Source organism: Arthrobacter sp. ok909 (genome assembly GCF_900104405.1).
In the GTDB taxonomy this organism is placed as follows: Bacteria; Actinomycetota; Actinomycetes; order Actinomycetales; family Micrococcaceae; genus Arthrobacter; species Arthrobacter humicola.
On the sequence record NZ_FNJS01000004.1, the window covers coordinates 65304 to 122345 of the forward strand.

50 protein-coding genes and 1 pseudogene (1 of these 51 cut by a window edge) are annotated in these 57042 nt (G+C 68.8%); 35 read left to right on the top strand and 16 right to left on the bottom strand.

What is annotated here, in order from left to right:
• Window positions 1-681 precede the first annotated feature (681 nt).
• Window positions 682-945, bottom strand: a complete 264-nt coding sequence (locus BLR03_RS04875) for a DUF6458 family protein (protein WP_091250195.1) — start codon at window positions 943-945, stop codon at window positions 682-684.
• 300 nt (window positions 946-1245) lie between these two features.
• On the opposite strand from BLR03_RS04875, the gene BLR03_RS04880 reads away from it, so the two are divergent.
• The 12 genes from BLR03_RS04880 (at window position 1246) to BLR03_RS04935 (ending at window position 18191) form a co-directional block, all read left to right on the top strand.
• The gene (locus BLR03_RS04880; protein ID WP_091250204.1) at window positions 1246-1863 is read left to right on the top strand and encodes an alpha/beta hydrolase; all 618 of its coding nucleotides are present in this window, start codon (window positions 1246-1248) and stop codon (window positions 1861-1863) included.
• Window positions 1864-2013: 150 nt separating this feature from the next.
• Complete coding sequence (locus BLR03_RS04885; protein ID WP_091250207.1) at window positions 2014-3060, top strand: LacI family DNA-binding transcriptional regulator; 1047 nt, start codon at window positions 2014-2016, stop codon at window positions 3058-3060.
• A gap of 227 nt (window positions 3061-3287) precedes the next feature.
• Window positions 3288-4031, top strand: coding sequence for an HAD family hydrolase (locus BLR03_RS04890; RefSeq protein ID WP_091250209.1), 744 nt, complete (start codon window positions 3288-3290; stop codon window positions 4029-4031).
• A gap of 83 nt (window positions 4032-4114) precedes the next feature.
• Window positions 4115-6445: a glycoside hydrolase family 65 protein gene (locus BLR03_RS04895; protein ID WP_091250212.1), complete on the top strand. Its 2331-nt coding sequence runs from the start codon at window positions 4115-4117 to the stop codon at window positions 6443-6445.
• Between the two features lie 237 nt (window positions 6446-6682).
• A complete protein-coding gene (locus BLR03_RS04900; protein ID WP_091250215.1) occupies window positions 6683-8056 on the top strand; it encodes an NAD-dependent succinate-semialdehyde dehydrogenase in 1374 nt (457 codons plus the stop codon).
• 102 nt (window positions 8057-8158) lie between these two features.
• Window positions 8159-9043, top strand: a complete 885-nt coding sequence (locus BLR03_RS04905) for a hypothetical protein (protein ID WP_091250218.1) — start codon at window positions 8159-8161, stop codon at window positions 9041-9043.
• Window positions 9034-9783 carry a LamB/YcsF family protein gene (locus BLR03_RS04910; protein ID WP_091250221.1) on the top strand — a complete coding sequence of 250 codons (750 nt, stop codon included), beginning with the start codon at window positions 9034-9036 and terminating at the stop codon, window positions 9781-9783. Before BLR03_RS04905 ends, BLR03_RS04910 begins: the two co-directional genes overlap by 10 nt.
• 201 nt (window positions 9784-9984) lie before the next feature.
• A complete protein-coding gene (locus BLR03_RS04915) occupies window positions 9985-13695 on the top strand; it encodes a nitrate reductase subunit alpha (RefSeq protein ID WP_091250224.1) in 3711 nt (1236 codons plus the stop codon).
• Window positions 13695-15440 carry a nitrate reductase subunit beta gene (gene narH, locus BLR03_RS04920; RefSeq protein WP_091250227.1) on the top strand — a complete coding sequence of 582 codons (1746 nt, stop codon included), beginning with the start codon at window positions 13695-13697 and terminating at the stop codon, window positions 15438-15440. Before BLR03_RS04915 ends, narH begins: the two co-directional genes overlap by 1 nt.
• Window positions 15437-16057, top strand: a complete 621-nt coding sequence (gene narJ, locus BLR03_RS04925) for a nitrate reductase molybdenum cofactor assembly chaperone (RefSeq protein WP_091250230.1) — start codon at window positions 15437-15439, stop codon at window positions 16055-16057. The genes narH and narJ overlap by 4 nt, the downstream gene beginning before the upstream one ends.
• Window position 16058: 1 nt before the next feature.
• On the top strand, window positions 16059-16886 hold the full coding sequence (narI, locus tag BLR03_RS04930) for a respiratory nitrate reductase subunit gamma (protein WP_091250233.1): 828 nt from the start codon (window positions 16059-16061) through the stop codon (window positions 16884-16886).
• Window positions 16887-16967: 81 nt separating this feature from the next.
• Window positions 16968-18191: an MFS transporter gene (locus BLR03_RS04935; RefSeq protein WP_091250236.1), complete on the top strand. Its 1224-nt coding sequence runs from the start codon at window positions 16968-16970 to the stop codon at window positions 18189-18191.
• A 62-nt stretch (window positions 18192-18253) separates the two neighbouring features.
• Here the strand turns inward: BLR03_RS04935 and BLR03_RS04940 are convergent, their stop codons facing one another.
• A complete protein-coding gene (locus BLR03_RS04940) occupies window positions 18254-19591 on the bottom strand; it encodes a DUF445 domain-containing protein (RefSeq protein WP_091250239.1) in 1338 nt (445 codons plus the stop codon).
• 50 nt (window positions 19592-19641) lie between these two features.
• Between BLR03_RS04940 and BLR03_RS04945 the strand changes: the two genes are divergently transcribed.
• From BLR03_RS04945 to BLR03_RS04970, 6 genes are all read left to right on the top strand, one after another.
• Window positions 19642-20541: a glycerophosphodiester phosphodiesterase gene (locus BLR03_RS04945; protein ID WP_091250242.1), complete on the top strand. Its 900-nt coding sequence runs from the start codon at window positions 19642-19644 to the stop codon at window positions 20539-20541.
• Between the two features lie 66 nt (window positions 20542-20607).
• Window positions 20608-21054 (top strand): DoxX family protein, encoded by a 447-nt coding sequence (locus tag BLR03_RS04950; protein ID WP_091250599.1) that lies wholly within the window; start codon window positions 20608-20610, stop codon window positions 21052-21054.
• The gene (locus BLR03_RS04955; RefSeq protein WP_254788164.1) at window positions 21015-21848 is read left to right on the top strand and encodes an AzlC family ABC transporter permease; all 834 of its coding nucleotides are present in this window, start codon (window positions 21015-21017) and stop codon (window positions 21846-21848) included. Before BLR03_RS04950 ends, BLR03_RS04955 begins: the two co-directional genes overlap by 40 nt.
• On the top strand, window positions 21845-22156 hold the full coding sequence (locus BLR03_RS04960; RefSeq protein WP_091250245.1) for an AzlD domain-containing protein: 312 nt from the start codon (window positions 21845-21847) through the stop codon (window positions 22154-22156). Before BLR03_RS04955 ends, BLR03_RS04960 begins: the two co-directional genes overlap by 4 nt.
• Window positions 22157-22319: 163 nt before the next feature.
• A complete protein-coding gene (locus tag BLR03_RS04965; RefSeq protein WP_091250248.1) occupies window positions 22320-22511 on the top strand; it encodes a hypothetical protein in 192 nt (63 codons plus the stop codon).
• Entirely contained in the window at window positions 22511-23239 is a 729-nt protein-coding gene (locus BLR03_RS04970; protein WP_091250251.1) for a GAF and ANTAR domain-containing protein, read from the top strand. Before BLR03_RS04965 ends, BLR03_RS04970 begins: the two co-directional genes overlap by 1 nt.
• A 40-nt stretch (window positions 23240-23279) precedes the next feature.
• Here the strand turns inward: BLR03_RS04970 and BLR03_RS04975 are convergent, their stop codons facing one another.
• Genes BLR03_RS04975 through BLR03_RS04985 form a run of 3 tightly spaced genes read right to left on the bottom strand, consistent with a single transcriptional unit; the run spans window position 23280 to window position 25336 of the window.
• Window positions 23280-24209, bottom strand: coding sequence for an NADP-dependent oxidoreductase (locus BLR03_RS04975; protein ID WP_091250254.1), 930 nt, complete (start codon window positions 24207-24209; stop codon window positions 23280-23282).
• Window positions 24210-24250: 41 nt separating this feature from the next.
• Window positions 24251-24667 carry a YkvA family protein gene (locus BLR03_RS04980; RefSeq protein WP_091250257.1) on the bottom strand — a complete coding sequence of 139 codons (417 nt, stop codon included), beginning with the start codon at window positions 24665-24667 and terminating at the stop codon, window positions 24251-24253.
• A 36-nt stretch (window positions 24668-24703) separates the two neighbouring features.
• On the bottom strand, window positions 24704-25336 hold the full coding sequence (locus BLR03_RS04985; RefSeq protein WP_091250260.1) for a TetR/AcrR family transcriptional regulator: 633 nt from the start codon (window positions 25334-25336) through the stop codon (window positions 24704-24706).
• 174 nt (window positions 25337-25510) lie between these two features.
• On the opposite strand from BLR03_RS04985, the gene BLR03_RS04990 reads away from it, so the two are divergent.
• The 8 genes from BLR03_RS04990 to ppsA all read left to right on the top strand — a co-directional run bounded on the left by BLR03_RS04990 (window position 25511) and on the right by ppsA (window position 35991).
• Window positions 25511-25852, top strand: a complete 342-nt coding sequence (locus BLR03_RS04990) for a thiamine-binding protein (protein WP_091250263.1) — start codon at window positions 25511-25513, stop codon at window positions 25850-25852.
• Between the two features lie 32 nt (window positions 25853-25884).
• Window positions 25885-26562 carry an O-methyltransferase gene (locus BLR03_RS04995; RefSeq protein WP_091250266.1) on the top strand — a complete coding sequence of 226 codons (678 nt, stop codon included), beginning with the start codon at window positions 25885-25887 and terminating at the stop codon, window positions 26560-26562.
• Window positions 26563-26813: 251 nt separating this feature from the next.
• Entirely contained in the window at window positions 26814-27941 is a 1128-nt protein-coding gene (locus BLR03_RS05000; protein ID WP_091250270.1) for an acyl-CoA dehydrogenase family protein, read from the top strand.
• Window positions 27935-29425 carry a bifunctional PIG-L family deacetylase/class I SAM-dependent methyltransferase gene (locus tag BLR03_RS05005; protein ID WP_091250274.1) on the top strand — a complete coding sequence of 497 codons (1491 nt, stop codon included), beginning with the start codon at window positions 27935-27937 and terminating at the stop codon, window positions 29423-29425. The genes BLR03_RS05000 and BLR03_RS05005 overlap by 7 nt, the downstream gene beginning before the upstream one ends.
• Window positions 29426-29430: 5 nt before the next feature.
• Window positions 29431-30225, top strand: coding sequence for a glycosyltransferase family 2 protein (locus BLR03_RS05010; RefSeq protein ID WP_091250602.1), 795 nt, complete (start codon window positions 29431-29433; stop codon window positions 30223-30225).
• A gap of 74 nt (window positions 30226-30299) precedes the next feature.
• Window positions 30300-30518: a three-helix bundle dimerization domain-containing protein gene (locus tag BLR03_RS05015; protein WP_091250604.1), complete on the top strand. Its 219-nt coding sequence runs from the start codon at window positions 30300-30302 to the stop codon at window positions 30516-30518.
• A 252-nt stretch (window positions 30519-30770) separates the two neighbouring features.
• Window positions 30771-33500: a cation-translocating P-type ATPase gene (locus BLR03_RS05020; protein ID WP_091250276.1), complete on the top strand. Its 2730-nt coding sequence runs from the start codon at window positions 30771-30773 to the stop codon at window positions 33498-33500.
• A gap of 58 nt (window positions 33501-33558) precedes the next feature.
• Window positions 33559-35991: a phosphoenolpyruvate synthase gene (gene ppsA / locus BLR03_RS05025; RefSeq protein WP_091250278.1), complete on the top strand. Its 2433-nt coding sequence runs from the start codon at window positions 33559-33561 to the stop codon at window positions 35989-35991.
• Here the strand turns inward: ppsA and BLR03_RS05030 are convergent.
• Window positions 35980-37914 (bottom strand): heavy metal translocating P-type ATPase, encoded by a 1935-nt coding sequence (locus tag BLR03_RS05030; protein WP_091250280.1) that lies wholly within the window; start codon window positions 37912-37914, stop codon window positions 35980-35982. The two genes, ppsA and BLR03_RS05030, sit on opposite strands and share 12 nt — an antisense overlap.
• 59 nt (window positions 37915-37973) lie before the next feature.
• On the opposite strand from BLR03_RS05030, the pseudogene BLR03_RS05035 reads away from it, so the two are divergent.
• The 3 genes and pseudogenes from BLR03_RS05035 to BLR03_RS05045 form a co-directional block, all read left to right on the top strand.
• Window positions 37974-38525: pseudogene (locus BLR03_RS05035) on the top strand (NAD-dependent dehydratase); the annotation flags it as partial.
• A 76-nt stretch (window positions 38526-38601) separates the two neighbouring features.
• Window positions 38602-39561, top strand: a complete 960-nt coding sequence (locus BLR03_RS05040) for a polysaccharide deacetylase family protein (protein WP_368086936.1) — start codon at window positions 38602-38604, stop codon at window positions 39559-39561.
• Window positions 39562-39620: 59 nt separating this feature from the next.
• Entirely contained in the window at window positions 39621-42836 is a 3216-nt protein-coding gene (locus tag BLR03_RS05045; RefSeq protein WP_091250287.1) for an HAD family hydrolase, read from the top strand.
• 13 nt (window positions 42837-42849) lie between these two features.
• Here the strand turns inward: BLR03_RS05045 and BLR03_RS05050 are convergent, their stop codons facing one another.
• The 6 genes from BLR03_RS05050 to BLR03_RS05075 form a co-directional block, all read right to left on the bottom strand.
• Window positions 42850-43857: a zinc-dependent alcohol dehydrogenase family protein gene (locus BLR03_RS05050; RefSeq protein ID WP_091250288.1), complete on the bottom strand. Its 1008-nt coding sequence runs from the start codon at window positions 43855-43857 to the stop codon at window positions 42850-42852.
• Window positions 43858-43944: 87 nt separating this feature from the next.
• On the bottom strand, window positions 43945-44955 hold the full coding sequence (locus BLR03_RS05055) for a universal stress protein (RefSeq protein WP_091250290.1): 1011 nt from the start codon (window positions 44953-44955) through the stop codon (window positions 43945-43947).
• Between the two features lie 80 nt (window positions 44956-45035).
• The gene (locus tag BLR03_RS05060) at window positions 45036-46145 is read right to left on the bottom strand and encodes a YihY/virulence factor BrkB family protein (protein WP_091250292.1); all 1110 of its coding nucleotides are present in this window, start codon (window positions 46143-46145) and stop codon (window positions 45036-45038) included.
• A gap of 82 nt (window positions 46146-46227) precedes the next feature.
• Window positions 46228-46836 (bottom strand): DUF3618 domain-containing protein, encoded by a 609-nt coding sequence (locus tag BLR03_RS05065; protein ID WP_091250295.1) that lies wholly within the window; start codon window positions 46834-46836, stop codon window positions 46228-46230.
• A gap of 18 nt (window positions 46837-46854) precedes the next feature.
• Complete coding sequence (locus tag BLR03_RS05070) at window positions 46855-47256, bottom strand: phage holin family protein (protein ID WP_091250297.1); 402 nt, start codon at window positions 47254-47256, stop codon at window positions 46855-46857.
• Window positions 47257-47261: 5 nt separating this feature from the next.
• Window positions 47262-48194: a hypothetical protein gene (locus BLR03_RS05075; RefSeq protein ID WP_091250300.1), complete on the bottom strand. Its 933-nt coding sequence runs from the start codon at window positions 48192-48194 to the stop codon at window positions 47262-47264.
• 197 nt (window positions 48195-48391) lie between these two features.
• Between BLR03_RS05075 and BLR03_RS05080 the strand changes: the two genes are divergently transcribed.
• Window positions 48392-49351 carry a spermidine synthase gene (locus tag BLR03_RS05080; protein ID WP_254788166.1) on the top strand — a complete coding sequence of 320 codons (960 nt, stop codon included), beginning with the start codon at window positions 48392-48394 and terminating at the stop codon, window positions 49349-49351.
• Between the two features lie 28 nt (window positions 49352-49379).
• Here BLR03_RS05080 and BLR03_RS05085 read toward each other — a convergent pair whose 3' ends face one another.
• Window positions 49380-50297 carry a LysR family transcriptional regulator gene (locus BLR03_RS05085; protein ID WP_091250306.1) on the bottom strand — a complete coding sequence of 306 codons (918 nt, stop codon included), beginning with the start codon at window positions 50295-50297 and terminating at the stop codon, window positions 49380-49382.
• A 131-nt stretch (window positions 50298-50428) separates the two neighbouring features.
• On the opposite strand from BLR03_RS05085, the gene BLR03_RS05090 reads away from it, so the two are divergent.
• Entirely contained in the window at window positions 50429-51811 is a 1383-nt protein-coding gene (locus tag BLR03_RS05090; protein WP_091250308.1) for an MFS transporter, read from the top strand.
• 111 nt (window positions 51812-51922) lie between these two features.
• Window positions 51923-52672, top strand: coding sequence for a 3-hydroxybutyrate dehydrogenase (locus BLR03_RS05095; protein WP_091250311.1), 750 nt, complete (start codon window positions 51923-51925; stop codon window positions 52670-52672).
• Window positions 52673-52731: 59 nt separating this feature from the next.
• Here the strand turns inward: BLR03_RS05095 and BLR03_RS05100 are convergent, their stop codons facing one another.
• Both BLR03_RS05100 and BLR03_RS05105 read right to left on the bottom strand, forming a co-directional pair.
• A complete protein-coding gene (locus tag BLR03_RS05100; RefSeq protein ID WP_091250313.1) occupies window positions 52732-53367 on the bottom strand; it encodes a LysE family translocator in 636 nt (211 codons plus the stop codon).
• 58 nt (window positions 53368-53425) lie between these two features.
• Window positions 53426-54922: an amino acid permease gene (locus BLR03_RS05105; RefSeq protein WP_091250315.1), complete on the bottom strand. Its 1497-nt coding sequence runs from the start codon at window positions 54920-54922 to the stop codon at window positions 53426-53428.
• A gap of 443 nt (window positions 54923-55365) precedes the next feature.
• Here BLR03_RS05105 and BLR03_RS05110 point away from each other — a divergent pair, with 443 nt between their 5' ends.
• The 3 genes from BLR03_RS05110 to BLR03_RS05120 are packed head-to-tail and all read left to right on the top strand — an operon-like array spanning window position 55366 to window position 56869.
• Complete coding sequence (locus BLR03_RS05110; RefSeq protein WP_217639743.1) at window positions 55366-55674, top strand: hypothetical protein; 309 nt, start codon at window positions 55366-55368, stop codon at window positions 55672-55674.
• Window positions 55668-55901, top strand: coding sequence for a helix-turn-helix transcriptional regulator (locus tag BLR03_RS05115; protein ID WP_091250317.1), 234 nt, complete (start codon window positions 55668-55670; stop codon window positions 55899-55901). Before BLR03_RS05110 ends, BLR03_RS05115 begins: the two co-directional genes overlap by 7 nt.
• Window positions 55898-56869 (top strand): NAD(P)-dependent alcohol dehydrogenase, encoded by a 972-nt coding sequence (locus BLR03_RS05120; RefSeq protein ID WP_091250321.1) that lies wholly within the window; start codon window positions 55898-55900, stop codon window positions 56867-56869. Before BLR03_RS05115 ends, BLR03_RS05120 begins: the two co-directional genes overlap by 4 nt.
• 24 nt (window positions 56870-56893) lie before the next feature.
• Here BLR03_RS05120 and BLR03_RS05125 read toward each other — a convergent pair whose 3' ends face one another.
• A protein-coding gene (locus BLR03_RS05125) for a protein-tyrosine phosphatase family protein (RefSeq protein ID WP_091250324.1) crosses the window boundary here: on the bottom strand, window positions 56894-57042 show its 3' portion. It continues 292 nt past the right edge of the window; the window shows 149 of its 441 coding nt (coding positions 293-441); its start codon lies beyond the right edge, outside the window; it ends in the stop codon at window positions 56894-56896.

Below are 57042 nucleotides of genomic sequence, written 5' to 3' on the forward strand. Positions count from 1 at the left end.
TTGGGTATATGTCCGTTGCTCGCGCCGGGGGTTGGGCATGTGCTGCGCTCGGGCCGGGCTCCGGGGGGCATGTCCAGTGGTGGTGTCGAGGATTGGGCGTGTGCGCTCTGGACTGACGTTCGGGGTTGGCCTGGGAGCGGGAGATCCGGGGGACATGTCCAGTGCTCGCGCCGGGGAGTGGGCAATTTGGGTATATGTCCGTTGCTCGCGCCGGGGAGTGGGCAATTTGGGTATATGTCCGTTGCTCGCGCCGGGGGTTGGGCATGTGCTGCGCTCGGGCCGGGCTCCGGGGGGCATGTCCAGTGGTGGTGTCGAGGATTGGGCGTGTGCGCTCTGGACTGACGTTCGGGGTTGGCCTGGGAGCGGGAGATCCGGGGGACATGTCCAGTGCTCGCGCCGGGGAGTGGGCAATTTGGGTATATGTCCGTTGCTCGCGCCGGGGAGTGGGCAATTTGGGTATATGTCCGTTGCTCGCGCCGGGGGTTGGGCATGTGCTGCGCTCGGGTTGGCCTGCGGGCGGGAGATCCGCGGGACATGTCCAGTGGTGGCGCCGAGGATTGGGCATGTGCGGTCTGGGTGGCTGCTTGGGGGGAAACATGGCGGAAGCCGGGCCCGACTTTGAAGTCCGGCCCGGCTTCCCGGTCGTTGGATTCCGTGCCTTGCAGGCTGCGCGGGTAGGGCTCAGATGCCGGCGTCGCGGCTCTCATTGCGGGTGATGGTCTCGCCGGTGTTGGGGTCCACTACCGTGCGGCTTTCGCTGACGCGGCGGGTGCGGCCGCGTCCGGGGGAGGCGAGGACGAGTGATGCGATGAGTCCGATAACTCCCACCACCATCAGGATGTAGCCGATCATGGCCTGGTTCACATTGGGGATCAGTCCCGGGGTGACGGCCCAGGCGAGGATGGCGCCGAGGGCGATGAGGAAGATTGCGGAACCGATTCTCATGAAGTGCTCCTTGGTGCCCTGTGGGGCGGATGGGGAATGATAAGCATGCTGTCCAGCGTCACGCTACAACCCCGCCCGGGCTGTTTCAATGAAGCGCAGTCCGCGTCGCCGGGAATTTTCCGCACCGTTTCCGGACCGCCGCGCCGCTTTCGGGAGGCCGCCCCGCGGATCCGGGGTGCGAGAATCCGGTTCCGTAGTAGAATCCCCGGCAGGGCCAGGTCTCCGAGCAAGTGTCGGCCCCGATCCTCAGGAGCGGACCCCGCGCCCGGAGCGCGCGGCAGGTCTGGATAGGCTGAGCCCATGGAGACGGTCGTCTGGTCAAAGCCCGAACACGAACGCGCCGGCACGCCGTTGCTGGTGATGCTGCACGGCTACGGCACGGACGAATCCCGCATGGCCAAGCTGTTCGGTTCCCTGCCGCCGGAGTTTAGCTGCGCCGCCCTGCGCGGGCCCAAGGGTATCGGCGACCACTACGGCTGGTTCCTCCTGGACTACTTCCTCACGCATGACTTTGCCGACGTCATCGCCTCCACGAACTCGGTGTTCGCGTGGATCGAGTCGGTCAAGGCCCGGCACAGCAGTGTCAGCCTGCTCGGATTTTCGCAGGGCATGGCCATGGCCAGCACGCTTCTGCGGCTCCGGCCGGAACAGTTCCGCGCGGTCGTGGGCCTCTCGGGCTTTGTCCTGGACAACGAACTCCTGGCCATGAGCGAATCCTTCACCTCCCGGCCACCGTTCTTTTGGGGCCGGGACAGGGGCGACGTCGTCATCAACGACGCCGCCACGGAGCACACCGAGGAGTGGCTCCACCGGAACACCCAGCTCACGGCCCGGACCTACCCCGGCATGGGCCATTCGATTTCGAAGGCGGAGCTCGTGGATGTCAGCGCGTTCCTGCGCCACTACGTCCTGCGCTGACCGGACCGCTGACCTGCGCTGACCGGGCCGCTGACCATCCGCCGGGCAGCCTGGATCGTCCACTTGCATGCCAAATTTGTAAGCGTTTACAATCGACCTCGGCCATGAAGACCGGGCCCACTACTTCAGGGGGAAGAAAGGGCTGAGCCCGTGCCGCAGGCCAAGACCTCGCGCGTGACCATCCAGGACGTCGCCGCGCTCTCCGGGCTCTCCATCTGCACCGTCTCCCGTGCGCTCCGGCAGCTTCCCAACGTCTCCGAACACGCCAGGGCGCGGGTCAATGCCGCGGCGGCCCAGCTCGGCTACAAAGCCTCGTCCGCAGCATCCCGGCTCGCCGGCGGCAGCACCGGCTCGGTGGCCATCATCGCCCCGACCGCCACGGCCTGGTTCTTTGCCCGGGCTGTGGAAGCTGCCGAGGAAGTTCTTGCCGACGGCGGCTATGACACCGTCCTGATCAGCCTCCGGAACCGGCCCACCGTGCAGCAGAAACTCTTCGGCGACCTCGCCGGCCTGGCGCAGCGCGTGGACGGCGTCCTGCTGCTCAACATTGCCCTCGGTGAGGCCGAAATGGCCGCGCTCGCTGCATCGGGCCTCGCCGTGGCCAGCGTCGGGATGCACGACGTCCCGTGGGACAACGTGGGCGTCGACAACGAGGAGGCCGCCCGCGCGGCCACGAACCACCTGCTGGGACTGGGCCACACGGACCTTGCCATCCTCGCCGGCAGCGAAACCGGCGCGCCCTCCCTCGTGACCGCCAGCGAACGGCGCAGGGGCTTCGAACTGGCCCTTTCCGACCACGGCCTCACAGCCGATCCTCACCTTGTGGTCGACGCCGGATCCAGCATCGGGGGCGGCCGGCTGGCCATGGTGGAGCTCATGGAGAACCGCCGTATGCCGTCCGCGATCTTCGCCGGCTGCGACGAAACCGCATTCGGCGCGCTCATGGCCTTGCGGGAGTTCGGTTTGTCAGCGCCGGAAAACGTGTCCATCATAGGAATAGACGATCATCAGATGAGTTGGTTCCTGGGCCTGACCACAATGGCCCAGCCCGTGGCCGACCAGGGCGCTTTCGCGGCCAGCCTGCTGATTGACAGACTTCATCGCTCGGGCCTCCCCAATCCGCCACCGGCAGGGCCGCCGTCGAGCCATCTGCTGGAAACGAAACTGGTAGAACGCACGAGCACAATCCCCCGCTGAACCGGCTGAACCGGCTGAACCGGCTGAACCGGCTGAACCGGCTGAACCCAAGTCAACCGGATGGCTCCCGGCGCCGAGCCCTCAGCAGAGCACCACGGGCAGCGGCCGCCCTGGTCGCACCGAATGACCTCAACATCCGGTCTCAGCCAACGCCCGTGAACCGGGCACCTCAAAGAGTTTTGAACAACACCGTCTTGCATGCCCGCCGTCTGAAAGGACTTTGACCCATGACTTCAGTTCCCGATACCTCCGGCCTCGCCGGTGCGCTTTCCGGCGCTTCCGCCATTCTTTTTGACCTCGACGGCGTCCTGACGCCCACCGCGGTGGTGCACGAGCATGCCTGGCAACAGCTTTTCGACGGTTTCCTGGCCTCGGTTCCCGACGCCGCCCCGTACCGGGAGAGCGACTACTTCGACCACATCGACGGCAAGCCGCGGTTCGACGGCGTCCGGGACTTCCTGGCCTCCCGCGGGATTGTGCTGCCCGAGGGGCCGGCGGACGACGATCCCGACCACGACACCGTTCACGGACTCGGCAACCGCAAGAACAAGGTCTTCAACGACATCGTCGAAGCCGGCGGAGTCCAGCCGTACGAGGGCTCCGTCCGCTTCGTCGACGCCGCACTGGCCCGCGGGCTCAAGCTCGCCGTCGTCTCCTCCTCCCGCAACGCCCCGGCCGTGCTCAAGGCAGCCGGATTGTCCGATTACTTCCCGGTGGTGGTCGACGGCGTCGTCGCGGTCACCGAGGGCCTGCCCGGCAAGCCCAGCCCGGCCACCTACGAATACGCCGCGCGCCTCCTGGGACTGCCGAGCGATCAGTGCGTCGTGGTGGAGGACGCCGTCTCCGGCGTCCAGGCCGGCAGCGCGGGAAACTTCCGCTCAGTGATCGGCGTCGACCGCGGCGCCGGCCGGCAGACCCTGCTCGACGCCGGCGCCACGGTAGTGGTCAACGACCTCGCCGAACTGCTCTAGCCCGGCGCCCGTTCCCGGCCGCCCCGCACCGCCTGCCCGCAGCAACCTCCCGCACCGTTCACCCCCGAAGGAACCCCTCAACCATGGCTCTCATCACCTCGGACCGCGCCCGGTTCCCCAACGATCCCTGGCAGCTGATCGAGACCGTCCACCTTCCCGGCAATGCCGGCACCCTGGAGACCCTGTTCAGCCTGGGCAACGGGCATCTGGGGATCCGCGGCGCGCACTGGGCCGCCGCCGACGCCGAGCTTCCCGGCAGCTTCATCAACGGCTTCCACGAGACCTGGGACATCAAGCATGCGGAGAACGCCTACGGGTTCGCCCGGACCGGGCAGCGGATCCTGTACGTCCCGGATGCCAACAACTTCACCGTGATCATCGACGGCGAGCCGCTGAGCCTGGAGGAGTCCACGGTGCTGGACTACCGCCGCAGCGTGGACTTCGCCACCGGCCTCTATGAATGCCGGATCACGTGGCAGTGCCGCTCCGGCGCCACCGTGACCACCACCGAGCGCCGCGCCGTCGGCTACGCATCGCGCGGCGCGCTGGGCATCAGCCTCGAGGTGGCGGCCGACCGTGACATCTCCGCGGATGTGACGTCCTCGGTGATCAACCGCCAGGACCAGCCGGTGGAGGACCACTCCGCTCACGACCCGCGCCGTGCCGGCCGCCACGCCGGGCGGGTGCTGCTGCCGTTGCGGCTCGACGGCGGCGACGGTTCCCTGCGCCTGTCCTGGGAGGCCGCGGAATCCAAGCAGCGGCTCGGGATGGCCGTGGATCACTGGACCTCGGCCGGGGTGCAGCCGTTCGACACCCTGGTGGACCAGGACGACAGCAGCGTCCGCTACGTGCTCGCCGTCAGCGCGGATGAGCCGTTCGTGCTGGAGAAGAGCGTCAGCTACGCCGTGGGCCAGGCCGCCGAGGACCTCGCGGATAACGCCGAAGCCGGCCTCAAGCCGGTCAGCGAGATTTTCGCCCAGAGCGAGGCCCACTACCGCGCCTACTGGACGACGAGCGACATCGTGGTGGTGGGTCAGACCGAGCTTCAGCAGGCCGTCCGCTGGAACCTGTTCCAGCTCGCCCAGGCCACAGCCTGCGCCGATGTGGCCGGCATCCCGGCCAAGGGAGTGTCCGGTTCCGGCTATGAGGGCCACTACTTCTGGGACCAGGAGGTGTACCTGCTGCCTTACCTGACCTACACCAACCCAGGCAACGCCCGCCAGGTCCTGGAATTCCGCCACGACCTCCTGCCCGAGGCCAAGATCCGGGCCAAGGAGCTCAGCGTCGACGGCGCCCTGTTCCCCTGGCGGACCATCAACGGCCTCGAAGCCAGCGCCTACTACGCGGCCGGGACCGCCCAGTTCCACATCGCCGCCGCAATCGCCTTCGCGACCAACCGGTACATCTGGGCCAGCGGGGACCGGACATTCCAGGAAACCCTCGGCGCCGAACTGCTGATCGAAACCGCCCGGATGTGGGTGTCCCTGGGCTTCTTCGGCAAGGACGGGCTCTTCCACATCCACGGCGTCACCGGCCCGGACGAATACACCGCGGTGGTCAACGACAACCTCTACACCAACGTCATGGCCCGCTTTAACCTCCGTGCCGCCGCCGCCCTGGACCACCCCGAGATCGGCGACGCCGAACGCGAGCTCTGGGAACAGGCCGCGAACCGGATGCAGCTGCCCTACGACGAGGACCTTCAGGTCCACTCCCAGGACAACGACTTCATGACCCTGGAGCCGTGGGACTGGACCACGCCCCGGTCCAAGTACCCGCTCCTGCTGCACTTCCACCCGCTGGTGATCTACCGGCACCAGGTCCTGAAACAGGCCGACACCGTGCTGGCCATGTTCCTGCAGTGGCAGGACTTCACGGCAGAGGAAAAGCGCCGCGCCTTCGATTTCTACGACCCCATCACCACCGGCGACTCCACCCTGTCCGCCTGCGTCCAGGGCATCATGGCCGCCGAGGTCGGCTACGGCAACGCCGCGCTGGACCACTTCACCCACGCCCTCTTCATCGACCTCGACGACACCCACGGCAACACGATCGACGGGGTGCACATCGCCTCCACCGGCGGCGTATGGAGCTCGCTGGTCAGCGGCTTCGCCGGCCTGCGGGACCAGGGCGCCGTGCCGTACTTCGACCCGCGTCTGCCCGCCGAATGGGACGGACTCGAGTTCCACCTGAAAATCCAGGGCCGCCTCCTGCACGTCGGGCTCGAACAGGGCTCCATCACCCTGACCGTCCGCGACGGCGCACCGCTGGAGGTCGACGTGCGCGGGGAACTGCTCACCGTGGGCGCCGACCCGGTCCGGGTTCCGCTCGCCCCGGTCGCGGCCCCCGAACCCACCATCTTCCCCAGCGGCCTCCCGACGGCGTCGATCCCGGTGGTGCGGGCCGCGGTCTGAGCCGCCGCCGCCGCCCGGGCGGTGCGCCCGGGTGGCGTTGCGCCGCCGTGCCGTGAGCGTCGGCTCTCGCGGAATAGTCAGCGCGGCATCGGGGTTGCCGCCTAACGGGACCGGTTCTGCTCATGAGGCAGGCTGGCCCCGTGCACTGGGCGGAGACCGACGCCGGCGCCGTACCGGCGCCCCGACGGCCTGCGCCTGATTCGGCTCGACTAGCCACGAAACGGAGATGGTGGATCAATGACTGCCTACAAGACAGTGAACCCCGCAACCGGAGAAACGCTGAAGGAATTCCCGGCTGCAACCGCAGCCGAGGTGGAGCAGGCGCTCGCCGCCTCGCACGAGGCCTTCCGCGCCTGGCGCTCCGGCCCCGCCGAAGACAGGGCGAAGATTCTGGCGCGCGTCGCCGAGCTGTACCTGGAACGCCAGGACGAACTCGCCCGGCTGATCAGCACCGAAATGGGCAAGCCGCTGGCCCAGTCCCGCGGTGAAGTGAAGCTTGTTGCCGATATCTTTTCCTACTACGCCACCGAGGGCCCCGGATTCCTCAAGGACGAGCCGCTGAACGTCAGGGGCGGCGGCGAGGCCGTGGTCCGCTCCGCTCCGGTGGGACCGCTGCTGGGCATCATGCCGTGGAATTACCCCTACTACCAGGTGGCACGGTTCGCCGCTCCGAACCTGGTTCTTGGCAACACGATCCTGCTCAAGCACGCCGGAAGCTGCCCGCAGTCCGCCCTGGCAATCGAACAGATCTTCAAAGACGCCGGTCTCCCGGACGGCGCCTACATCAACCTGTTCCTGACCAACGAGCAGGTCGCGGAAATCATCGCGGATGACCGTCTCCAGGGTGTATCGCTCACCGGGAGCGAGCGGGCCGGTTCCGCTGTCGCCGAGGTGGCCGGGCGGAGCCTGAAAAAGTATGTCCTGGAACTTGGCGGCAGTGACCCGTTCATCGTGCTTGATTCCGAGGACCTGGACGCCACCGTCAAGGCGGCTGTCGGCGGCCGCATGGGTAACGCCGGGCAGGCCTGCACGGCGTCCAAGCGGTTCATTGTGGTGGAAGACCTGTACGACGCCTTTGTGGAGAAGTTCACGGCGCGCATGGCCAGGATCAAGCCGGGAGACCCGCTGCAGGCCGACACGACGTTCGGCCCCCTGTCCTCCCAAAGCGCTGCCGACGGCCTCGTTGAGCAGATCCAGGATCCCGTGGACAAGGGCGCCAGCCTCCGGACGGGCGGACACCACGTGGACGGTCCGGGAGCGTTCGTTGAACCGACCGTTCTGACCGACGTGACGCCGGACATGCGCGCGTTCTCCGAGGAACTCTTCGGTCCCGCCGCGGTCATCTACAAGGTGGCGAATGCGGCCGAGGCGATCGAACTGGCCAACGGCTCCCCGTACGGCCTGGGCGGCTCGGTGTTCAGCGCCGACGTGGCCAGGGCCCAGGAGGTCGCGGACCAGCTGGATACCGGCATGGTGTTCATCAACTCGGTGGCCCAGACCCAGGCGGACCTGCCGTTCGGGGGCGTCAAGCGCTCCGGCGTCGGCCGTGAACTGGGCCGGTTCGGCATGGACGAGTTCGTCAACAAGAAGCTCATCCGCACTCCGCGCTAGCCACCCGGACCGTCCGCCGCCGGCGGGGCCGGGGCTGAGTCTGCCCGGCGCGTGCCCTAGTGTTAAGTGAACTTACTTTTACGGTTCCGACGAGAGGCGATCATGGCCAAGCGCAGCAACCCGGCAATGAAGATTGCCCAGGAAACAGCCCACAGCGCGATGTTCGACGCCGCCGGTCAGCCCCGGCCGGGCCTTCACAACGTGCTCCTTCGCGCTGTTGAAGTCCAGCGCCCGCTGGTGCTGGCCAATATCCGCAGGCTCCATCGCAGGCACCCGCAGGCCTCGTCGGCGCAGCTCGCCGCGATCCTGGAACGTGATTACCTGCTGGCCGTCACCGGTGGCGGGGCGCTGGTCGGCGGAGCGGCTGTGATCCCGGGCGTCGGGACCGCGGCAGCACTGGGACTCTCAGCCGCGGCGGCCGTCGGCTTCCTGGAGGCTACCGCACTGTACTCCACGGCGCTGGCCGAACTGCACGGCGTGCGGATGGTGGATCCGGACCGGGCGAGCACGCTCGTCATGGCTATCATGCTGGGCGAGGAAGGCACGGAGCTGTTGAGCTCGCTGAGCGGACAGGCAGCCGGCCGGGGCAACGGCCCGTCCCAGGCCTGGACCGCCGCCTTCACCCGGCGCGTTCCCCTCGCCGGCTTCGGCACCGTACGCGAGCGGATCCAGACGATGTTCCTGCGCTCCCTGCTGAAGAAGCAGGGCACGGCCTGGTTGGGCCGTGCCCTGCCCTTCGGCGTCGGCGCCGTCGTGGGCGGCGTCGGCAACCGGCTGATGGCCCGCGCGGTCGTCGCCAACGCCAAGGAAGCGTTCGGTCCCATACCGGACACGATTCCGGGAGAACTGCGGGCCCTGGCGCAAACGTCCGGGCCGGCCGCGCTGTACGAGGCGCCGGACGATGACCGGGACACGCCGCCGGACAGCGGCGCCCGGAACGTCTCAGCGAAGGCTTCAACGAAGGATGGCGGCACGTTTTGGATCTGAACGCTGACCTGGGGGAGTCCTTCGGGACCTGGACCATGGGTGACGACGCCGCCATGTTCCCGCTTGTCACGAGCGCCAGCGTGGCCTGCGGCCTGCACGCCGGCGACCCCGTGACCATGCTGGACACCTGCCGGGCCGCGTACGAGCTCGACGTCCGGGTGGGGGCCCACATCGGCTACCCGGACCTGCCCGGGTTCGGCCTCCGCGCCCTGGACATGACCTTCGATGATCTCTTCGGTGCCGTGCTGTACCAGCTCGGCGCCCTCGACGGAGTGGCGCACGCGGTCGGCGCCTCGGTGGACTACGTCAAGATGCACGGGGCGCTGTATGACCGCACCGTGCGCGACGCCGAGCAGTCGTCCGCCGTGATCGCCGCAATCCAGGCCTATGATCCCGGACTGCCCGTTCTCGGCTTCCCGGGCTCCGCCCTGCTGGGCATCGCCAAGGAAGCCGGCCACCCCGTGTTCTCCGAAGCCTTCGCCGACCGCGCCTACCTCCCGGACGGCGCCCTCGTGCCGCGCTCACAGGACGGTGCCGTGCTGGACGACGCCGGCCGGATCGCCGAGCGGGCGGTGCGCCTGGCAACGACGGGCGAAGTCGAGGCCGTCGACGGCACCGTGCTCCGGTTGGCGCCGGACTCGCTGTGCCTGCACGGCGACACGCCGGGATCCCTGGCCGCAGCCACCGCGGTGCGTGCGGCGCTGGAGGCGGCCGGCGTCGAACTGGAGAGTTTCGCCTGAACAGCAAGCCCTGAACAGTGAGCCCTGAACAGCGAGCCCTGAACAGCAAGCCCTGGACAGCGAGCCTGAGCGGGAAGCTTCCCACCACGTGCCGTGACCCGCGGCGCAGGGCGGGCAGCTCCCGCCCGACACCGCTCTGGCGGTGCCGCCCAGTGTCCTAAGGCCCTATCCGGGCCAGATGCCGCACCCTAGCTTGAGGGCATGACTGCCGGAGGCTCCGCGGGGTTGGACGGACCCGCCTCGGATGCAATGTTGAAGCTGGGCCGATTCTTCACGAAATGGGACCAGACGGACGACGGCAGGGCGGTGTTCCGGGAGGGCGGCCGCAAGGGCGACATTTTCTACCGGGACCGCTGGAGCCATGACAAGGTGGTCCGGTCCACCCACGGGGTGAACTGCACCGGCTCCTGCTCGTGGAAGGTGTACGTCAAGGACGGCATCATCACGTGGGAATCGCAGCAGACCGACTACCCCTCCGTGGACCCGGACAGCCCGGAATATGAGCCGCGGGGCTGCCCGCGCGGGGCGGCCTTCTCCTGGTACACCTACTCGCCCACGCGCGTGAGGTTCCCCTATGCCCGGGGTGTCCTCGTGGAGATGTACCGCGAGGCCAAGGCCCGGCTGGGGGACCCGGTGCTGGCCTTTGCCGACGTCGTGGGTGACCCCGAACGGCGCCGCCGCTACCAGCAGGCGCGCGGCAAGGGCGGCCTGGTCCGCGTCTCCTGGCAGGAAGCGATCGAAATCGCCGCCGCCGCGCACGTGAACACCATCAAGGCCTACGGCCCGGACCGCTGTGCCGGCTTCTCGCCCATCCCGGCGATGTCCATGGTCTCGCATGCCGTCGGGACCCGCTTCATCCAGCTGATCGGCGGGGTGATGACGTCCTTCTACGACTGGTACGCCGACCTCCCCGTGGCCAGCCCCCAGGTGTTCGGGGACCAGACCGACGTCCCGGAATCCGGGGACTGGTGGGACGCCCGCTACCTCATGATGTGGGGCTCCAACGTCCCCGTGACCCGAACCCCCGACGCGCACTGGATGGCCGAGGTCCGGTACCGCGGCACCAAGGTGGTGACGGTCAGCCCGGACTATGCGGACAACACCAAGTTCGCCGACGAATGGCTCCCCGCCCAGGCCGGAACGGACGCGGCGCTGGCCATGGCAATGGGGCACGTCATGCTCAAGGAATTCTTCGTCGAACGCGACGTGCCGTTCTTCTCCGACTACGTCCGCCAGTACACCGACCTGCCGTTCCTGGTCCGGCTTGAAAGGCGCGACGACGGCTCCCTCACCCCGTCCAAGTTCCTCACCGCCCGGGACCTCCCGGCCGAAGCCGGGGCTGAGGACGCGGCATTCCGCACCGTGCTGTTCGACAAGAAGACCGGACGCCCGGCGGTCCCCAACGGCTCCATGGGGTTCCGCTACTCCGGCAGCGGCGAGGGCAAATGGAACCTGGACCTCGAAGGGATCGAACCGGCGCTGTCGCTGCTCGAAGTCTCCCGGGCGAGCGCCGAGATCCTGCTGCCGTGCTTCGAGGACGCGGACGGCACCGGCAGCGTGCTGCGGCGCGGGGTGCCCGTCCTGGAGGTGGAGGGCCACCTGGTCACCACCGTGTTCGACCTCATGCTGGCCCAGTACGGGGTGGGCCGCGACGGGCTCCCGGGGGCGTGGGCCGCCGGCTATGACGACGCCGCGACGCCGTACACCCCGGCCTGGCAGGAGGAAATCACCTCCGTCCCGGCGCAGGCGTGCATCCGGGTGGCGCGGGAGTTCGCCCGGAATGCCGAGCAGTCCAAGGGCCGGTCCATGATCATCATGGGCGCCGGAATCTGCCAGTGGTTCCACGGCGACGCCACCTACCGGGCGGTCCTGGCCCTCGTGATGCTGACCGGTTGCATGGGCCGCAACGGAGGCGGCTGGGCGCACTACGTCGGCCAGGAAAAGACGCGCCCCGCCACCGGCTGGGTGTCCCTCGCGAATGCGCTGGACTGGTCCCGGCCGCCGCGGACCATGATCGGCACCGGCTACTGGTACATGCACACGGACCAATGGCGGCAGGACGGCTACTCCGCGGACGCGCTGAAATCCCCGCTCTCCACCGGAAACCTGGACGGCATGCACACCGCGGACGCCCTGGCCCAGTCCGCCCGGCTCGGCTGGATGCCGTTCTACCCGCAGTTCGACCGGAACCCGCTGGACCTCGCGGACGAGGCGGAGGCCGCCGTCGCCGCCGGCACCGCGAAAGACACCCCCGGCTACATCGCCGACGCCCTGAAGAACCGCACCCTCAACCCGGCGATCGAGGACGTCGACGCCCCGGAAAACTGGCCTCGGACCCTCGTGCTGTGGCGCTCCAACCTCTTCGGCTCCTCGGCCAAGGGCAACGAATACTTCCTGCGGAACCTGCTGGGCACCCACAACAACGTCCTGGGCAAGGACCACGGCGAGGGGCTCAAACCCAAGGACGTGAAATGGCACCAGCAGGAGCCGGAAGGAAAACTGGACCTCCTGGTCTCAGCGGACTTCCGGATGACCTCCACCACGCTGCTATCCGACGTCGTGTTCCCGGCCGCCACCTGGTACGAGAAACACGATCTGTCCTCCACCGACATGCACCCCTTCGTGCACGCCTTTACACCCGCGATCGACCCGCCGTGGGAGACCAAAACGGACTTCGACACCTTCCACCTGCTGGCCCGGGAGTTCTCCCTGCAGGCCAAAACCCACCTGGGCGTCCGCCGCGACCTGGTGAGCGTGCCGCTGCAGCACGACACCCCCGGCCAGCTCGCCCAGCCCGGCGGCATCGTGCGGGACTGGCGGGACACGTCCATCCCCGCAGTCCCGGGGCAGAACATGCCCGTTTTTTCCGTGGTGGAGCGGGACTACACCGCCATCGCGGACAAGCTCGCCGCCGTCGGGCCGCTCGCCGACAAACTCGGCTTCACGGTCAAGAACGTCACCTACAAACTCGCCGGCCCGCTGGACCGGCTCAGCCGCTCCAACGGGGTGATGCTCGGCGGTGCCGCGGACGGCCGCCCCGCCATCGACACCGACGCGAAAATGGCCGAGGCCATCCTCGCCTTCTCCGGCACGACCAACGGCGCCCTGGCCGTCCAGGGCTTCAAGGACCTGGAAGCCCGCACCGGCCGGAAACTGGCGGATCTGTCCGAGGGCTCCGAGGAAAAATTCATCACCTTCGCCCAGACCCAGGCCGGCCCGGTTCCGGTGATCACCTCGCCGGAATGGTCCGGCTCCGAGACCGGCGGCCGGCGCTACGCACCCTTCACCATCAACGTGGAGCGGCTCAAGCCGTGGCACACCCTGACCGGGCGGATGCATTTCTTCCTCGACCACGACTGGATGATCGATATCGGCGAGTCCCTGCCGATCTACCGGCCGCCGCTGGACATGCACCGGCTCTTCGGCGAGCCCAAACTCGGCCAGGACGGGAAACTGGAGGTGGTGGTCCGCTACCTGACCCCGCACTCCAAATGGTCCATCCACTCCGAATACCAGGACAACCTGCTGATGCTCTCGCTCTCCCGCGGCGGCCCGACCGTCTGGATGAGCCCGGCCGACGCGGCGGCGATCGAGGTCAAGGACAACGACTGGGTGGAGTGCCTGAACATCAACGGCGTCCTGGTGGCCCGGGCCATCGTCAGCCACCGGATGCCGGCCGGCGTGGTCTATGTGCACCACGCGCAGGAACGCACCATCGACGTGCCCAAGTCCGAGGCCACCGGCCGCCGCGGCGGCATCCACAACTCGGTGACCCGGCTGCTGGTCAAGCCCTCGCACCTGATCGGCGGCTACGCGCAGCTCGCCTACGCGTTCAACTACCTCGGCCCCACCGGAAACCAGCGCGACATGGTGGCCACCGTCCGCCGTCGTTCCCAGGAGGTGCAGTACTGATGCGAGTCATGGCTCAAATGGGCATGGTCATGAACCTGGACAAATGCATCGGCTGCCACACCTGCTCCGTGACCTGCAAGCAGGCGTGGACCAACCGTGCGGGCACCGAATACGTCTGGTTCAACAACGTGGAAACCCGGCCCGGCCAGGGGTATCCGCGCCGCTACGAGGACCAGGAGAAGTGGCGCGGCGGCTGGGTGCTGAACAAGCACGGCAAGCTGGTCCTCAAAGCCGGCGGCCGGGTCAAGAAGCTCTTCGGGATCTTCGCCAGCCCGGTCCAGCCCGAGCTCAAGGACTACTACGAACCGTGGACCTACGACTACAAGACCCTTGTGGACGCGCCCCTGGGCGACGACTTCCCCGTGGCCCGGCCCAAGTCCCTGATCACCGGTGAGGACACCAAGGTCACCTGGTCCGCGAACTGGGACGATGACCTGGGCGGTTCGACGGAAAACGGCCACCTCGACCCGATCGTGGAGAAAGTCCGCCGGGAATCCGAAGACAAGATCAAGTTCGCCTACGAACAGACCTTCATGTTCTACCTGCCGCGGATCTGCGAGCACTGCCTCAACCCGTCCTGCATGGCCTCCTGCCCCTCCGGAGCGATCTACAAGCGCGTGGAGGACGGGATTGTCCTGGTGGACCAGGACAAGTGCCGCGGCTGGCGCCAATGCGTCACGGGCTGCCCCTATAAGAAGATCTATTTCAACCACAAGACCGGCAAGGCCGAGAAGTGCACCTTCTGCTACCCGCGGGTGGAGGTGGGGTTGCCGACGGTCTGCTCGGAGACGTGCGTAGGCCGGTTGCGGTATCTGGGGCTGTTTTTGTACGACGCCGACGCGGTCACCGCGGCGGCCTCGGTGACCGACCCCCGGGAACTGTACGACGCCCAGATGGACGTGCTGCTGGACCCGGATGACCCCGCCGTGCAGGCCGAGGCGCGGGCCCAGGGCATCCCGGAGGACTGGATCGACGCCGCCCGGCGTTCGCCGGTCTACGCACTGGCCAAGGTCTACAAGGTTGCCCTGCCGTTGCACCCCGAGTACCGCACCATGCCGATGGTCTGGTACGTGCCGCCGCTGTCCCCTGTCGTGGACCTGCTGCGGGACCAGGGCCACGACGGCGAGGACGCCGGCAACCTGTTCGGCGCCATCGACGCGCTGCGCATCCCGGTGGAATACCTCGCGGAGCTGTTCACCGCCGGGGACTCGGACCGGGTCACCGCGGTGCTGAAAAAGCTTGCGGCGATGCGCTCCTTCATGCGCGGCATCAGCCTCGGCAACGACCCCGACGACTCCATCCCCGAAGCCGTGGGGATGGACAGCCAGACCATGTACGAGATGTACCGGCTGATGGCGATCGCCAAATATGAGGAGCGCTATGTCATCCCGAAGGCCCACGTCGAGCAGGCGCACGATCTCGAGGAGATGGGCTGCTCGCTCGACTTCGAGGGCGGCCCCGGCATGCAGGATTCCGCCCCGTTCGGCGAGGCCAGCGGCAGGCCCGTCCCGGTAGCGGTGGAAACCTTCAAAGCCCTCCGCGACCGGCAGACCTCCGGCTCCGCGCCCGGCGAAACCACCCTGCGCGGCAGGGTGAACCTGCTCAACTGGGACGGCACCGGAGCACCCTCCGGGCTTTTTCCGGAAAAAGCGCTGTTTCCGGCAAAACCGCCCCCAGCGACACCCGACGGCCCCGCGGACTCCGCCGGCCCCGGAGACCCTGCTCCGGACGGGGACCAGCCATGACCCGCCGCCAGCAGGTCGTCTACCTCGCGGCCGCCTGGTGCCTGTCCTACCCGGACGATGAACTGATCGGCAGGGTGCCGCTGATGCGGGCGGCGCTGGCCGAGTTTCCCGGCGCCACGGCGGACTTCGTCGAGGTCCTGGACCGGCTGGAGGCCACGCCGCCGATCCAGAGCCAGGCCCACTACGTGCGCGAGTTCGACCTCGGCAAGCGCCACGCGCTGCACCTGTCCTACTGGACGGACGGGGACACGCGGCGCCGCGGCGAGGTGCTGGGCAACTTCAAGAAGACCTACCGGCAAAGTGACGTCCTGGTGGACACCCACGGGGAACTGCCCGACTACCTGCCGATGGTCCTGGAATACGCCGCCCTGGTGGACCTCGGGGCCGGACGCGAATTGCTGACCCGCTTCCGGGCGAGCCTGGAGATGCTCCGGTTCGGGCTGCTCCGGGACGAGCTTCCGCACGCCCGGATCCTGCAGGCCGTCTGCGCCACGCTGCCCGGGAAATCGCCCGCGGACGAGCAGGCCGTGATGCGGATGGCCGGCTACGGGCCGCCGACCGAAGCGGTGGGCCTGGACCCGTACGATCCGCGCCTGCTGCCCGTGAAGGGGGCCTGAGATGGACATCCCCGCACGGGACAACACTGCACTGGACATCGTGCTCTGGGGCGTACTGCCCTACGTCATGGTCGTGGTGTTGGTGGGCGGCCTTATCTGGCGCTACAAGTACGACCAGTTCGGCTGGACCACGCGGTCCTCCCAGCTCTACGAGTCCAGGCTGCTGCGGATCGCCTCTCCGCTGTTCCATTTTGGCCTGCTGGCTGTGATCGCGGGTCACTTCTTCGGCCTGGTCATTCCGATGGCGTGGACCCAGGCGGCCGGGATGAGCCAGGAGTTCTACCACTTCAACGCCCTGCTGGTCGGCGGGATCGCCGGAGCGGGAACCCTGGGCGGAATCCTCCTGCTGATCTACCGCCGACGGACCACCGGGCCCGTCTTCATGGCCACCACCAAGAACGACAAAACCATGTATCTGGTACTCACCGCGGCCATTGTGTTCGGGCTGTGGACCACCCTGGCCAGTGTCTTCGAGGGCGAGCACGGGCACAACTACCGCGAGACCGTGGCTCCATGGTTCCGCTCCCTGTTCGTCTTCCAGCCCGACGTCGGAGCCATGGCCGCCGCGCCCTTTTCCTTCCACCTGCACACCCTGGTGGGTATGGCGCTGTTCGTGATCTGGCCGTTCACCCGCCTGGTCCACGCTTTCACGGCGCCGTTCCACTACCTCTTCCGCCCCTACATCGTCTACCGTTCGCGGGACCGGGACACCGGCGGGGCCGGAGCCAAAGGGACAGCCGGCGCCGCCGGCGCCCGCAGCTCCACCGTCGCCACGCGGCGGGGCTGGTCCGCCGTCGGAACCCGGGACCGGGACACCAGGAACCGGTGAACCGGCGCGCGGCTGTCCTGTCGAACTGCGTCACTGTCCTGCATTGCCCACTTGCGTTGCTGATCTGAAAAGGAGCCCACCGTGGCCGGAGCAGTGTCCCCGTCCGTCGCCGCCCCGGCGGGCCGGGCGCTCAATCTGGTGCTGGCCACCTCGACCTCGGTGGTGTGCTTCTGGGCCTGGAACTCCATCGCCACGCTGAGCGCGTTCTACACCCAGCACCTGCACCTCAACCCGGCCGCCACCGGGGTGCTCGTGGCCATGCCCGTCTTCGTCGGCTCGCTCGGGCGGATCGTCGTCGGTGCCCTGACGGACAAGTACGGCGGCCGCGCCATGTTCACGTTTGTCCTGCTGGCCTCCATCGTCCCGATCCTGCTCGTGGCCGTCGGCGGCAGCCTCGACTCGTTCGCGCTGGTGCTGGGTGCCGGGGTGCTGCTGGGGGTCGCCGGAACCGTCTTCGCCGTCGGGATCCCCTTCGTCAGCGCCTGGTACGAGCCCGCCCGGCGGGGTTTCGCCACCGGCGTCTTCGGTGCGGGCATGGGCGGGACGGCCCTGGCGGCCTTCCTGAACCCGCGGCTGGTCGCCGGAATCGGCTACGTTCCCACTCACCTGCTGATCGCCGCGATCCTCGCGGTCATGGCCGTCATCGTCTGGTTCCGGCTGAAGGAGGCGCCGGGCTGGACCCGCAGCAACGCGCCGGTGGTGCCCAAGCTGCTCGACGCCGCGAAGACCCTGGTCACCTGGAAGTTGTGCTTCCTCTACGCCGTCCTGTTCGGGGGTTTCGTTTCCTTCGCCACGTATCTGCCCACGTACCTGCGGGATGTCTACGCCTTCGATCCCAGCGCGGCCGGCGCCCGCACCGCGGGGTTTGCGCTCGCCGCCGTGCTGGCGAGGCCAGTGGGCGGGGTGCTGGCAGACAAGGTGGGGCCCAAGCCGGTGGTGATCGTCGCGCTCGCCGGCGTCGCCGTGCTTGCCTGGGTGGTGAACCTGCAGCCCGACGGCGACGTCCCCGCCGGCCTGACGTTTGTTGCCATGGCTGCGGCGCTGGGCCTGGGCACGGGCGGGGTGTTCGCCTGGGTGGGTGTGCTCGCGCCGCAGGGCAAAGTCGGCAGCATCAGCGGTGTGGTCAGCGCGGCCGGCGGCCTGGGCGGCTACTTCCCGCCGCTGATCATGGGTGCCACGTACGACGCCGCAACGCACAGCTACTCGATCGGTCTCCTGCTGCTCGTGGCCACAGCGCTCGCGGCGCTGGTCTTTACGATCTTCGCCATGCAGGGCCGGACCAAGGTGAAGGTCGCGCCAGCCTAGCCTGAACCGCCGGCCGGGCCTGGCCGCCTGAACCGCCGCCCGGGGGCGGTCCGAGGAGCTTGCTAGCCGAACAGCAGGGTCGCCACGGTGAAGATGGCCAGCCCGGCCAGGGCACCCACCACCGTGCCGTTGATGCGGATGAACTGCAGGTCCTTGCCCACCTGTAGCTCGATCTTCTGGGAGGTTTCCTCTGCGTCCCAGCGGGCCACGGTGTCCGTGATGACGCCGGCGATGTCCGAGCGGTAGGTCTTCACCAGGTAGGCCGCGGCGTCGCCGATCCAGGCGTTCACCTTGCCGGCGAGCTCGGGATCGACCACCAGGCGGGTGCCGAAGTCATGGACGGCCGCCTTGAATTTGATGGTCAGCTCGCTGTGCGGATCATCGACGGCGGTGAGCAGCGCCGTCTTGATGGTGTCCCAGGTGCGGGAGGCGAGCTCCCGGACCTCCGGGTCGCCGAGGACCTGGGCCTTGATGCCCTCGGCCCGGGCGATCATGACGGGATCGTGCTGCAGGTCCTGCGCGAGTTCCTTGAGGTATTTGTCGATCGACAGGCGCACCTGGTGCTGCGGATCGGACTGCACGGCGCGGGTGAACTTGAGGATCTCCACGTACACTTTGTCGCCCACCAGCCCGTCCACGAACGACGGCACCCAGGTCGGGGAACGGTCGGTGACCAGCCTGTTGACCGTCTCCTGGTTGTCCCGCACCCAGTCCACGGCGCGGTCCACGAGCAGGTCCACCAGCGCGTGGTGGTGCCCGTCGTTGAAGACCCGCTCAGCGAGCCGGCCCACCGGCGGCCCCCACGGCGGGGTGAGCAGGTGCTTGCGGACCATGGCCTCGATCACGGCCTGGACGTCGTCGTCGTTGAGGACCTTGAACGCGCCGCGGATCACGGCGGCACCCTCCTTGGCGACCCGGTCCGGGCCGCCCGGGCTGGACAGCCAGGCGCCGGCCTTGCGGGCAATGTCCGCGGACGCCAGCTTCTCCTGGACCACCTGCTCGGAGAGGAAATTGGTTTCCACGAAGTCGCCCAGCGAGGCGCCGATCTGGTCCTTGCGGCGCGGGATAATCGCGGTATGCGGGATCTTGATTCCCATGGGGTATTTGAACAGGGCCGTGACGGCGAACCAGTCGGCCAGGGCCCCCACCATGCCGCCCTCGGCCGCGGCGCGGACGTATTCGAGCCATGGATAGTACTTCTGCAGGGCGAACGCGATGACGAAGATGACGGCCATGACGATCAGGAGCGAGAGGGCCAGGAGCTTCATCCGGCGCAGCGCCGCGGCCTTGTCGGCGTCACTGGACGCAGCGGGACGCCGTCCGGCGGGACCGTCCGGCTGCACGCCGCCCGGAAGTCCCGCGGCACCGGTCAGGGAAGTTGGCTCAGTATTCACCTGCATGAGCCCAGCCTAGCCCCGCCGGGGAGCCGGCCGTCCGCTAACGTGGCACCATGACGACTGTCGTGTCCGCCTCCGCCCGTCCTCTGGTCTATGCCCACCGGGGCTCCAGCGAAGCCTTCGCCGAGCACACCCGGGCCGCGTACCTGCAGGCAATCGCCGACGGCGCCGACGGCGTGGAGTGCGACGTGCACCTGACCCGGGACCAGCACGCGGTGCTGCTGCACGATGCCACCCTGGACCGTACCTCGGACGGCACCGGGCAGGTCGCGGACCGGACGCTGGAAGAGCTCCGGCTCCTGGACTTCTCCTCCTGGAAAGGGGCACGGATCCCGGAAGCCTATGGTGCCAGGTCCGAGCAGTTCCTGACCCTGCCGGACCTGCTTGAAATCCTGCGCGCTGCGGGCCGCGGGATCGGCTTGGCAATTGAGTTCAAGCACCCCAGCCCGTACCATCTCGGACTCGAGGACCGGGTCCTGGAACTCCTGAGGGACGAGGGCTGGGATCCGGAAACGTCGATGCTGGACAACATAAGACTTTCCTTCATGAGCTTCAGCCCCGACGCCGTCAAGCACCTGCTCGAGTCGGCGCCGGCGGAGGCCGTGTGCCAGCTTGTGGACGATGTCAACGTGGCGGACATCCGTGAGGAACTGGGTCTGGGCGCACTGACCGGCGGCGCCCTGGCCAATGTCATGAAGGCCGCACAGGTCGAAGCCGAACGGATCCTGGACGCGGCTGAGACCGGCATTGCCGGCCCTGGCATCGGGTACGTCCGTGCGCACCCCGGGACCGTGCAGCGCTGGCTCGGCTCGGGACGAAAGTTCCGGGTGTGGACCGTCGACGCCGAGGACGACGTCAAGCTGTGCAGGGAACTCGGGATCCACGAGATCACCACAAACTGTCCGGCCCGGGTCCTGTCCCAACTCATGGCGGACAGCCGGCCCCTCCGGTAAGCCGCCGGGGTGTCGCGGATCCCCGGCGGATTACGGCCGGCGTGGCCGCTGTGGTTGAGTGGTTGCATGCCATTTCGCTGGTCCGGCCGGGCCTCCCAGACGCTGTCCGCGGCGGCGATGAGCGCGCTGCTGCTCGCCAGTGCCGCCAAGCACTTCCGTGAACCCGAGTTCTTCCACCCGGTGGTCCCGGATATCCTGTGCCGTGACGATTCCGGCGGCCAGCCGAACGGCCCGCTGGCGGTACTTTCACGTGAGGAATGGGTGGCAGCGAGCGGCCTGCTGGAAGCGGCTGCCGCCGTCGGGCTCCTGATCCCGGCCACGCGGCCGGCCACCGCCGTCGGTGTGACGGCGATGTTCACCGCGTTCCTGGCCGGCCACGTTGACGCCCTGCGGAAGGCCTTTGGCCCGGACGGCACGCCGGGCCGGCGCCGGCTGCACACCGTGCGCCTCCCGCTTCAAGCGCCCCTCATCGCATGGGCCTGGACCCTGACGCGGCGGGACCGGCGGCGGTGAAAATCCTGCAGTCGCCGGCAGTGCGGATCGGCCTGTCGATCAGCATTGCCACCGGCCTCTACGGCGTCTCCTTCGGCGCGCTCTCCGTCACGTCCGGCCTTGATTTCTGGCAGACCATGGCATTGAGCCTGCTGCTGTTCAGCGGCGGCTCGCAGTTCGCCTTCATCGGCGTGGTAGCCGGCGGCGGGTCCGGCGTCGCCGCCATGAGCGCCGCGACGCTGCTGGGCATGCGCAACGGAATCTACGGGATGCAGATCAACGCCCTGCTGCAGCCGCGCGGGTGGCGCAGGTTCGCCGCGGCCCAACTGACCATCGACGAGTCGACCGCCACCAGCACGGGACAAACGGACCCGGCTGAGCAGAAGCGCGGATTCTGGACCGCCGGGATCGGCGTGTTCGTGCTCTGGAACCTGTTCACGGCCCTCGGCGCGCTCGCCGGCGGTGCTCTCGGGGACCCCAAACAATGGGGACTCGACGGCGCCGCCGTAGCAGCCTTCCTGGGACTGCTTTGGCCGCGGCTCAAAGGCAGGGAACCGGTGGCCATCGCCGCGGTCTGCGCGCTGGCCACCGTGCTTGCCGTGCCTTTCGTACCCCCGGGCGTGCCGATCCTCGTCGCCGCCGTCGTGGCGGCCGGGATCGGTTGGTTCAGCCATGGCCGCAGCGACGAAGGCCTCGAGCCCGACGTCGACCCCTACGCCGAACACCACGCGCACCACCACAGTGGCCATCCCGGAGAGCACTCCGGCGGCCGCCCTGAAGACCGTACCGAAGACCGCCCTGGAGAGAACGCATGAACCTCTGGATGTGGCTGATCCTCTCCTGTCTGTTGGCGTATGCCTGGAAGCTGCTCGGCTACCTGGTGCCGGCCAGCCTGCTCCGCAATCCGCGGATGTCCAGGATTGCCGGGACCATGACGATCGGGCTGCTGGCATCCCTGACGGTGGTCAACGCCGTCGCCTCCGGCCAGTCACTTGCCCTGGACGCCCGGCTGGGCGCACTGGCCGCGGCGGCCGTTGCGTTGTGGTTCCGGGCGCCGTTCCTGGTGGTGGTGATCGCCGGTGCCGCCGCGGCCGCCGGCCTGCGGCTGCTGGGCTGGGACTGACTCCTTCGGCGGGGACGCGGCGGGGACGCTCGGCTGTGCCAAGGACCGGCCTGCGTCTGCCCGGACGCACCCGTTGACGCGAATTTTCCTACGTGACGCGGGGCGGGGCGGGAATGGTCTTTAGTCCCTACTTGCAGCCGGTATCGCGTGGGACCATTCGAACATGAGTGAACATGACGACCCGGAGGCTGCGGAGCCACGCAAAGATCAGCACTCCAAGCAGCACGAGCCGTTTGTTTCCGCAGGGGCTGAATCCACCAGGGAACTGCGAGAGATGGCGCGACGTCGCCGGGAAGCCGAAGAGAAGCTGCAGCACCACCTTCTCGAGGCCAAAGAGAAACCGGTCGAGGAATAGTGCCGGGCGCCCGGCTGTCCGAGCACCTCCAGGATCTGGTGCTTGAAAATGCCAGCATCGACGAGTTCCTGCAGGAGTTGTCCGGCGCAATAGCCGAGTTTGGTGAATCCGTGGCTGGCTGCCGGATGGTCAGTTCGGTCCGCCTTGTCCGCGACGGGCAGCCGGCCGTCCTGGCCGGCAGCGATCCCGCGGCGCTGGCACTGGAGCAGCTCCAGGACCGCGCGGCGGGCCCGGCCCTGGATGTCTTGGAGACCGGCCGGGCAGCCTTGCTGGCCGGTGGCACCACGGAGCCGAGGCTGGACCGTTACCGGCGGACGGCGGCCCGGTGGGGGATCCGTAGCGTCCTCAGCGTGCCGGTGGCCCTGGACCAGGGCGCCGCGGCCGCCCTGACGTATCTCGCCGCCGACCCGGACGCCTTCGACGACGGGACAGCCGCCAGCTGCGAGGCGTTTGCTACCACCGCCGGGAAGTCCATGCGCCTGGCCGTGCGCCTGGGAACCGTCCAGGACATGAACGCCGATCTGCTCCAGGCCATGAAGTCGCGAACCACCATCAACCTTGCGTCCGGCATCCTCATGGCCCAGAGCCGGTGCTCGCAGGCCGAGGCCTTCACGCTGCTCAGCAAGGTCTCGAACAACCGCAACGTCAAGCTCCGGCTCGTGGCTGAGGAGATCCTGCGCCGGTTTGAGTCCGGACCCTACTCCACCGACTTCGGCACGCGGGCCTGAAGCCGGCAGCAGCAAACAGCGGGGGCGAGCTGCCGGCGGGTCAGTCGGCGTCGTCGACTTTCACGATGATCTTCCCCCGGGTGTGGCCCTCCATGTTGAGCCGGAACGCCTCGGCGGCCTGATCCAGCGGGAACGTCCGGGCCACCTCGACCTTGAGTCGGCGCTCGTCCACGAGCCGCGCCAGGCGCTCCAGGTCGGCCCCGACGGGATTCACCCACATCCACGTGCCGCCGTGCTGCTCCACCGCGCTGTCCGCGATGGAGGCATGCCGTCCGCCCTCGGCGAGGACCGCCAGGGTGGTGTCAAGGTTGTCGCCCACGAAGTCGGCAACGACGTCGGCGCCGCCGGGCGCCAGCGCGCGGACACGGTCCGCCAGGCCCTCGCCATAGGTGACCGGTTCCGCGCCGAGGGCACGGAGGAAATCATGGTTCTTTTCGGAGGCGGTCGCAATCACGCGGGCGCCGAGCGCCGCCGCGATCTGGATTCCCAGCGAGCCCACGCCGCCGGCGCCGCCGTGGATCAGGACAGTGTCTGCGGTCTTGACGCCCAGCCGGGTCAGGACCTGGTAGGCGGTCAGCCCGGCGAGCGGAAGCCCTGCTGACTCGTCCCAGTCCAGGGATTCCGGTTTCCGGGCCAGGAGCCGCTCGGGCAACGCAATGTACTCGGCGAAACTGCCGCCGTGGACGAAGTCCTTGCGGCCGTAGGAGATGACTTCATCGCCGGGCCGGAACTCCGGGGTGTCGATGCCCACGGACTCCACGACCCCCGCCACGTCCCAGCCTGGAATGGCCGGGAACTGAAGGTCCATCATCGAGTCGAGGTAGCCCGCCATGATCTTCCAGTCGACGGGGTTCACGGACGCCGCCTTGACCTTCACCAGGACCATTCCGGGCCCCACTTTCGGCAGGGGCTGTTCCGTCAGTTCAAGGACGTCAGGGTTTCCGTACTGGCTGTATGTCATCGCTCTCATGATCTACGACAACCACCTCCTGCGCGATGGTATTCCGGCGGTCAGGCGGCCGTCCCGAGCCCGGCGAGCCGCAGCATGACGGACAGTCCTTCCGGGGTGCCGGGCCAGTGGCGCCGGACGGCGCCGGCACCGGCGCGGGCCACTACCGAGCGCAGCACGAGTGCCACGATCACGACGTCGTCCGCGTATCCGATCACCGGTATGAAATCCGGAACGAGATCGATGGGGGAGGCAAGGTAGACGAGCAGGAGAGCCAGCCGAACCCGGACGCCCACCGCCACCGAGCGGTCGGCCAGCAGGCGTCGGATGAGCCGCAGCAGGTCCGGCAGCAGCCGCAGGGCGTCCTTCATGGTGACGGTCTCGGGGTGCCGGCGGGCATAGGCCCACAGCAGCAGCAACAGGATCCCGTAGACCACCAGCACGCCGCCGATGACCCCGGCGAGGGTTTCCCATCCCATAGGCAACAGCTTACCTACCTGGCCAGGGACGCTTCTCTAGCCAAGAACGGCGTCGAACGCGGTGCCCGGCAGCGGAGCCTGGGGCGGGAGCGCCCGGTCCGGCCGCTCCGTCCGGATGGCGTCCTCGACCAGGGCCACCGGGCGCCGCCACGCGTCGGATCCCGGCTCCATCGTGTCCACGACGCCGATCAACATGGCCAGGAGCCGGATCATGTCCGTCATGGAAATATCGCTGCGCAGGGTGCCCTGGCCCTGCCCTCGGCCCAGGAGCACGGCGATGGATTCGATCAGGCCCCCGGTGATCCCTGTCAGCAGCCCGCGGCGGCCTGCGACGGCGCCCAGGAGGTTGGCTTCCTCGCTGGCAACCCGCATGGTGGCTTCGATGACCCGGAAAAGTCCGGCGGCGGCGTCCGGATCGGCCAGGGCCTGGTCGATGGCCGGATCCACCTGGAGCCGGAGCTGCCGGTTCAGGGCCGCGAGCACCAGTTCTTCCTTATCCGCAAAGTTCCGGAAGAGGGTGGCCGGCCCCACACCGGCGGTGACGGCGATGGTCTGCAGCGGCACTTCGGGCCCGTGCTCGCGGAAGCACTGCCGGGCCGCGGAGATGATCTTGTCCACGTTGCGCGCGGCGTCGGCGCGAAGCGGCCTGCGGTCTACTGCCCGGTTCATTTGCCTAGGGTAGCAATGCGCGCGGCGAGCGAAGCGGTTACCGCCGGGTAGTGCGTTATGTGACGAGTTCCGCCCCAAATCCGCCCGCCCCGGTGGCGGAAGCGCGTGAAAGACTGGTCCGGGCAGCCCGAAAATTCCCCCCGGCTGTCCGGACCGAGTGAAGGGACCCATCACATGCTCGTCGCATTCTCCGTAGCACCCTCCGGCGACCCCGCCAGCGGCCAGGCGCCCGGTGACGCCTCGGTCCACGACGCCGTCGCTGCCGCCGTGCGGATCGTCCGGGAGTCCGGGCTGCCCAACCGGACGAGTTCCATGTTCACCGAGATCGAGGGCGAGTGGGACGAGGTCATGGATGTCGTCAAACGTGCCACCGACGCCGTGGGCGCTTACGGCTCCCGCGTTTCGCTGGTCCTCAAAGCGGACATCCGGCCCGGGTACAGCGGCGAGCTGACCGGCAAGGTCGAGCGGCTGGAAAACGCCATCGGCGGGCAGGACACAGTAGGCCAGGAACTGTAGCGCCGGGGCGGGGCGGCTGGGACACTGGGGGCATGATCGAGCATCAGCCCACCCCCGGCTGGATTGCCGTCGAGAGCTTCCTCTCCGACGTCGTGGTCCGCCCGGACAGTGCGCTTCAGCGCGCCGTGACCAGCGCCCTTGAGGCGGGCATGCCGCCCATCGAAGTGGCACCCAACTCCGGCAAACTCCTGAAACTGCTGGTCCAGCTCTCCGGCGCACGGCGAGTCCTGGAGATCGGCACGCTGGCCGGCTTCAGCACCATCTGGATGGCCCAGGGACTGCCAGACGAGGGCCGCCTGGTCACCTGCGAGTACCTCCCCAAGCACGCCCGTATCGCGCGCGCCAACATCGACAACGCCGGCCTGGGCCACAAGGTGGACATCCGGATCGGCGCGGCGCTGGACACCCTGCACGCGCTGGAAAGCGAGGCCGGGCCACCCTTCGACTTCGTGTTCATCGACGCCGACAAGGAAAACAACCCCCAATACCTGGACTGGGCCATCCGGCTCGGGAGGCCCGGCACCACCATCGTGATGGACAACGTCGTGTGGGAAGGTGCCGTGCTGGACGCGTCCATGGACACGGTGAACGCCCCGGGAATCATCAGTGCGCTACAGATGCTCGGCGACGACCCCCGGCTGGACGGGACCGTCATGCAGACCGTCGGTTCGAAGGGCTGGGACGGGTTCGCCCTCGCGATCGTCCGCTAGGTACGGCCGGCCGTGCGAGATGCTGCCGTGCCAGAGGCAGCCGTGGCGGGGCCGGACGCCCAGCACCAAGTGCTAAGTATGCTTAGATTGCTTGGCGGCGGCCCGGCGGGCCGCCGCTGACGCGAAGGACTGGAAATACGCAGTCCGGACGTTAGCCTCCCACAATCGCACAGCCCGAAGGAAAACAGGCAGCCGAAATGAACGGGACCCCGACCTCCCACCAACCCCTCCCTGCCAGGACCAGTCCTGTCATGATCAGCCATGCCAGGATCAGCCATGCCACGACCGGCCCCGCCACGTTCAGCCCGGTAAGGATCAGTTCCGCTGACCCGGACCTGAACGCGATCGGCCCTTTGCTGGCCGGTGCGGAGGCCGCCGTCGGCGATGTCCCCGCCCTGCTGGACCTGGCCAAAGCAGCAGCGGAGACGGCGCCAAAGCCAGGGGAGGGCCGGACCGCGTTCCTGTGGGAGATTCTGGCCTCCGTGACCGCCGTCGACGTCGCCGCAGGCCGGGTCCTGGAACCGCACCTGGACGCCGCCGCGATTCTCGGGCAGGCAGCGGACGTGGCCGCGGGGGAGGGGCGGGACTGCCCGGACTTCAACGGGATCGGCTTTGAGGGCGCCTGGGGCGTGTTCGCGGCCGAGGCCCCGGGACTCCGGCTGGAGGCAATCGAGGCCGAAGGATGCTTCCGGCTCCACGGCTCCAAGCCCTGGTGCTCGCTGGCCGCGCAACTCGACCACGCGGTGCTGACCGCTCACGTCGAGGGCGGCGGCCGTGCAGCGTTCGCCGTCGACCTCCACGCCGAGGGTGTGAGCTTCGCCGATCCTGAATGGACCAGCCGGGGCCTGCGGGAAATCCCGAGCGGCACGGTGCACTTCGATGGTGTCCCGGCCGTGCCGCTGGGAGGAACCGGCTGGTACTACCAGCGCCCCGGCTTCGCCTGGGGCGGCATAGGCGTGGCCGCCTGCTGGCTGGGTGGCGCCGTCGCGGTGGCCCGCAGCTTCACCGCATCCCTGCGGAAAGCTGCCGACGGCGGACGGGAACCGGACCAGATTGCCCTGGCGCACCTTGGCGAGATTGACCGGACCCTGGCCGCCCTGACCGGGTACCTCGCGCAGACCGCCGCCCGGATCGACGCGCGGGAACTCTCCGACGCCGGCGCATGGCGCGAGGCCCTGCGGGTGCGGGGAACCGCGGCCGCCGCCGTCGAACGCATCCAGATGCTCGTGAGCCAGAATCTGGGGCCGGCCCCGCTCGCCTTCGATGAGAGCTACGGAAAACGGATGGCGGATCTGGCCCTGTACATCCGCCAGCACCACGCCATGCGCGACGACGCGCAGCTGGGCGCTCTCTCACTGAGCGGAAACGACCCATGGTGAGCTTCACCCATGACGACCCCGGGACCAGCGAGGCAGTATGGGCCACCAGCGGTGCGGCGGAGCTGCCGGAGCTGCCACTGGATCATGAGGAGCTCGCCGGCCGGGCGTTCATTGTCCTGGCCGCCCACCCTGACGACGAAACGCTCGGAGCCGGCGGGCTGCTGGCCCGGCTGCGCGCCGTCGGCGCCACCGTCCGGGTGCTGTTGTGCACGGCAGGGGAGGGCTCGCACCCCGGTTCGCCGACGACGACTCCGGAGCAGCTGGCAGCGGTCCGGCTGCAGGAGTTTGGCGGTGCCATGACACAGCTGCTTGGCGACCGGGAATGGCAGTGCCTGGGCCTGCCCGACGGCAAACTCGCCGACCACCGGGAGCAGATCCGCGCCGCAGTCCGCGAGGCGGTCAGCGAGGTGTCAGCCGCGTGCGGGGCCGCCGCCGGCGACGTGGTTCTTGTAGCGCCCTACCGCTCGGACGGCCACACCGACCACGACGTCCTCGGATCCGCAGCCGCCGACTTCACCGCCGCGGAGGGCTGCGCTCTTCTCGAATACCCCATCTGGTACTGGTTGTGGGCCGCACCAGACGCTCCCGTCTCCACCGGCGACCCGGCTGATCCCGCATTCTCCGCTGGCCCCGCCGGCGCGGCGTGGCGCGGCTGGTTCCGGCTGACGCTGACCCCGGCCGAACAACAGGCCAAGGCCGCCGCCATGGCGGCGCACAGATCCCAGGTCCAGCCGCTTTCCGGGCTGCCGGGCGATGAGGTGCTTCTGCCGGCGGCTTTCCTGGCGCACTTTGAGCGGCCCTGGGAGACGTTCGCCTGGCACCCGGCGAGTGCCCCGTCCGACGGCGGTGCCCCGCACCCCTACGCCGCGCGCGACGCGGAGCGACTCTTCGATGCCGTCCACGCCCGGGAGGCGGATCCCTGGCAGTACACCTCGAGCTGGTACGAGCACCGCAAGCGTGCCCTGACGCTTGCCGCGCTGCCCGCGAGCAGCTACGCGGCCGGGTTGGAGATCGGCTGCTCGATTGGAACGCTGAGCGTGGAGCTCGCGCCGCGGTGCGGAAGTTTCCTGGCCGTTGACGCCAGCAGCGCCGCCCTGAACCACGCCGCCCGGCGGCTCGCCCACCTGCCCGCGGCACAGACGCGCCACCTGACGGTCCCTGACGAGTGGCCCGACGGATCGTTTGACCTGGTCGTGGTCTCAGAGGTGGGGTACTACCTCTCGCCGGCAGAGCTCGGCGCGCTGCTCGACCGGATCCGGGACGCGCTCCGGCCCGGTGGGACCCTGGTGCTGTGCCACTGGCGGCACCCCGTTTCCGGCTGGGAACTGGACGGCGACTCAGTCCACGCCGCAGCCCGAAGTCAGCTGGGCTGGGCCGGCGGCGGGGTCTACCGGGAACGCGACTTTGTCCTCGAGGTGCTTCTTGCGCCGGACGCCGCGCCGGACGCCGTGCCGGACCGCGGCGCCCGTGAACGGGGGCGGTGACCGGGATGGCAGCACTGGCGTTGCCGCTGGCGCGCGGGCACGGCATCGAACGGGTTGCCGTCGTCATGCCCGCGCACAACGAGGAAGAGCATCTGGAGGACGCGCTGCGGGCCCTGCAGCGGTCCGCGGACGCCCTGCACAGGGTTCGGCCCGACGTCGACGTCCGATTGACGGTGGTGCTGGACAGCTGCACGGACGGCTCCGCCGCCACCGTGGCCGGTTTTGTTGGCGCAGACCGGCGCATCGGTGCCCTGGAGGTCAGCTACCGCAGTGCCGGTGCCAGCCGGGCCGCAGGCGTCCGGGCGTCGGGCATCGGAGTGCCCCGGCGACGGCCACCGGGGCGGCGCTGGACGCCGCCGGCTTGGGCCGGCCGGACCTGGCTGGCCAACACCGACGCCGATTCCAGGGTCCCGGAGAACTGGCTGGTCCGCCAGCTTGAGTTCGCCGAGGCAGGCGCCGATGCCGTGTTGGGGTCTGTGGAGCCGGACCCGGCCGGAATGGACCCTGAGTTGCTCCGGCGGTGGCGGGAACGCCACCCCTTCCACGAGGACCATCCCCACATTTATGGTGCGAATTTCGGCGTCCGGGCGTCCGCCTATCTGGCCGCCGGAGGGTTCGCGCGGATCACGTCCGAAGAGGACCGGGCCCTCGTCCACGGCCTTCGCAGCCGCGCTTTCACGGTCACGGCGACGGACAGCAACCGGGTGGTGACCTCCGGCCGGACCCACGCCCGGGCACCGCACGGCTTTGGCACCTACCTGCGGAGTCTGGACCGGGAACCGCCGCCACCAGCCGGCTGACGAGTCACCGACACCGGGACTCATTGACACCGGGACTCATTGACGCCGTGACCGGGCCCCTCCACACTGATAACGTGACGGACGCTGCGAAAGAACCCAGCATCGACCAGGTTGTTGACCGCCTGGTGACCCGCTTTCCGCACGTTCCGCGGTTGCACATCGTCTGGATTGTCGGCGAGGAATTCGAGGCCCTGGACGAAGGCCGGATCCGGACGTTCATCCCCACCCTGGTTGAACGGGGTGCCCGCGTGCGGATCCAGAGAGAATTCGGATTGAGCACCGCCAGCGACTAACGAAGCTGTCGCGGGGCAAGCCGGGCCCTGGCAGCCTCGAGTTCGCCGGATACCTGTCACATCGCCGCAAAGTTCCGGCGAGCCCGCACCATTCCGGCGATTTCGACGGCGGCGGCGCGGTGGGACCCGCCCGCGCCGCGGACGGCGGACCTTTGGCCCTTACCGGCCCGGGCAACCGGCACGATGCTCGATCCATGAGGTACCTGATCAGGGCCGGCGGCCGGCGGTGTCCGTGAGGGGCGGAGCGCGGGCGTGAACCCCGGTGCGGGGCAGGACTCGCTGTCAGCCGTAGCCGGCCTCAGCGCTGACGAGGCCGCCCGGCGGCTGCAGCAATTCGGCGCCAACAAGCTGCCCGAGCCCCGCTCGGTTCCCGGCTGGCGGAGGCTTCTGGCCGAGCTGACCCACTTCTTCGCGATCATGCTCTGGGTGGCGGCCGTCTTCGCATTCATTGCCGGCATGCCGCAACTGGGGATCGCCATCATCGTGGTGATCGTGGTCAACGGGGTGTTCGCCTACATCCAGCAGGAGCGGGCCCAGCACGCCGCCGCCAAGCTCCGCGAACTGCTCCCCGCCATGGTGTCGGTGCGCCGGGACCGTCGCGTCATCAAGGTCCACGCCACCGAACTCGTTCCCGACGACGTCGTGGTGCTGGTGGCCGGCGACCGCGTCCCCGCGGACCTCCGGCTGGCCCTTGCCACCAGCTGCGAGGTGGACGAATCGATGCTGACGGGCGAAAGCGAGGCCGTGGTCAAGTCCCCGGGCGACACCGCTTTCGGCGGGACGTTCCTGGTCAACGGGCAGGCCGAAGGCGTGGTCCTGGTGACGGGAGGCCAGACCAGGCTCGCGGAAATCGCGGCCCTGACGGGCAACGTCGAAGCCCCGACCAGCCCGCTGGCGCTGGAACTGCAAAGAATCGTCCGCATTACCGCCTCCATGGCCTTGGGCATCGGTGCCTTGTTCTTCGTCATCTCGCTCCTTGTCGGCATTTCCTGGCGCGATGCCTTCCTGTTCGCCATCGGGGTGGCCGTCGCGCTCGTTCCCGAAGGCCTGCTTCCCACGGTCACGCTCTCCCTGGCTGTCGGCGCGCAGCGCATGGCCAAGCGCAACGCCCTGGTGCGCAACCTGCAAGCGGTGGAGACCCTCGGCTCCACCACGTTCATCTGTACCGACAAGACGGGCACCCTGACACAGAACAGGATGAACGTCGTCGAGGTCTGGACCCCGGCCGGGCTGCTGATCATCGACGGCCAGGGCTACGGCCCCGAAGCCGATATCACCGGCACCGGCGCGGAGGACGCCCGTCAGCTCAGCGTCGCGGCGCGCGCCGCCTCGGTGGGGCGGGCCGTCCTCCACGAGGACCGGTGGATAGCGGAGGGCGACCCGATGGAGGCCGCGATCGACGCGCTCGCCGCCCGCCTCGCGGCCGTCCCGGCCGCCGGGGCCGCTGACCGGGGCGAACACAGGGAGCAGCCGACGCCGTCGCGCCGGTTCGCGTTCGACCCCCGCCGGCTGCGGGAATCGGCAATCGTCGGCACCACCCTCTACGTGAAGGGTGCCCCGGAATCGGTGATCCCGCTGTGCGCGGGAGACGGCACGTGGGCCCCATCCGGAGCGGGGGCTTCTGGCGCGCGCCGGGCGCTGGGCATGGTCGACGAGATGGCCGCGCGCGGCCTGCGGGTGCTCGCCGTCGCCCAGCGCAGCCTGCCCGGGCCGCCCGGCGCCACGTTCCGGCTGGAAGACGCGGAGGCCGGGCTGACGCTGATGGGCCTGCTGGGCCTGCACGATCCTCCCCGGACCGAGGTGAAGGTGGCCCTCCAGGCCGCCCGCGACGCCGGCATCAAAGTGGCCATGGTGACCGGCGACCACGCCTTCACCGCCACCGCCATCGCCCGGGAGACCGGGCTGCTCGGCGCCACGGAAACCGTGCTGCAGGGACCGGACCTGCCCGAGGACGACGCCGTCCTGGCGGCCCTGCTGGACCGTGACGGAGTGGTGGTCAGCCGGGTGACGCCGGAACAGAAACTCCGGGTGGCGCGCCTGTTGCAGGGCCGCGGGCACGTCCTGGCCATGACCGGCGACGGCGTCAACGACGGCCCGGCGCTGCAGCAGGCCGACATCGGGGTCGCCATGGGCCTGAGCGGCACCGACGTCGCCCGCGAGGCCGCCGACCTTGTGCTGCTCGATGACGACTTCGCCACCATCATTGCCGCGGTGGAGCAGGGCCGGGCCACCTACGCGAACATCCGGCGCTTCCTGACCTACCACCTGACCGACAACGTCGCCGAGCTCACCCCCTTCGTCATCTGGGCCTTGTCCGGCGGCCACTTCCCGCTGGCGCTGGGCGTGCTGCAGATCCTTGCCCTGGACATCGGCACTGACCTGCTGCCCGCCCTGGCCCTGGGCAGCGAGGCGCCCAGCAAGGGAACGCTGAAGCGGCCGCCCGAGCGCCGGCACCTGATGGACCAGGCCCTCATGTTCCGGGTGTTCGGGCTGCTGGGACCGGTGGAGGCAGTGATGGAGATGACCGCGTACACGGTGGTTCTGCTCGGCGCGGGGTGGCGGCCCGGCACGGAACTGCCGGCCATGGACGTGCTCATGGCGGCCTCCGGTGCGGCCTTCACAACGGTCGTCCTGGCCCAGTTGGCGAACGCCTTCGCCTGCCGCAGCGCCACCGTCCCGCCCTGGCGGCTGGGCTGGTTCACCAACAGGCTGTTGCTGTGGGCCGTGCTCGCTGAGCTGGGTTTGCTGTGCGTGTTCCTGTTCCTCGGGCCGGTGGCGGCGCTGCTGGGCCATGCGCCGCCGACGCCTGGAGGGCTGGCGGTGGCTCTGGCAGCGGTCCCCGCCGTCCTGATCGCCGACTGGCTGTACAAGATCGTCCGCCACCGCCGGGCCGGTTCACCCGCCGGCGGCCCCGGAACGGCTAACCCCGGAACCGGCGGCCCCGGCACGGCCGGGGGCGGCACGCGGGTCCAAAGCCCCTGACCCCGGGACGCAGGTCCCGCGCAGTATGGGTCCATCGACAACGCACAGGAGTGCTGACATGGCTGATTCCCCCGTGATGTGGTTTGACGAGATCGGCATGGGCGACGTCGCGCGGGTCGGCGGCAAGAACGCCTCCCTTGGCGAGCTCATCCGGAACCTCCAGAGCGAGGGCGTCCGGGTCCCCGACGGATTTGCCACCACGGCCGCAGCGTACCGCACCTTCATTGCGGCCAACGGGATCGACGCCGCCATGCGGTCGCGCATCGCGGCCTACCGGTCCGGGGACGCCACGCTGCGCGCCACCGGCGAGGCCATCCGGGAGCTGTTCCTGGCCAGCGAGTTCCCCGAGGACATCGCCGAATCCATCCGCACCCACTACCGGACCCTGGGACAGCGCGCCGGCCTGGACCGGCTCTCGGTCGCTGTCCGCAGCAGCGCGACCGCCGAAGACCTCCCGGACGCGAGCTTCGCCGGACAGCAGGAGACCTTCCTGAACATTGCGGGGGAGCACGAACTGCTCGACGCCTGCCGCCGCTGCTACGCCTCCCTCTTCACGGACCGTGCCATCAGTTACCGGGAAGTCAAGGGCTTTGACCACCTGGATGTCGCCCTCTCGATCGGCATCCAGCGGATGGTGCGTTCCGACGTCGGGGCCTCCGGGGTGATGTTCTCCATCGATACCGATTCGGGCTTTCCCCGCGCCGCCGTCATCAGCGCGGCTTGGGGCCTGGGCGAAACCGTGGTCCAGGGCACCATCAACCCGGACAAGTATGTGGTCTTCAAGCCGCTCCTCTCAGGCTCCGCCGCCGCGCAGGGCGTCACCCCGATCATCGAGAAATCCCTCGGCTCCAAGGCCCGGAAAATGGTCTACGGCCGCGGCGGGAGCGCCCGCACCCGGATGATGGACACCTCGGCGGCCGAGCGCCGGTCCTTCGTGCTCGGCGACGCCGAGATCCTCGCCCTCGCCCGCTGGGCCGTCAGCGTCGAAGACCACTACGGCCGGCCCATGGACATGGAATGGGCCCGCGACGGCGAGACCGACGAACTCTTCATGGTCCAGGCCCGCCCCGAGACCGTCCAGTCGCTCCGGACCGGGCCCCACTTCACCATCCACCATCTGCTGGAGCAGGGGACGGTGCTGGCCACCGGTGCCGCGATCGGCGATTCGATCGCGCACGGCACGGCCTGCGTCATCCGGACCGCGGCGGACATTGCGACATTCCGCGACGGCGCCATCCTCGTGACCGAAATGACCGACCCCGACTGGGTGCCCATCATGAAGCGGGCGGCCGGGATCGTCACGGACCACGGCGGCCCCACAAGCCACGCGGCGATCGTGAGCCGCGAGCTGGGCGTGCCCGCTGTCGTCGGAACCGTCAATGCCACGGCCGTCCTGGCCGAAGGTAGGCCCGTGACGATATCCTGCGCCGAGGGCGATATGGGCCGGGTCTACGACGGCACCCTGGCCTTCGAAACAGAAGACGTGGACCTCGGCGCGCTGCCCGAAACCCGCACCGCCGTCATGGTCAACATCGCTAGCCCGGCTGCGGCCTTCCAGTGGTGGCGGCTGCCGGCCGACGGCGTCGGGCTCGCCCGGATGGAATTCATCATCAGCAGCCTGATCCGCGTGCATCCCATGGCCCTGGTCCATCCGGAACGGGTCACCGACCCCGCCGAGGCGCAGCAGATCAGGGAGCTGGCGCAGGGGTACGCGGACCCGACCGAATACTTCGTCGACGCCCTGTCGCTGGGCATCGCCAAGATCGCCGCGCCGTACTACCCGCGCCCGGTGATTGTCCGGCTCAGCGACTTCAAGACCAACGAATACGCCCACCTGCTGGGCGGGGCCGCCTTTGAGGAGCCGGAAGAGAACCCGATGCTTGGCTTCCGCGGTGCCTCGCGCTATTACGACGCCCGTTACCGCGAGGGGTTCGCGCTCGAATGCGCCGCGCTTAAGCGGGTCCGCGAGAAAATCGGGTTCACCAACGTGATCGTCATGGTGCCGTTTTGCCGGACGCCGCAGGAGGCGGACAAGGTCCTTGCCGTGATGGCCGAGCACGGTCTGGTCCGCGGCAGCAACGGGCTGCAGGTCTACATGATGTGCGAAATCCCGTCCAACGTGGTCCTGGCCGAGAAATTCGCCACCCGCTTTGACGGGTTCTCGATCGGCTCCAACGACCTCACGCAGCTGGTCCTGGGCGTGGACCGCGATTCCGGCCAGCTCGCGGCGCTCTTCGATGAGCGGGACGAGGCGGTGATGGCCATGATCAGCGAGGCCATCCGCAAGGCCCACGCCGGCGGCATCAAGATCGGCATCTGCGGGCAGGGGCCCAGCAACCACCCGGAGTTCGCGGCGTTCCTGGTGCGCGAAGGGATCGACTCGATCTCCCTGAACCCGGACAGCTATCTCAGGACCGTGCCGCGGATCGCGGAGGCGGAGAAGACGGCGCCAGCCGGGGCAGCCTCAGCAACGACAGCCTCAGCCCGGTAGCGGTGCCCGCCGCGCGCCTTCCTCGGCCCGCGCCGTGCTGACAGTGCCGTGGCGTCCCGGCCCGAGGGACCGCAAGGCGTTGAGGATCGTGGCGAGGTCCACGAGCTCCTGCGTCAGGGCCCCTGCGATGGCCGGCACGTACCCCGCGGCCGCGGCCACCATAAGGGCCACGCTCAGCCCGATGCCGATCCAGATGCTCTGCAGGGCCACTTGCACGGTGCGTTGTCCGATCCGGACGGCCGACGCCACCTTGGAGAGGTCATCGAGGATGATCACGACGTCGGCCGACTCGCCGGCCGCCGTCGAACCGCGGGCGCCCATGGCGATTCCGACGTCGGCGACCGCCAGGACGGGGGCGTCATTGACGCCGTCGCCGACCATCATGACCGGACGGTCCGGCAGCGACCTGACGGCCTCGACCTTGTCCGGCGGGAGGCACTCCGCGCGGACGTCGGTGAGCCCGGCCTCGTCCGCGATGTGCCGGGCAGTGGCGAGCGCATCCCCGGTCAGCATGACCGTCCGATCCACGCCGAGGGCCTTGAGCTCGCTGAGCGTGCGGCGGGTCTCTTTGCGGATGGGATCGCTCATCACGAGGGAGCCCACGAATTCGCCGCCGGTACCGACGTAGATGGCGAGTTCACCGCTGGCCAGGTCCGTCTCCGCTACGCCGGAGGCCCACTCTGCCACGAACGCGGGCTTGCCCACCACGACGTCCTGGCCGTCAAACCGGGCCCGCACCCCGTGCGTGGCGAATTCCGTGGCCTCGGTGGCAGCGGCAAAGGGCAGCCCCCGGGAACGGGCTGCGTCCATCACCGAGGCAGCGAGGACATGGGAGGAGTACTGTTCGGCGGACGCCGCCAACCCCAGGACCTCATCTTCCGAGAGGGTCCCGGCGGTCCGAACGGCCACCAATGCGGGGCGGCCGTAGGTCAGGGTTCCCGTCTTGTCGAACGCGACAGTCTTGATCCGGCTCAGCTGTTCAAGCACTCCGGCGTACTTGACGATGACGCCGGAGCGCGCGGCGCGGCTCATGCCGCCCAGGAACGCCACGGGAGCGGCGATCAGCAGCGGGCACGGCGTGGCCACCACGAGGACCTCGGCGAAGCGTGCCGGGCTGCCGCTGGCGATCCAGCCCACGGCACCGAGCGCGTACGCCAGGGCCGTGAACGGCACGGCATAGCGGTCGGCCAGCCGGACCATGGGCGCTTTGCTTTCCGCCGCCTCCTTCACGAGGGCGACGATCCGGCTGTATTGCGAATCCTCCATACGCGCCGTGACGCGCATCCGGACTGCGGCCTCACCGTTCAACGAGCCGCTCATGAGGCCTTCCCCGGCGGACCGCTCCACCGGCAGGCTTTCCCCCGTGAGCGACGATTCATCGAACGTCCCGGAATCCGAGAGCAGGACGCCGTCCAGCGGGACCACCTCACCGGGCCTGACGAGCAGGATGTCGCCGATTTCGACGTCGGTGGCCGCCACGTCCTCATGCTGGCCGTCTGTGTTGGTTCCGGCAGTGTTGGTTCCGTCTGTGTGGGTTCCGGCGGCGGAGGTGCCGTTGCGCTCCCGGTGGGCCGTCTGCGGGACGCGTTCCAGCAGCGCCGTCAGTTCGCCCTTGGCCCGGCCCGCAGCGTAGTCCTCAAGGGCCGTGCCGCCGGCGAGCATGAGAACGATGATCATCGAGGCGATGTACTCACCCACGAGGACGGTGGCGACGATTGCGGTGACGGCCAGGATGTCGATGCCCCACTGGCCGCCTGCGAGCCGGCGCACCATACCGATGGCGAGGTAGGCAGCCACGGCCAGGGCATAGATGCTCGCGGCGGCCTGGGCGATGCCCTCCTGGCCGGCGGCCAGGAGGGCCACCACCGCCAGCAGGACAAGCAGGGTCCCCGCTACGAGCGGATACCGGAGAACGATTTTCACGGAGTTTCTGCCTTCGACGGCGTGTCCTGAACTACTTGAATCCTACTGCGCCGCAGCCGGCAGTCGGGAACGCCATGAACATGGGACTCACCCTCGCCGTCCAGGCATCCATCTGCAGGGAACTGGGACAGCCTTTCATCTTCCCGGGCTCCGAGACGCAGTGGAACAGCCTCACGGACATGACCGACAGCGGGCTGCTGGCGGACCACATGATCTGGGCGGCCACAGCGGACAACGTCAGCGACGAGGCCTACAACATCGTCAACGGCGACGTCTTCCGCTGGCGGCGCATGTGGCCCGCGCTGGCCGCCTACTTCGGCGTCGAGCCAGTGGGCTACGCGGACGAACCCCGCCCCCTGGAGCAGCAAATGCGCGGCGTGGAAGGCGTGTGGGCAGGCATCGCCGCCCGCCACGGGCTGGCGGAACCCGACCTCGCACGGGTCGCCTCCTGGTGGCACACGGACGGTGACCTGGGCCGGAACCTCGAAGTGGTCACGGATATGAGCAAGAGCCGTCTTGCCGGCTTCACCGGGTACCGCCGAACGGAAGACGCCTTCCTCCGGCTGTTCGACCGGTATCGGGCGGACGGCTTGATTCCGGCAATGTCCTAGGGGACGCCACGGAGGCGGGGGCCTTTAAGCACTAGACCGGCGGTGACCCGTGAGGCCACAGTGAATCATGGGGTCCATGAGTGCCGGCAGCCGGCGCCGGTGGTTGATGATCGGGGCCGTCGTGGCTGCGGCGGTGTTGCTGCTCGGCGCCGCGGTCCTGCTGCTGCAAGGGGCGCCGACGGCGTCACCGCCCCAATCCGCGACCGTCCTCCCGCCAGCGTCCGCCCCCGCAACTTCCTCCGGGATCCCTAACCCCGCCTCCCCGTCCCCTGAACCGACCGCGGCACCGCCGGGCACCATCGGGCCGGTTCCGGCCGTTCCCGCCCCGCCGGCCCCTAAACCGACCCCTCCCGCCCCGGCGCCGACCGTTCCTGCTCCGCTGCCGCCCGCGGCGCCGTTCCCCGCCGCGCTCGCCGGACGCGACGTCGAGACCATTCCGGGCGCGGGCCGGGTGGTCGCGCTGACGTTCGACGCCGGCGCCAACGCGGCCGGACTTCCCAGCATCCTGCAGAGCCTCGCCGCCGCGGGCGTGCGGGCCACTTTCTTCCTCACCGGCAGCTGGGCTGCAGCGAACCCCGGAGGCGTGACGGCGATCGTCGCCGGAGGGCACCGGGTGGGCAACCATTCCATGACCCATCCGGCATTCACCGGACTGCCGGACGCCGGCATCGCGGACCAGGTCACATCGGCCGAGCGTGCCATCCGGGCCGCCGGCGCGGACACGCGGCCGCTCTTCCGGTTTCCCTTCGGCGACCGCGACGCCAGGACCATCGCCATCGTCAACAACCTCGGCTACCTTCCGGTGCGCTGGAGTGTCGACACCCTGGGCTGGAAAGGCACCAGCGGCGGGGTGACGGCGCAACTCGTGGCTGACCGGGTCCTGGCGGCCCTGCAGCCGGGGGAAATTGTCCTGATGCACATCGGTTCCAACCCCGACGACGGCACCACCCTGGACGCCGCTGCCCTGCCCCGGCTGATCAGCCGCATCCGCCAGGCCGGCTATGGCTTCACCACCCTCGACGCACTCTTGGGCTAAGGGCGGATCCGGGCCGAACGCCACTGTCGCGGCGCACCGATCGCTGATAGGACTGGGCCATGACGGAGTCGCCCACAGTTGCCGCCGCGCTGGCCCCCGTCGACGCCGTGATCTTTGACCTCGACGGCGTCGTGACCGACACCGGAGAGCTCCGCGCGGCAGCCTGGAAACAGCTCTTCGACGACGTCATGAAGGATCCCCGGCTTCCCGCCGACGCGCGGCGCGGGCCCTTCACGGATGACGACTTCGCACGCTGCGTCGAGGGCCGGACCTGGGAGGACGGCGTGGCCACCTTCCTGGCCACGCGCGGGGTCGCCATTCCCCGCGGCTCGCCCGCGGACGGCCCGGCGGAGTGGACGGCGTTCGGACTCGCGCAGCGCCAGGGCGGGATTTTCGAAGACATGCTCGCGGGCGGTCCCGTTCCGGTCTTCCCCGGTACCGTGGCGCTGCTCGAGCGGCTCCGGGCCGGGCGGATCCCCGTGGTCCTCGCCACCTCCAACCGTAATGCCGCCACAATCGTGGCCGCCGCGGGCCTTGGCGAGGGCTTTGATCACATCGTGGATGGCCAGACGGCCCTGGACCACGATGTCGCCGGAATGCCGGCGCCGGCCTTGATCCTTGAGGCCGTCCGCAGGATGGGGATCACTCCGGCCCGGGCCATGGTGATCGCCGGCGCCGCGGCTGGCGTGGAAGCCGGCCGGCGCGGAGGCTTCGGGCTCGTGGTCGGCCTCGACCGGGTCGGGCGGCGGGACGGGATGGAAGCCGCGGGCGCCGACGTCGTGGTTGAAGACGTCAGCGAACTGGACATCGGGCTGGTCATCACGCACCCGTGGCTGCTGGTCTACGAGGGATTTGACCCGGCCCACGAACGGCACCGGGAGGCGTTGACCACCCTCGGCAACGGCTATCTGGCCACCCGCGGCGCCGCCCCGGAGCACCGCGCGGGGGACGTCCACTATCCCGGTAGTTACCTCGCCGGCGTTTACAACAGCCTGACCAGCAATGTCCAGGGCGAGATGACGGTGGATGAGCACATGGTCAACATCCCGGACTGGCTGCCGCTGGATGTCAGGATAGGCGACGGCGACTGGTGGTCAGACGGCGGCCTGACGCTCCGCAGCGAGCGCCGCACACTGGACCTCAAACGAGCCCTGCTGAGCCGGCAAGCGGTTCTGGAGGACGACGCCGGGCGCCAGCTTCAGGTGCTCCAGCGCCGGCTCGTGTCCATGGCCGAGCCTCATCTGGCCGCGCTGGAGACGACCCTGATCGCCGTCGGCTGGAGTGGAACTGTCAGCGTCCGCAGCGGCTGCGACACCGGCGTCACCAACTCCAACGTGCCCGAAGACGCCCAGCTGGCCAACCGGCACCTGACGGCGGTGACGGTGTCCTCGTCCGAGGCCGGGCCGGATGCCTCGCAGCTGACGGTGGAGGTGCAGACGAGCGGGAGCAAGATCGGGATCGCCCTGGCGCTGCGGACCCGGATTTCCGGCGGCGGCCAGCCGCAGCCAGAAACCGGAGCCGGTGGGGCGCCCGGCGGGGTTCCGGTCGCTATTACCGAGCCGGTCGGGGGCCTGCACGGACACCGCTTCGACCTGCCGGTCACGGACGCCGTGCCCGTCACGGTCACCAAGACGGTGGCCGTCGCGACGTCGCGGGACCACGCCATCGCCTCGCCGGTCTCGGCCGCGCTCGCCGTGCTGGCGCGCGCACCCCAGGACTTCGGCGAACTGCTGGCAGCCCATGAGACAGCGTGGAGTCTCCTCCTGGCGCCATTCATCATCGAATCCGATGCCCCGTCCCAGGCGCAGCTGATCCTGAACCTCCACGTCTTCCACCTGCTGCAGACGCTCACCACCCACACGGCCGAGCTCGACGCGGGGGTCCCGGCCCGCGGGCTCCACGGCGAAGGCTACCGGGGGCACATCTTTTGGGATGAGCTGTTCGTCCTGCCGGTCCTGAACTCCCGGCTGCCCGCGGTGGCCCGCGAACTGATTGACTACCGCTGGCGGCGCCTGGGAACGGCGCGGGACGCGGCCCGCAAGGCCGGGCTGCGCGGCGCCCTCTTTCCCTGGCAGAGCGGCAGTGACGGCACCGAGCAGACACCCAAGTTCCTGTTCAACAAGCTCTCCGGGCACTGGATGCCGGACTACTCCCATCTGCAGCGGCATGTGGGTCTGGCGGTCGCCTACAACGCGTGGCAGTACTTCGAAGCGACCCAGGACCGGGGCTGGCTGACCCGGCACGGTGCCGAGATTGTGGTGGACGTCGCCCGACTGTTCGCTTCCATGGCGGCGCATGACGCTGCGGAGGACCGCTTCCACATCAAGGGCGTCATGGGGCCCGACGAGTACCACACCGGCCATCCGGGCAACCCCGGCGGCGGCGTGGACGACAACGCGTACACGAACATCATGGCGGCCTGGGTGTTCGACCAGGCCGTCTGGATCATGCACTCCGTGCAGGGGTTCGACATGGAGGAGCTGCGGTCACGGCTGGGGATCACGCGGGCGGAAATCGACGCCTGGGCGCACCTGAGCCGGCGCATGTTCGTCCCCTTCCACGACGGCATCATCAGCCAGTTCGACGGCTACGGCGCCCTCCGGGAACTCGACTGGAACCACTACCGCCGCGCCTACCGGAACATCGAACGGCTGGACCTGATCCTCGAAGCCGAAGGCGACAGCACCAACCACTACCGGCTGGCCAAGCAGGCGGACGTCCTGATGCTCCTGTACGTCTTGGGCGAGGATCAGCTCCTGGGGTTCTTGCGCCGGATGGGCTACGACGTCGAGCCGGCGCACATCGCGGCCACGGTGGACTTCTACCTGGCCCGGACCGCGCACGGTTCCACGCTCAGCCGGGTCACCCACGCCTCCGTGCTGGCGCAGCGGGACCCGGAGCGGGCGTGGGCCACATTCCGGGAAGCGCTGGACACGGACCTGGACGACACGCAGGGGGGCACCACGAGCACAGGCATCCACCTGGGCGCCATGGCGGGCTCGATCGACGTTGTCCAGCGCAGCTTCGCCGGACTTCGGATCACCCGCGATGCCCTGGACTTCACCCCGCGGCTGCCGGCGGAGCTGCACCGGGTGGAATTCCAGGTCCGCTACCGTGACCAGCTGCTGGCGGTGCACCTCGGGCCGGACCGGCTCAGAGTGTCCGCGGCCCCGGGGGACGCCGCCCCGGTGCTGGTGCGGGTCGGCGCGGAGAAAGTGCTGATCCGGGCGGGCCGTGAGCACGAGTTCCTTCGCGCCGCCGGGCCGTCCGACTGACGGCACGTGCGGGCTATGTGTGCTCCATGTGCAGCACGGCCGCGCCCGTGATCCGGTCCTCGGCCAGATCCCGCAGTGCCTGATCCGCCGCCTCGAACGGGTACGCCATGGTGGTGGGGCGGAGCGGGATCTCGGCGGCGATCCGGAGGAATTCCTCGCCGTCGGCCCGGGTATTGGCGGTGACGCTGCGCAGCTGGCGTTCGTTGAAGAGCTCCTCGCTGTAGTGCAGCGGCGGGATGTCGCTCAGGTGGATGCCGGCGACGGCCAGCGTGCCGCCGCGGTCCAGGGCGCGAAGCGCCACCGGCACCAGCCCGCCGGCCGGGGCAAAGAGGATCGCGGCGTCGAGGGGATCCGGTGGCTGTTCCTCGGCGCCGCCGGCGAACGTCGCGCCCAGATCCAGGGCCAGCCGGCGGGCCTCCGCGGACCGGGTCATGACGTACACGCGGGCACCCCGGTAGAGTGCGATCTGGGCCGCCAGGTGCGCGGAGCCGCCGAAGCCGTAGATGCCCAGCCGGCCGCCGATCGGCAGTTCCGCCCGGCTCAGCGCACGGTAGCCGATGATGCCTGCGCACAGGAGCGGCGCAGCCTGCTCGTCGCCGAACGTCTCCGGGATCCGGTAAGCGAAGTTCTCGGCCACTGTGACGAGCTCGGCGTACCCGCCGTCGCGGTCCCAGCCGGTAAACGTGGGGGACAGGCACAGGTTCTCCTGGCCGCGCAGGCAGAAGCGGCAGGCGCCGCACGTGCCGCCCAGCCAGGCCACCCCCACCCGTTCGCCGAGGCCGAACCTGGCCGCTCCGGGGCCGAGCCCGATCACCTCACCCACCACTTCGTGGCCCGGGATGGTCCCGGGGTGCCGGGGTTCGAGGTCGCCCTCGGCCAGGTGCAGGTCTGTGCGGCACACGCCGCAGACCCGCACTTTGAGCAGGACCTCCCCGCGCCCCGGCACGGGGTCCGGGCAGTCGCCAGCCACGAGGGGTCCGCCGGACATCGGCCCCGGACGTTCAACCCGCCAGGCTCGCACCGCGGCCTCCTTTACTGCAGTCCCGATGTTGTTTTACTGCGGTTTCCATGCGCCTCGTCGCCGCTCCCTTGGGTCCGTCAGCGGCTGTCAGCGGCTGACGAGCACGTTGCAGCGCGCCTTATGCAGCACGGCGGAGACCGTGTTGCCGGGTCCCGCCGAGGGGTTATGGGTCCCGAGTACCAGGACGTCGGCGTCGGCTGCGGCGGCAAGGAGCTCCCGGGCGGCGGCATGGCTGCCGAACAGGACGCCGGACACTTCCAGCCCGGGAGCCAACGCCCGGGCCTCGTCGATGGCGTGGTCCAGCAGTTCTTCGCCCAGGAGCCTGGCATGGCGGCCGTGTTCCTCCCGTGCCCCGCCCCGCAACGTGTCCACGTGGACGAGGTGCAGCGGGGCGCCGAGAATTCCGGCCAGCCTGACGGCCTCGGCCAGAGTGGCGTGGCTGCGGGGCGAGGCGTCGACCCCCACCACGACGGGGCCGCCGGAGATGCTCGGGCGCCGGATCACCATGACGGGGCAGTGTGCCGAGCCGGCCAAGTCAAGGCAGACCGAACCCGCCACCGGGCCCAGGACGGCGCCAAGTCCCCGGCTACCGACCACCAGGAGCCGCGCGTCCCGGGCGGCTTCGCGCAGGACGGGCGCGGCGAGCCCGGCTTCCATGACGCCGTCGACGGCGGGACCGGGGTGTTCCGGTTCGGTAAGGGACGTGGATCGTTCGACGCGGGATGCTTCGAGCCCGGCGTCGGACATTTCGCCGGGCGCTGCTTCACGGGGTTCGCTGCCGGGCCCGGTGCCCGGTTCAGTGGAGGGTTCGACGCCGGCTGCCTCCACCCCGGTTGCCTCCAGGAGGGCGCTGCGGGCCAGTTCGATGCCTTCCGCGAGGATGGCTTCGGCGGAGTGCCGCAGTCCGCTGCCGGCCACTCCCTTGACGGGGCCCAGGTTCTTGGTGAAAACCGGCCATACCCAGGCGTGCACCACCCGAAGGTCGAGCCCGGTGGCGGCCGCGTAGCCGGCCGCCCAGCGGACGGCAAGCCGGGCTGCCTCGGACCCGCCGTAGCCGACTGCCACGACGCCGCCTTGATGCTCTGCGGGTGCCGACATTCTTCCTCCCGGCTCGGCGGACGCACCCCTTCGCCCGGCTATACGTGCAGCCCCAGTAGAACGCGGCGGTCCGTCAATGGCTAGGGGCTTTGGTCCCGCGAGCCGGCCTGCTGCTCGCGCAGTTCGCGTCCGCGCCGGATGTCCTCTTCCTCCCGGGCCTGCAGCTTGTCGCTCTGCTTGGTGTCCCTGGGCGGCAGCTGGATGGTCTCTTCTGCCTCGATTCCGGCCTGCAGCTGCCGGCCGCGTTCCATCTCGGCGTCGAACTCCGCGCCGAACAGCAGCGACATGTTCAGGATCCAGAGCCACAGCAGCGAGATGATGACACCGCCGATAGCGCCATAAGTCTTGTTGTAGCTGCTGAAGTTGGCCACGTAGAACCCGAAGGCCACGGAAGCCAGCAGGAAGATCATCAGGGCGATGAAGGACCCCAGGCTCATCCACCGGAACTTGGGCTGCTTAACGTTGGGGGTGGTGTAGTACAGGATGGCGATGGCGAGCACGACGAGCAGCAGGATTACCGGCCATTTGGCAATGTTCCAGACGGTGAGGACGATCCCGCCCAGGCCAATCGCCTTGCCGACGGACTCTGCCACCGGCCCGCTGAGAACCAGCATGAAGGCGAGGGCGACGACGATCAGCAAGGTGGCGACGGTCACGCCGAGCATGGTGCCACGCAGCTTGATGAACGGCCGGCCCTCGTCAATTTCGTAGACCCGGTTCATGGCCCGGCCAAACGCCCCGACGTAGCCGGAGGCGGACCAGAGGGCGGTGAGAATGCCGATCACGAGTGCGAATCCGGCGGTGGAGGAGCTGCTGAGCTGCTCGACCGGCTGGCGGATGGCGTCCACGGTTTCAGCGGGCGCGAATCCCTGGACGATCTCCAGGAGCGCCGACGTGGTCTTCCCGGCCTGGCCGAAAATGCCGAGCAGGGACACGAGCGCCAAGAGAGCGGGAAAGATTGAGAGGACCGAATAGTAGGTGAGGGCCGCGGCGAGATCGGGGCACTGGTCCTTGGTGAATTCCCGCAGCGTCTTCTTCGCGATGTACTTCCACGACGGTTTGGTCACCTCGGTGGGGCTGCCCGGCTTGCGGGAGTCGTCCGGAGGGGGTGCGGTCCGGGCCTTGGCGGTGCTGCTCTCCGGGGTTTCGGCGTCGGCTGAAGTAGCGGCCGCGGCGGGGTTTTTGAACATGGAAGTTCTTCCTTCGGGGTTAAGTGCATCAGCCGGCCGTCCGGCGCGTGAGCGCAGGACGGCCGGCCGGGTTCGAACGGAATCAGGCCTGCTGGACGTTGTCCTTGGCCTCGATGGTGCGATCCCTGACGTCAGCAACTGCGCCGTGGCCCTCGGTCTTGACATGCTCGGTGGCGTCGGCGGCCGTCGCCTTGACGTTTTCCATTGCGGCCTGGGCTGGCTCCTTGAGGCCTTCCGCCACGTGTTTGGCAGCCTCGGTGAGTTCCGTGGTCAGCGGTTCGGCCGCGGTCTTCAGGGCATCTGCGGCTTCGCGTTCCTTCTGGCTCGCCGGGATCAGGGAGGAGACCAACAGGCCTGCCCCGAAGGCAATCAGACCTGCGGCCAAGGGGTTGCCCTGGGTTTTGGTCTTGACGTGCGCCGGGGCGTCCCCGATCGCGGAGCCGGCGTCACTCACGTGTGCGCCGGCACTGCCTGCGGCCGCGTGCATGCTCCCGGCGGTGTGGTCGGCCGTGCCCATGACTTTCTCCTTCACTCCGAAGACTGCGTCCTTGACGTTTTCTTTGACCTTGTCGGTCTGCCGCTGGACGATGTGCGACGGCGTGACCTTGTCCGCCACGGCGTCGACGTTGGTGCCAAGACGTGCGCGGGTAGCTTCGATATCTGCTCGGATGACATCCGGGTTTTCACTCATCGTGTTTCCTCGCTGGAACTAGGGGTTGGGTTTGAGCGTGGGCGGGATTTCCTGCAGGGTCTCGGTGGTCTGAGGCAGGCCCTTGATTGCCTTGAGTTCCTTGCGGCCGGTCGTGGCCAGGACGGCGGCAACGATGCCCCAGATCAAGGCGACGACGACGGCTGACCAGCCCAGTCCCATCACGGTCCCGAGTGCCCACCAGAGGGCCAGGGACAGGAATAGAAGCACGAAGTGTCCCGCGACCCCGGCGCCGGCGAGCATGCCGGCGCCCTTGCCGGCCCGGGCAGCCGACTGTTTGAGTTCGACCTTGGCGAGTTCGACTTCCTGCCGCATCAGGATGGACATGTCCCTCGTTACCTCGCCCAGTAGGTCGCCGAGGGACGACGATTCAGCCTTGGCATGCGCGGCGGTCGGAGGCATCTCGCTCATCGACGGCCACCGTCGAAGGGGTCACTGCCATAAGGGTCACTGCGGAGCGGATCCTGCCCAAGCGGGTCGGTCACGACGGGCTCGGAGGCCCAGCGGTCCTGCCGGTTGCCGTCGCCCACCTGATCAACATCCGGCGGTTTCGGCGGGTAGGTGTCCGCGAAGCCCGCCGTCGTCGTTTCCGGGGCCGGCATCTGGACCGGCGGCGGCGGAACCGCGTTTCCGGTGTCCGGGACCCGGCTGATCGGCGCCGCTGGAGTGCCGGTGGCCGACGGAGTGGCGGCCGTAGCGCCGGTCGGCTCGGGGGCGCCTGCGCTGAGGCTCCGGCTGAGCCGGCCGGCCAGGACGCCCGCTCCTGCCGCAAGCAACAGGAAGGTCCCTGGCTTCTGCCGCGCAAAGGACTTCACCTCGTCCAGGAGCGAACCGGGATCCCGGTCGTCAAGCCACGTTGCCACGGCGGAGGACCGCTCAGCGGCCTGGCGTACGAGGTCGGTGGCGATGCCGGGCTGCTCGGAGGCCGCGGCCATGGAGTGAAGTTCGGTCGACACGGACCGGAGGCCCTGGGCCACCTTCTGCTGCTGCACACCCGCTTGTTCAGTGAGGTCTGATTGCGCTTGGTGCAGGAGGTGCCGGGCGTTCGTCTTGACCTCTGCAGCCACCTGGGTGGCTTCGGTCTTAGCCGTCTCGGCCACGTTCTGGGCCGAATCGGCGGCCACACGGGAGACCTCAGCGGCCTCATGCCTGGTGGTGTCGGTGGTGGAAGCGCCGGTGGCCGTCGCCGGGGGCGAGGTTAGCGGCCCTCCGTCCGGGGTCGCGCTGTAGATTTCGCCGTCGGCGACGGGCGGAAACGTGGACGCCTGCCGGAGGGGAGTCTGCTGGGTAGCCGTAGGGGTGCCGAGGCTCCCATCCTGGGGCCATGGGTTCTCTGTCATCTTCGCTCTCTTTCAAAAAGATCGGCTGCTGATCAGACGCCAGCAATGCTGGAGTTAAATAGTAAGCATGATTACTAATAAATAGTAAGTACCCTTGCTTGTTGATTTTGGTGCGGATGCGGGTTACTCGGCCGGACGGAGTGGCCGGGGATGCCGGTGAACTAGGGTTGAAGCATGGAAAATGCGGGGGATAGCTGATGGCCAAGCGGGGTAGGGGTCGGGTAGCAGGAGCCGCCGTGCCGGGAGTGGTGGACGTACCCAAGGGTTCCCGCCCGGCCGGTCCCGTGGCAGGGGTGTACTACATCGACACCGGAGACTGCGAGCTGATCCCGGACCAGGACAATTCCACCGGCTGGCTCCTGCGCATCAACGGCGTCATGAGCTCGCACATTGACCTCGCGGACCCGCTGTTCCTGGACTTCGAGTACATGCGCTGGATCTCTGCTTTGGTCGAGTCACGCTGGCCCCGCGAGTCCAAGCCCAAGCTGCGCGCCCTGCACCTCGGCGGGGGAGCATGCTCACTGGCCCGCCATTTCCATGCCGCCTACCCGGACGCCCGCCAGGTCGTGGTGGAGCTGGACGGTAAGCTGGCCGACTACGTCCGGGGCTGGTTTGACCTGCCCAAAGCCCCGCTGCTGCGCCTGCGCGTGGGGGAGGCCCGGGAAGTCACCGAGAGCCTGACCCCGCAGACCCGGGACCTGATCATCCGCGACGTCTTCGCCGGTTCGCTGACCCCGCGCCCCCTCACCACGAGGGAATTCACCGAGCACGCCAAACGCGTCCTCGCGCCGGGAGGGGTCTACGTCGTGAATTCCGGCGACGCCCCGGACCTCAAAAACGCCCGCGAAGACGCCGCCACCATCGCGGACGCTTTTGACTACACGGTGCTCATCGCCGATCCGGCCATGCTCAAGGGCCGGCGTTACGGCAACATGATCATGGCCGGAAGCGACCGCCCGTTCGACGACGATCCCGGCCTCGCGCGACGCCTGCTCGGCGGTGCGGTGCCGGCCCACATCTGGAACGACGAGAAGGTGCGGGCATTCGCGGCCGGCGCTGCCGTCCGCCACGACGCGGCGGGCCAGGCCGCGGCAGGCCGGGCTGCGGCCCCGGCGCCAGAGCCGTCCGAACCCCCTCAGCCGTCGACTGCTCCGTAACGGCCCTTTTGGGGCTCCATAAGGGCGCCTACGGAGCAGTCGGTGGGGTTCCACCCCGGCCCAGCAGGGCATCGCGGTGGGCTGCGGTCTGCTCCCGCAGTGCCTGCACGAGGGCCGCGACCGCCGGGCGGCGCATCGAATCGGGCCGCAGCACCATCCAGTAGGGGAGCATCTCGGCAAATTCCTCCGGCAGGAGCCGGACCAGGTCCGGATGGAGGTCGGCCGCGAAGCACGGCAGGAACCCGATCCCGGCGCCGGCGCGCGTGGCCTCCACGTGGACAAAGACATTGGTGGAGCTCAGCCCGTCCCGCATCGCCGGCACCAGCCGCCGCGGGGCATCCAGATCGTCCACCTGCAGCATCGAATCGACGAAGTACACGAGCGAATGCGCCGTCAGTTCCTCCACGGTGGCCGGGGTCCCGTACTCGGCCAGGTAGTCGCGGGAGGCATACATCCCCAGCATGTACTCGCCCAGCTGCGCGGCCTCTGCCCGGTGCACCTGCGGCTCGCCGACCACCACCTCGATGTCCAGGCCGGAGCGCTGCTGCAGCGCCCGGCGCGTCACGGTGATGATCTCGACGCTGAGGCCGGGGTGGTGGCGGCGGAGCCGGGCCACCGCCGGGGCGGCAATGTAGGCGCTGAAGCCGTCCGTGGCCGTCATCCGGACCACTCCAGTGATGGGATCCGGCGTGTGCCCGGGCTGTTCCAGGGTTCGGACGGCGCTCTCGACCTGCTCGGCCACGCGCACCGCCTCGGCGCCGAGTTCGGTCAGTTCCCAGCCGCCCGACGCGCGCGAGAGCACCCGGCCGCCCAGCGACTTCTCGAGCGCCGCGATCCGCCGGGAGACGGTGGTGTGGTTCAGTCCGAGTGTCTGGGCCGCCGTCGTAAATTTCGCTGAACGGGAGACGGCGAGCAGGACCAGCAGGTCATCGGGATTGGCGTTCATATCTGCAATTCTGCACACGTAGGGTGCCGGTTTGGCCATTGAACCGCCGCGGATGTGCGGCAATACTCAGTGGAGCCATTTCAGTGCTGTGCGTCACAGCGCGTGTCACCGTGGACACTAAGGAGAACCAGATGAGCGTAAACGAACGCTCTGCAACATCCCCCGCCGTACCCGCATCCAAGGGTTCCGGGCTCAAGAAAATCGTCGCAGCATCGATGGTGGGAACCGTCGTCGAGTGGTACGAATTCTTCCTCTATGCCACCGCCGCCACCTTGGTGTTCGGCAAGTACTTCTTCCCCGCCACCGGCAATGAGCTGGACGGCATTATCCAGGCGTTCCTGACATACGCCGTCGGCTTCGTGGCACGTCCGCTGGGCGGCATCGTCTTCGGCCAGATCGGCGACAAGCTGGGCCGCAAGCCCACCCTGCAGCTCACCATCGTCATCATCGGAGTCTCCACCTTCCTGATGGGCTGCCTCCCGGGCTTTGCCACCCTCGGCTACCTGGCGCCGGCGCTGCTGGTCTTCCTGCGCTTCATCCAGGGCTTCGCCCTGGGCGGTGAATGGGGCGGCGCCGTGCTGCTCGTCGCCGAGCACAGCCCCAACAAGACCCGCGGCTTCTGGTCCAGCTGGCCGCAGGCCGCCGTCCCGGTGGGCAACCTGCTGGCCACCCTGGTCCTGTTCATCATGTCCAACATGCTCAGCGCCGCGGACTTCCTCAGTTGGGGCTGGCGCGTGGCGTTCTGGCTCTCCGCCGTGATCGTGTTTGTCGGCTACTACATCCGCACCCACGTCTCCGAGTCGCCCATCTTCCTCGAAGCCAAGGCCCAGCTGGAGAGCGAGCAGGCTGTCAGCTACGGCGTCCGCGAGGTCATCCGCAAGTACCCGAAGGGCATCCTGCAGTCCATGGGCCTCCGGTTCGCGGAAAACATCATGTACTACCTCGTGGTCAGCTTCTCGATCGTCTACCTCAAGACCGTGGACAAGTACGACACCTCATCCCTGCTGCTCGCCCTGCTGATCGCGCACCTCGTGCACTTCCTGATCATCCCGCAGATCGGCCGGCTCGTGGACAGCTGGGGCCGCAAGCCCGTCTACCTCGTCGGTGCCATTACCGGCGCCACCTGGCCGTTCTTCGCCTTCCCGATGTTCGACACCCGCAACCCGGTGATCATCGTCCTGGCCGTCACCATCGGCCTGTGCCTGCACGCCTTCATGTATGCCGGCCAGCCGGCCCTGATGTCGGAGCTGTTCCCGACCCGGATGCGCTACGCCGGCGTCTCCCTGGGCTCCCAGGTCACCTCGATCTTCGCCGGTTCGCTGGCGCCGCTCCTGGCCACCCAGTGGCTCAAGGACACCGGCTCCTGGCTGCCGACCGCGGTCTACCTCGTGGTCGCCTGCGCCATCACCACCGTGGCAGTCCTGAGCCTGAAGGAAACCAAGGGCATCGCCCTGGAAGACGTGGACCGGGCCGACGCCGAACGTGAAGGCCTGTCCGTAGCAGCCGTACGCTGAGCTGCTTGAGTTACCTGGCGGCTTGAGTTTCCGGGCTGCTTGAGTTTGGGCCGGCCCCAGCCACGCTGGGGCCGGCCGCCTCATTAGATTTTTGACATGGAAGGCTGAGTAATGGAAAACACGCTGAACGGACGCAAGGCACTGGTCACCGGCGGGGCCGGCGGGATCGGTGCCGCCAGCGCCCGCGCCCTGGCCGCACGCGGGGCCAAGGTCGTGATCGCGGACGTGGACGAGTCCGCCGCCGCGGCCCTCGCCGACGAGATCGGCGGCACCTCGTGGGCCGTCAACCTGCTCGACGTCGAATCCCTCCAGACGCTCAGCCTGGACTGCGACATCCTGGTCAACAATGCCGGAATCCAGCGCATCAGCCCGATCGAGGACTTCGATCCGGCCGACTTCCGCCGCATCATCACGCTTATGCTCGAGGCGCCGTTCCTGCTGATCCGGGCCGCGCTGCCGCACATGTATGCCAACAACTTCGGCCGCATCATCAACCTGTCCTCCGTTCACGGCCTCCGTGCCTCGCCGTTCAAGAGCGCATATGTCTCGGCCAAGCATGGTCTGGAAGGTCTGAGCAAGGTCACGGCGCTGGAGGGCGGCGCGCACGGCGTCACGTCCAACTGCATCAACCCCGGGTACGTCCGCACGCCCCTGGTCGAGTCGCAGATCGCGGACCAGGCCAAGGTGCACGGCATTCCGGAGTCCGAGGTCCTCGCCAAGATCATGCTGACCGAATCAGCGGTCAAGCGGCTCGTGGAACCCGAGGAAGTGGCGTCCCTGGTGGCGTGGCTGGCTTCGGACGACGCCGGCATGGTCACCGGCGCCAGCTACACCATGGACGGCGGTTGGTCCGCGCGGTAGTCCGGCGCCGGGACAGGTTCTGGCGCCGGGCGCCCGGCTCCAACTGCCGGGCGGCCCAGTTAGTTCTTGCTGCCCGTCAGGGCCAGAGTGCCGCCCAGACCGATCATCATCACGCCGCCGGTGGTGCTCAGCGCGGCGATCCGCCGGGGCGACCGGGCAAACCAGTGCCGTGCCGTTCCCGCCGCGAGGGCCCACGTGCTGTCGGAGACCAGGGCGATCAGCAGGAAGACCGCCCCCAGCGTGCCGAGCTGGACCGGAATCGCGCCGGCAGAATAGTCCACGAACTGCGGGAGCACGGCCACGAAGAAGACAATCGACTTCGGGTTGGTCGCGCCCACAATGAATCCCTCGCGGAGCACCCGGGCCGTCGAGGACCGGACGGCCGGGTCTGCCGCCGTCGCGCCACTGCCGCGATGCCGGATGGCCTGGATCCCCAGGTAGACAAGGTAGGCGGCGCCGGCAAACTTCACCACGCTAAAGAGCAGGAGCGACTGGGCCAGCACCACCCCGACGCCCACGGCCACCGCGGCGATCTGCACCAACTCGCCGCCCGCGTTCCCCGCGACACTCAACAGGCCGCCCTTGCGTCCCAGGGCCAGCGTCCGTCCGATCACGAACAGCACGCTGGGCCCCGGGACGGCGATGAGCACGAGCGCCGCAAGGGCAAAAGCCAGGAGATTGGGGGCGGGAACCATGCCTGATCTTAACCCTCCCGGGGCGCTCCCGGGAGGGCCCCGGGACGGGGAGGCATGATTACCGCCCCGCAGGAACCTGCTGGAGCTGGGCCGTTTCGTCGGTGAGTTCGGCCCGGGCCCGGCCGTGGCCGCGGACCCAGAGCCGGTATGCGACCACCAGGAGGCCGAGCCAGACGGCGCCGACGTACAGCGCCACCCGGGTGTCCTCGAAGGCGCCCAGGATCACGATCACGAGAGCCATGAAGGCGATGGTCAGCACGGATGCGGCGGGCCACCAAGGGGACGGGAACTCCGACGCCGGCAGTCCCTTGCGGGCGATCTCGCGTTTCATGGCGACATGGGAGGCCAGGATCATGGCCCAGACCCAGACGGTCGCGAAGGTCGCGATCGAGGCGATGATCAGGAACACGTCCTCCGGGATCACCGCGTTCAGGACGACCCCCACCAGCAGGATGCCCGTCATCATCACCACGGTCATCCAAGGCACCCCGTGACGGGAGACCTTGCCGAAGCTCGCCGGGGCGTGGCCCTGCCGGGCCAGGCCGAAGAGGATCCGGCCGGCGCCGAAGATGTCGCTGTTGACGGCCGAGAGCGCCGCCGTGATCACCACGGCGTTGAGGATGTGAGGCGCGGCCGGAATGCCCAGGCTGCTGAAGATCTGCACGAAGGGGCTGCCGTTGCTGCCGACCTCGTCCCAGGGGAACAGGCTCATCAGCACGCCGAGGGTCAGCACGTAGAACAGCAGGACGCGCACGGGGACGGTGTTGACGGCCTTGGGGATGACCTTTTTCGGGTCGGCGGCTTCACCGGCGGTGATGCCCAGGGTTTCCACCCCGCCAAACGCGAACATCACTACCGCGAAGGAGGCCAGGAGCCCTTCGAACCCGTTGGGGAACAGGCCCCCGTGATCAACGAGGTTGCCGAGTCCGGGCGCCACGGTGGCGCCGCCGGTCTGGAAGCCGAAGACGATGATCGCGGCGCCGCCGGCGATCATGGCGATGATGGCCGCCACCTTGATCAGGGAGAACCAGAACTCCAGCTCGCCGAAGACCTTGACGCTGAGCAGGTTCAGGGCCGCCAGGAAGAAGATGATGGCCAGGACCCAGACCCAGCGCTCCACGCCGGGGAACCAGAACCCCATGTAGATGCTGAAGGCCGTGACATCCGCGATGGCGACAATTGCCATCTCGAAGACGTAGGTCCAGCCGGTCACGAACCCGGCGAGCGGGCCCAGATAGCGGCTCGCGTACTGGCCGAAGGACCCGGACACCGGATGCCGCACCGCCATTTCACCCAGGGCGCGCATCACCATGAAGACCGCGGCGCCGCCGATCATGTACGCCAACAGGACGGCGGGGCCGGCCTTCTGGATGGCGGAGGCGGAGCCGTAGAACAGCCCCGTGCCGATCGCCGAGCCCAGCGCCATGAAGCGGATGTGGCGGACGTTCAGCCCCCTGCTGAGTACGGAATCGACGGCGGCGCCGACGGCGGTGGCGGCGCCGCCGGTGCCTGCCTGGGCAGGTGCCGGTTTGGTGGCGGTTTGGGCTTGTTGCATGCGAATACCTTCTCGTCATTGGGAGGGGGATCGCTATCCAGCAGACCATGTCCGGCACTGCTGTGATGAGTCTCACGGGGACTTCGTGTCTTTGATTTCAGACTATGCGGCGGCCCGCGCCCGGGTTTCCCCACCTTTGCCGGGGCGCGACGGCGTGTGGCCCCGTGACGCCGGCGCGTCCCGGCGTCGCGGGGGCGAAGGTGGGGAAATTCCGCGCGGGGCAACCCGAGAGAAAGTCGAAAACTCTTGACATCATGTTAGATTTTCTTTACTTTTGCCATGTCAGGTTTGTTTTACATTCGGTTCATCGTGCGGGAGCGGCACTTGTCATTCGAAGAAAAGAGCGCCTGGATCATGGGGGTGCTGGGGCCGGAGCCTACGCGGTATATCTGGCGGCAGTCCTCGGGCCGGCCGGGAGCACGCCGCTCACGGATGTGCCATACATGGCGCCGCTGCTCTGGACGGTCGGCAGCTCGATCGTCCTGTCGATCGTCCTCCACATTCTCATCCGTGGCCTGTCCGCCAGGGGCGCCGGCATGAAGGACCAGCGGGACAGGGAGATCTACCGCTTCGGCGAGCATATCGGCCAGTCCTTTGTGGTCATCGGGGCGGTGGCGGCGCTCATCATGGCCATGGCCGAGGTGAATCAGTTCTGGATCGCCAACGCCATCTATCTGGCCTTCGTGGCTTCGGCGATCCTGGCCTCCGTGGCGAAGATCGTGGCCTACCGGCGGGGCTTCCAGACGTGGTGAAACCGACCAGGGTCACGAACTCCATCCGGCGCCTGCGGTTCGAAAACGGCGAACTGACCCAGGCGGAACTCGCCGAACGCATCGGCGTGACCCGGCAGACTGTCATCGCAATCGAACAGGGCCGCTACTCGCCGTCTCTGGAGTTGGCATTCCAGATCGCCCATGTTCTCAACGTTCCGCTCGACGACGTGTTCCAGTACCCCGACTCTGAAGGAGAAGCGCCATGAAAGCGATCATTCAGGACACCTACGGTTCCGTTGAGGTGCTGGAACTGCGCGACGTCGACGTTCCCGTCCCCGGCGACGACGACGTGCTGATCCGGGTCCGGGCCGCCGGCGTCGACCAGGGCGTCTGGCACCTCATGACCGGCCTGCCGTACCTGACCCGGGTTGCAGGCTACGGGCTGACGAAACCGAAGACGCGCATCCGGGGCCGGGCCGTCGCGGGCCGGGTGGAGACCGTCGGCCGGAATGTGGTCGGCTTCAGGCCCGGCGACGAGGTGTACGGCACGTGCGAGGGATCCTTCGCCGAATACGTGTGCGCGAAGGAAAGCCGTCTCGCGCTGAAGCCGAAGAACCTCAGTTTCGAGCAGGCCGCTGCCGTTCCCATCTCCGCCGTCACGGCCCTCCAGGCGCTCCGGGACACCGGCAAGGTCCAGCCAGGGCAGGACGTCCTCGTCATCGGCGCGGCCGGCGGCGTCGGCGCGTACGCGGTGCAACTCGCCAAGGCGTTCGGGGCGGAGGTGACAGGGGTGTGCAGCACCGCGAAGACCGATCTCGTCCGGTCGATCGGCGCCGACCATGTCATTGACTACACGCACGACGACTTCGCGGACGGGGCCAGGCAGTTCGACCTCATTGTCGACACCGCCGGCAACCGCCCGCTCTCCGTCCTCCGTCGGGCCCTCAAACCCAAGGGCACGCTCGCAATCGTCGGCGGGGAGGGCGGCGGGCGGCTCACGGGCGGATTTGAAAGGTCCCTCCGCGCGGCACTGCTCTCCGCATTCGTCGGCCAGCAGCTCAAGGGCGTCATGTCGGCAGAGCGCGCCGAGGACCTCCGGTTCTTGGCCGGGCTCATCGAGGCCGGCGCGGTGACGCCGGTGATCGGCAGGTGCTACGCCCTGGCCGACGCGCCGGCCGCCATCCGGGACCTGCGCGACGGCCAGGTCCGCGGGAAGGCCGTCGTCACCGTGTGACCGTCTTTGCTGTTTGAGCGCGGCCTACGGCGTGTCCCCGCGGAAGCGGGCCACGTACAGGCGCTGCCACGGCGTTTCCACCGTCAGACGCCGGTACCGACGGCGGACGTAGGACACCGCCTGGCCGGGCGGGACGCCGTCCAGGATGGCGATGCACGCCAGTGCGGTGCCCG

Excerpts from the sequence above, each read along its gene's own strand:
- ppsA (WP_091250278.1), top strand. The coding sequence starts at position 33,559 with ATGGCTGATTCCCCCGTGATGTGGTTTGACGAGATCGGCATGGGCGAC.
- BLR03_RS04950 (WP_091250599.1), top strand. The coding sequence starts at position 20,608 with ATGCCATTTCGCTGGTCCGGCCGGGCCTCCCAGACGCTGTCCGCGGCG.
- BLR03_RS05010 (WP_091250602.1), top strand. The coding sequence starts at position 29,431 with ATGGCAGCACTGGCGTTGCCGCTGGCGCGCGGGCACGGCATCGAACGG.
- BLR03_RS04880 (WP_091250204.1), top strand. The coding sequence starts at position 1,246 with ATGGAGACGGTCGTCTGGTCAAAGCCCGAACACGAACGCGCCGGCACG.
- BLR03_RS05060 (WP_091250292.1), bottom strand. The coding sequence starts at position 46,145 with ATGTTCAAAAACCCCGCCGCGGCCGCTACTTCAGCCGACGCCGAAACC.
- BLR03_RS04875 (WP_091250195.1), bottom strand. The coding sequence starts at position 945 with ATGAGAATCGGTTCCGCAATCTTCCTCATCGCCCTCGGCGCCATCCTC.
- BLR03_RS05080 (WP_254788166.1), top strand. The coding sequence starts at position 48,392 with ATGGCCAAGCGGGGTAGGGGTCGGGTAGCAGGAGCCGCCGTGCCGGGA.
- BLR03_RS04945 (WP_091250242.1), top strand. The coding sequence starts at position 19,642 with ATGACGACTGTCGTGTCCGCCTCCGCCCGTCCTCTGGTCTATGCCCAC.
- BLR03_RS04955 (WP_254788164.1), top strand. The coding sequence starts at position 21,015 with ATGGGCCTGGACCCTGACGCGGCGGGACCGGCGGCGGTGAAAATCCTG.
- BLR03_RS04905 (WP_091250218.1), top strand. The coding sequence starts at position 8,159 with ATGGCCAAGCGCAGCAACCCGGCAATGAAGATTGCCCAGGAAACAGCC.
- BLR03_RS04940 (WP_091250239.1), bottom strand. The coding sequence starts at position 19,591 with ATGCAGGTGAATACTGAGCCAACTTCCCTGACCGGTGCCGCGGGACTT.
- BLR03_RS05040 (WP_368086936.1), top strand. The coding sequence starts at position 38,602 with ATGAGTGCCGGCAGCCGGCGCCGGTGGTTGATGATCGGGGCCGTCGTG.
- BLR03_RS04990 (WP_091250263.1), top strand. The coding sequence starts at position 25,511 with ATGCTCGTCGCATTCTCCGTAGCACCCTCCGGCGACCCCGCCAGCGGC.
- BLR03_RS05120 (WP_091250321.1), top strand. The coding sequence starts at position 55,898 with ATGAAAGCGATCATTCAGGACACCTACGGTTCCGTTGAGGTGCTGGAA.
- BLR03_RS05045 (WP_091250287.1), top strand. The coding sequence starts at position 39,621 with ATGACGGAGTCGCCCACAGTTGCCGCCGCGCTGGCCCCCGTCGACGCC.
- BLR03_RS05065 (WP_091250295.1), bottom strand. The coding sequence starts at position 46,836 with ATGAGTGAAAACCCGGATGTCATCCGAGCAGATATCGAAGCTACCCGC.
- BLR03_RS04985 (WP_091250260.1), bottom strand. The coding sequence starts at position 25,336 with ATGAACCGGGCAGTAGACCGCAGGCCGCTTCGCGCCGACGCCGCGCGC.
- BLR03_RS04890 (WP_091250209.1), top strand. The coding sequence starts at position 3,288 with ATGACTTCAGTTCCCGATACCTCCGGCCTCGCCGGTGCGCTTTCCGGC.
- BLR03_RS05000 (WP_091250270.1), top strand. The coding sequence starts at position 26,814 with ATGATCAGCCATGCCAGGATCAGCCATGCCACGACCGGCCCCGCCACG.
- BLR03_RS04960 (WP_091250245.1), top strand. The coding sequence starts at position 21,845 with ATGAACCTCTGGATGTGGCTGATCCTCTCCTGTCTGTTGGCGTATGCC.
- BLR03_RS04965 (WP_091250248.1), top strand. The coding sequence starts at position 22,320 with ATGAGTGAACATGACGACCCGGAGGCTGCGGAGCCACGCAAAGATCAG.
- BLR03_RS04995 (WP_091250266.1), top strand. The coding sequence starts at position 25,885 with ATGATCGAGCATCAGCCCACCCCCGGCTGGATTGCCGTCGAGAGCTTC.
- BLR03_RS05110 (WP_217639743.1), top strand. The coding sequence starts at position 55,366 with ATGGCGCCGCTGCTCTGGACGGTCGGCAGCTCGATCGTCCTGTCGATC.
- BLR03_RS05005 (WP_091250274.1), top strand. The coding sequence starts at position 27,935 with ATGGTGAGCTTCACCCATGACGACCCCGGGACCAGCGAGGCAGTATGG.
- BLR03_RS05105 (WP_091250315.1), bottom strand. The coding sequence starts at position 54,922 with ATGCAACAAGCCCAAACCGCCACCAAACCGGCACCTGCCCAGGCAGGC.
- BLR03_RS05055 (WP_091250290.1), bottom strand. The coding sequence starts at position 44,955 with ATGTCGGCACCCGCAGAGCATCAAGGCGGCGTCGTGGCAGTCGGCTAC.
- BLR03_RS04975 (WP_091250254.1), bottom strand. The coding sequence starts at position 24,209 with ATGAGAGCGATGACATACAGCCAGTACGGAAACCCTGACGTCCTTGAA.
- BLR03_RS05090 (WP_091250308.1), top strand. The coding sequence starts at position 50,429 with ATGAGCGTAAACGAACGCTCTGCAACATCCCCCGCCGTACCCGCATCC.
- BLR03_RS04980 (WP_091250257.1), bottom strand. The coding sequence starts at position 24,667 with ATGGGATGGGAAACCCTCGCCGGGGTCATCGGCGGCGTGCTGGTGGTC.
- narJ (WP_091250230.1), top strand. The coding sequence starts at position 15,437 with ATGACCCGCCGCCAGCAGGTCGTCTACCTCGCGGCCGCCTGGTGCCTG.
- BLR03_RS04915 (WP_091250224.1), top strand. The coding sequence starts at position 9,985 with ATGACTGCCGGAGGCTCCGCGGGGTTGGACGGACCCGCCTCGGATGCA.
- BLR03_RS05100 (WP_091250313.1), bottom strand. The coding sequence starts at position 53,367 with ATGGTTCCCGCCCCCAATCTCCTGGCTTTTGCCCTTGCGGCGCTCGTG.
- BLR03_RS05070 (WP_091250297.1), bottom strand. The coding sequence starts at position 47,256 with ATGCCTCCGACCGCCGCGCATGCCAAGGCTGAATCGTCGTCCCTCGGC.
- narI (WP_091250233.1), top strand. The coding sequence starts at position 16,059 with ATGGACATCCCCGCACGGGACAACACTGCACTGGACATCGTGCTCTGG.
- BLR03_RS05085 (WP_091250306.1), bottom strand. The coding sequence starts at position 50,297 with ATGAACGCCAATCCCGATGACCTGCTGGTCCTGCTCGCCGTCTCCCGT.
- BLR03_RS04900 (WP_091250215.1), top strand. The coding sequence starts at position 6,683 with ATGACTGCCTACAAGACAGTGAACCCCGCAACCGGAGAAACGCTGAAG.
- BLR03_RS05075 (WP_091250300.1), bottom strand. The coding sequence starts at position 48,194 with ATGACAGAGAACCCATGGCCCCAGGATGGGAGCCTCGGCACCCCTACG.
- narH (WP_091250227.1), top strand. The coding sequence starts at position 13,695 with ATGCGAGTCATGGCTCAAATGGGCATGGTCATGAACCTGGACAAATGC.
- BLR03_RS04895 (WP_091250212.1), top strand. The coding sequence starts at position 4,115 with ATGGCTCTCATCACCTCGGACCGCGCCCGGTTCCCCAACGATCCCTGG.
- BLR03_RS05095 (WP_091250311.1), top strand. The coding sequence starts at position 51,923 with ATGGAAAACACGCTGAACGGACGCAAGGCACTGGTCACCGGCGGGGCC.